The 57,671-nt window shown below is 69.7% G+C and carries 49 protein-coding genes (1 of these 49 running past the window's edge); 16 read left to right on the top strand and 33 right to left on the bottom strand.

Annotation, left to right across the window (positions count from 1 at the left end):
- Positions 1-334 precede the first annotated feature (334 nt).
- The 11 genes from ACFHVL_RS04835 to ACFHVL_RS04885 all read right to left on the bottom strand — a co-directional run bounded on the left by ACFHVL_RS04835 (position 335) and on the right by ACFHVL_RS04885 (position 12,697).
- Positions 335-610, bottom strand: a complete 276-nt coding sequence (locus tag ACFHVL_RS04835) for a DUF2795 domain-containing protein (RefSeq protein ID WP_416625855.1) — start codon at positions 608-610, stop codon at positions 335-337.
- Positions 611-647: 37 nt separating this feature from the next.
- Positions 648-1,892, bottom strand: coding sequence for a phosphoribosylamine--glycine ligase (gene purD / locus ACFHVL_RS04840; RefSeq protein WP_416625856.1), 1,245 nt, complete (start codon positions 1,890-1,892; stop codon positions 648-650).
- 47 nt (positions 1,893-1,939) lie between these two features.
- Complete coding sequence (locus ACFHVL_RS04845; RefSeq protein ID WP_416625857.1) at positions 1,940-2,404, bottom strand: Rieske (2Fe-2S) protein; 465 nt, start codon at positions 2,402-2,404, stop codon at positions 1,940-1,942.
- Positions 2,401-4,884, bottom strand: coding sequence for a nitrite reductase large subunit NirB (gene nirB, locus ACFHVL_RS04850; RefSeq protein WP_416625858.1), 2,484 nt, complete (start codon positions 4,882-4,884; stop codon positions 2,401-2,403). Before nirB ends, ACFHVL_RS04845 begins: the two co-directional genes overlap by 4 nt.
- Position 4,885: 1 nt before the next feature.
- Entirely contained in the window at positions 4,886-5,233 is a 348-nt protein-coding gene (locus ACFHVL_RS04855) for a molybdopterin oxidoreductase (protein ID WP_416625859.1), read from the bottom strand.
- Positions 5,234-5,247: 14 nt separating this feature from the next.
- Positions 5,248-7,377 carry a molybdopterin oxidoreductase family protein gene (locus ACFHVL_RS04860; protein WP_416625860.1) on the bottom strand — a complete coding sequence of 710 codons (2,130 nt, stop codon included), beginning with the start codon at positions 7,375-7,377 and terminating at the stop codon, positions 5,248-5,250.
- 123 nt (positions 7,378-7,500) lie between these two features.
- A complete protein-coding gene (locus ACFHVL_RS04865; RefSeq protein WP_416625861.1) occupies positions 7,501-7,974 on the bottom strand; it encodes a hypothetical protein in 474 nt (157 codons plus the stop codon).
- A gap of 46 nt (positions 7,975-8,020) precedes the next feature.
- Entirely contained in the window at positions 8,021-9,244 is a 1,224-nt protein-coding gene (locus ACFHVL_RS04870) for an ABC transporter permease (RefSeq protein ID WP_416625862.1), read from the bottom strand.
- Positions 9,232-9,990: an ABC transporter ATP-binding protein gene (locus ACFHVL_RS04875; RefSeq protein WP_416625863.1), complete on the bottom strand. Its 759-nt coding sequence runs from the start codon at positions 9,988-9,990 to the stop codon at positions 9,232-9,234. The genes ACFHVL_RS04870 and ACFHVL_RS04875 overlap by 13 nt, the downstream gene beginning before the upstream one ends.
- A complete protein-coding gene (locus tag ACFHVL_RS04880) occupies positions 9,987-11,225 on the bottom strand; it encodes an efflux RND transporter periplasmic adaptor subunit (RefSeq protein WP_416625864.1) in 1,239 nt (412 codons plus the stop codon). The genes ACFHVL_RS04875 and ACFHVL_RS04880 overlap by 4 nt, the downstream gene beginning before the upstream one ends.
- 80 nt (positions 11,226-11,305) lie before the next feature.
- A complete protein-coding gene (locus tag ACFHVL_RS04885) occupies positions 11,306-12,697 on the bottom strand; it encodes an efflux RND transporter periplasmic adaptor subunit (protein ID WP_416625865.1) in 1,392 nt (463 codons plus the stop codon).
- A gap of 184 nt (positions 12,698-12,881) precedes the next feature.
- Between ACFHVL_RS04885 and ACFHVL_RS04890 the strand changes: the two genes are divergently transcribed.
- Entirely contained in the window at positions 12,882-13,460 is a 579-nt protein-coding gene (locus ACFHVL_RS04890) for a hypothetical protein (RefSeq protein ID WP_416625866.1), read from the top strand.
- 682 nt (positions 13,461-14,142) lie between these two features.
- Here the strand turns inward: ACFHVL_RS04890 and ACFHVL_RS04895 are convergent.
- Both ACFHVL_RS04895 and ACFHVL_RS04900 read right to left on the bottom strand, forming a co-directional pair.
- Positions 14,143-15,051 (bottom strand): NAD(P)H-binding protein, encoded by a 909-nt coding sequence (locus ACFHVL_RS04895; protein WP_416625867.1) that lies wholly within the window; start codon positions 15,049-15,051, stop codon positions 14,143-14,145.
- Positions 15,052-15,085: 34 nt separating this feature from the next.
- Positions 15,086-16,339, bottom strand: a complete 1,254-nt coding sequence (locus ACFHVL_RS04900; RefSeq protein WP_416625868.1) for an alpha/beta fold hydrolase — start codon at positions 16,337-16,339, stop codon at positions 15,086-15,088.
- A gap of 207 nt (positions 16,340-16,546) precedes the next feature.
- Between ACFHVL_RS04900 and ACFHVL_RS04905 the strand changes: the two genes are divergently transcribed.
- Positions 16,547-17,782 carry a hypothetical protein gene (locus ACFHVL_RS04905; protein WP_416625869.1) on the top strand — a complete coding sequence of 412 codons (1,236 nt, stop codon included), beginning with the start codon at positions 16,547-16,549 and terminating at the stop codon, positions 17,780-17,782.
- A gap of 81 nt (positions 17,783-17,863) precedes the next feature.
- On the opposite strand, the gene drmC is transcribed toward ACFHVL_RS04905, so the two are convergent.
- The 3 genes from drmC to drmA are packed head-to-tail and all read right to left on the bottom strand — an operon-like array spanning position 17,864 to position 24,133.
- A complete protein-coding gene (drmC, locus tag ACFHVL_RS04910; RefSeq protein WP_416625870.1) occupies positions 17,864-18,673 on the bottom strand; it encodes a DISARM system phospholipase D-like protein DrmC in 810 nt (269 codons plus the stop codon).
- A 13-nt stretch (positions 18,674-18,686) separates the two neighbouring features.
- Entirely contained in the window at positions 18,687-20,528 is a 1,842-nt protein-coding gene (drmB, locus tag ACFHVL_RS04915) for a DrmB family protein (RefSeq protein WP_416625871.1), read from the bottom strand.
- Entirely contained in the window at positions 20,525-24,133 is a 3,609-nt protein-coding gene (gene drmA / locus ACFHVL_RS04920) for a DISARM system helicase DrmA (protein WP_416625872.1), read from the bottom strand. Before drmA ends, drmB begins: the two co-directional genes overlap by 4 nt.
- A 271-nt stretch (positions 24,134-24,404) precedes the next feature.
- Between drmA and ACFHVL_RS04925 the strand changes: the two genes are divergently transcribed.
- The 5 genes from ACFHVL_RS04925 to ACFHVL_RS04945 all read left to right on the top strand — a co-directional run bounded on the left by ACFHVL_RS04925 (position 24,405) and on the right by ACFHVL_RS04945 (position 28,288).
- The gene (locus ACFHVL_RS04925; protein ID WP_416625873.1) at positions 24,405-25,370 is read left to right on the top strand and encodes a hypothetical protein; all 966 of its coding nucleotides are present in this window, start codon (positions 24,405-24,407) and stop codon (positions 25,368-25,370) included.
- Positions 25,367-26,425, top strand: a complete 1,059-nt coding sequence (locus ACFHVL_RS04930) for a hypothetical protein (protein WP_416553809.1) — start codon at positions 25,367-25,369, stop codon at positions 26,423-26,425. The genes ACFHVL_RS04925 and ACFHVL_RS04930 overlap by 4 nt, the downstream gene beginning before the upstream one ends.
- 93 nt (positions 26,426-26,518) lie before the next feature.
- Entirely contained in the window at positions 26,519-27,319 is an 801-nt protein-coding gene (locus ACFHVL_RS04935; RefSeq protein WP_416625874.1) for a protein phosphatase 2C domain-containing protein, read from the top strand.
- 25 nt (positions 27,320-27,344) lie between these two features.
- On the top strand, positions 27,345-27,806 hold the full coding sequence (locus tag ACFHVL_RS04940) for an NUDIX hydrolase (protein WP_416625875.1): 462 nt from the start codon (positions 27,345-27,347) through the stop codon (positions 27,804-27,806).
- The gene (locus tag ACFHVL_RS04945) at positions 27,803-28,288 is read left to right on the top strand and encodes a hypothetical protein (protein WP_416625876.1); all 486 of its coding nucleotides are present in this window, start codon (positions 27,803-27,805) and stop codon (positions 28,286-28,288) included. The genes ACFHVL_RS04940 and ACFHVL_RS04945 overlap by 4 nt, the downstream gene beginning before the upstream one ends.
- An 80-nt stretch (positions 28,289-28,368) precedes the next feature.
- Here the strand turns inward: ACFHVL_RS04945 and ACFHVL_RS04950 are convergent, their stop codons facing one another.
- The 4 genes from ACFHVL_RS04950 to ACFHVL_RS04965 all read right to left on the bottom strand — a co-directional run bounded on the left by ACFHVL_RS04950 (position 28,369) and on the right by ACFHVL_RS04965 (position 30,873).
- Entirely contained in the window at positions 28,369-29,253 is an 885-nt protein-coding gene (locus ACFHVL_RS04950) for a DNA-processing protein DprA (protein ID WP_416625877.1), read from the bottom strand.
- Between the two features lie 16 nt (positions 29,254-29,269).
- Positions 29,270-29,704, bottom strand: a complete 435-nt coding sequence (locus ACFHVL_RS04955; RefSeq protein WP_278110879.1) for a hypothetical protein — start codon at positions 29,702-29,704, stop codon at positions 29,270-29,272.
- Positions 29,701-30,384, bottom strand: coding sequence for a DUF433 domain-containing protein (locus ACFHVL_RS04960; protein ID WP_416553797.1), 684 nt, complete (start codon positions 30,382-30,384; stop codon positions 29,701-29,703). The genes ACFHVL_RS04955 and ACFHVL_RS04960 overlap by 4 nt, the downstream gene beginning before the upstream one ends.
- A gap of 159 nt (positions 30,385-30,543) precedes the next feature.
- Entirely contained in the window at positions 30,544-30,873 is a 330-nt protein-coding gene (locus tag ACFHVL_RS04965) for a hypothetical protein (protein WP_416625878.1), read from the bottom strand.
- 143 nt (positions 30,874-31,016) lie between these two features.
- Between ACFHVL_RS04965 and ACFHVL_RS04970 the strand changes: the two genes are divergently transcribed.
- From ACFHVL_RS04970 to ACFHVL_RS04980, 3 genes are all read left to right on the top strand, one after another.
- Positions 31,017-31,925: a helix-turn-helix domain-containing protein gene (locus ACFHVL_RS04970; protein ID WP_416625879.1), complete on the top strand. Its 909-nt coding sequence runs from the start codon at positions 31,017-31,019 to the stop codon at positions 31,923-31,925.
- Positions 31,922-32,116, top strand: a complete 195-nt coding sequence (locus tag ACFHVL_RS04975; RefSeq protein ID WP_416625880.1) for a DUF397 domain-containing protein — start codon at positions 31,922-31,924, stop codon at positions 32,114-32,116. Before ACFHVL_RS04970 ends, ACFHVL_RS04975 begins: the two co-directional genes overlap by 4 nt.
- Positions 32,117-32,250: 134 nt before the next feature.
- Positions 32,251-32,445, top strand: coding sequence for a type II toxin-antitoxin system VapB family antitoxin (locus tag ACFHVL_RS04980; protein WP_416625881.1), 195 nt, complete (start codon positions 32,251-32,253; stop codon positions 32,443-32,445).
- A gap of 48 nt (positions 32,446-32,493) precedes the next feature.
- Here the strand turns inward: ACFHVL_RS04980 and ACFHVL_RS04985 are convergent, their stop codons facing one another.
- From ACFHVL_RS04985 to drmD, 6 genes are all read right to left on the bottom strand, one after another.
- Positions 32,494-32,685: a DUF6879 family protein gene (locus tag ACFHVL_RS04985; RefSeq protein WP_416625882.1), complete on the bottom strand. Its 192-nt coding sequence runs from the start codon at positions 32,683-32,685 to the stop codon at positions 32,494-32,496.
- Between the two features lie 168 nt (positions 32,686-32,853).
- A complete protein-coding gene (locus ACFHVL_RS04990) occupies positions 32,854-34,023 on the bottom strand; it encodes a hypothetical protein (protein ID WP_416625883.1) in 1,170 nt (389 codons plus the stop codon).
- 11 nt (positions 34,024-34,034) lie between these two features.
- Complete coding sequence (locus tag ACFHVL_RS04995) at positions 34,035-35,195, bottom strand: hypothetical protein (RefSeq protein WP_416625884.1); 1,161 nt, start codon at positions 35,193-35,195, stop codon at positions 34,035-34,037.
- A 458-nt stretch (positions 35,196-35,653) separates the two neighbouring features.
- Complete coding sequence (locus ACFHVL_RS05000) at positions 35,654-38,887, bottom strand: Eco57I restriction-modification methylase domain-containing protein (RefSeq protein WP_416625973.1); 3,234 nt, start codon at positions 38,885-38,887, stop codon at positions 35,654-35,656.
- 124 nt (positions 38,888-39,011) lie between these two features.
- A complete protein-coding gene (locus ACFHVL_RS05005; protein WP_416625885.1) occupies positions 39,012-39,779 on the bottom strand; it encodes a hypothetical protein in 768 nt (255 codons plus the stop codon).
- A complete protein-coding gene (gene drmD, locus ACFHVL_RS05010) occupies positions 39,779-43,018 on the bottom strand; it encodes a DISARM system SNF2-like helicase DrmD (protein ID WP_416625886.1) in 3,240 nt (1,079 codons plus the stop codon). The genes ACFHVL_RS05005 and drmD overlap by 1 nt, the downstream gene beginning before the upstream one ends.
- 135 nt (positions 43,019-43,153) lie before the next feature.
- Between drmD and ACFHVL_RS05015 the strand changes: the two genes are divergently transcribed.
- Both ACFHVL_RS05015 and ACFHVL_RS05020 read left to right on the top strand, forming a co-directional pair.
- A complete protein-coding gene (locus ACFHVL_RS05015; protein WP_416625887.1) occupies positions 43,154-45,274 on the top strand; it encodes a UvrD-helicase domain-containing protein in 2,121 nt (706 codons plus the stop codon).
- 51 nt (positions 45,275-45,325) lie between these two features.
- Positions 45,326-47,497 carry a DUF262 domain-containing protein gene (locus ACFHVL_RS05020; RefSeq protein ID WP_416625888.1) on the top strand — a complete coding sequence of 724 codons (2,172 nt, stop codon included), beginning with the start codon at positions 45,326-45,328 and terminating at the stop codon, positions 47,495-47,497.
- A gap of 23 nt (positions 47,498-47,520) precedes the next feature.
- Here ACFHVL_RS05020 and ACFHVL_RS05025 read toward each other — a convergent pair whose 3' ends face one another.
- The 4 genes from ACFHVL_RS05025 to ACFHVL_RS05040 form a co-directional block, all read right to left on the bottom strand.
- The gene (locus tag ACFHVL_RS05025) at positions 47,521-48,129 is read right to left on the bottom strand and encodes a hypothetical protein (protein ID WP_416625889.1); all 609 of its coding nucleotides are present in this window, start codon (positions 48,127-48,129) and stop codon (positions 47,521-47,523) included.
- Positions 48,130-48,150: 21 nt separating this feature from the next.
- Positions 48,151-48,759, bottom strand: coding sequence for a hypothetical protein (locus ACFHVL_RS05030; RefSeq protein WP_416625890.1), 609 nt, complete (start codon positions 48,757-48,759; stop codon positions 48,151-48,153).
- 84 nt (positions 48,760-48,843) lie between these two features.
- Complete coding sequence (locus ACFHVL_RS05035; RefSeq protein WP_416625891.1) at positions 48,844-49,527, bottom strand: response regulator; 684 nt, start codon at positions 49,525-49,527, stop codon at positions 48,844-48,846.
- On the bottom strand, positions 49,524-50,723 hold the full coding sequence (locus ACFHVL_RS05040) for a sensor histidine kinase (protein WP_416625892.1): 1,200 nt from the start codon (positions 50,721-50,723) through the stop codon (positions 49,524-49,526). Before ACFHVL_RS05040 ends, ACFHVL_RS05035 begins: the two co-directional genes overlap by 4 nt.
- A 173-nt stretch (positions 50,724-50,896) precedes the next feature.
- Between ACFHVL_RS05040 and ACFHVL_RS05045 the strand changes: the two genes are divergently transcribed.
- Together ACFHVL_RS05045 and ACFHVL_RS05050 are read left to right on the top strand one after the other, a co-directional pair.
- Positions 50,897-51,595 carry an ABC transporter ATP-binding protein gene (locus tag ACFHVL_RS05045; RefSeq protein ID WP_416551048.1) on the top strand — a complete coding sequence of 233 codons (699 nt, stop codon included), beginning with the start codon at positions 50,897-50,899 and terminating at the stop codon, positions 51,593-51,595.
- On the top strand, positions 51,592-52,902 hold the full coding sequence (locus ACFHVL_RS05050) for an ABC transporter permease (RefSeq protein WP_416625893.1): 1,311 nt from the start codon (positions 51,592-51,594) through the stop codon (positions 52,900-52,902). Before ACFHVL_RS05045 ends, ACFHVL_RS05050 begins: the two co-directional genes overlap by 4 nt.
- A 105-nt stretch (positions 52,903-53,007) precedes the next feature.
- On the opposite strand, the gene ACFHVL_RS05055 is transcribed toward ACFHVL_RS05050, so the two are convergent.
- A complete protein-coding gene (locus tag ACFHVL_RS05055; RefSeq protein WP_416625894.1) occupies positions 53,008-54,228 on the bottom strand; it encodes a hypothetical protein in 1,221 nt (406 codons plus the stop codon).
- A 319-nt stretch (positions 54,229-54,547) separates the two neighbouring features.
- Here ACFHVL_RS05055 and ACFHVL_RS05060 point away from each other — a divergent pair, with 319 nt between their 5' ends.
- Together ACFHVL_RS05060 and ACFHVL_RS05065 are read left to right on the top strand one after the other, a co-directional pair.
- Positions 54,548-55,075: a DinB family protein gene (locus ACFHVL_RS05060; protein ID WP_416625895.1), complete on the top strand. Its 528-nt coding sequence runs from the start codon at positions 54,548-54,550 to the stop codon at positions 55,073-55,075.
- 176 nt (positions 55,076-55,251) lie between these two features.
- Positions 55,252-56,118 (top strand): S1 family peptidase, encoded by an 867-nt coding sequence (locus ACFHVL_RS05065; RefSeq protein WP_416625896.1) that lies wholly within the window; start codon positions 55,252-55,254, stop codon positions 56,116-56,118.
- Positions 56,119-56,133: 15 nt separating this feature from the next.
- On the opposite strand, the gene ACFHVL_RS05070 is transcribed toward ACFHVL_RS05065, so the two are convergent.
- Both ACFHVL_RS05070 and ACFHVL_RS05075 read right to left on the bottom strand, forming a co-directional pair.
- Positions 56,134-57,258 (bottom strand): NAD(P)/FAD-dependent oxidoreductase, encoded by a 1,125-nt coding sequence (locus ACFHVL_RS05070; protein ID WP_416625897.1) that lies wholly within the window; start codon positions 57,256-57,258, stop codon positions 56,134-56,136.
- A gap of 57 nt (positions 57,259-57,315) precedes the next feature.
- Positions 57,316-57,671, bottom strand: the end of a protein-coding gene (locus ACFHVL_RS05075) for a ferric reductase-like transmembrane domain-containing protein (protein ID WP_416625898.1). It continues 940 nt past the right edge of the window; the window shows 356 of its 1,296 coding nt (coding positions 941-1,296); the start codon falls outside the window, past its right edge; it ends in the stop codon at positions 57,316-57,318.

The raw sequence follows: 57,671 nt of genomic DNA on the forward strand, positions 1-57,671 counted from the left end.
TCGACCACCGCGTTCCTCGACGGCCTCAAGGGCGTCGACGGCTGGCAGGACATGCCGTTGACCGACGCCGCCCAGACCGTTCAGGTGTCGGCGTTCCCGGACCACTACGCCCAGTGGGAGACCCAGGCCGCCGAACTCGTCGCCCAGCACTGGAACAGCTGACCACGAACAGCTGACCACGCAGGCAGACCACGGACAGCTGACCACGGACAGCCGACCCGCAGGCAGACACTGCGGCAGGCACCGAGACAACCGACAGCGCGAGGGCCGGACCCCCACCCCCTGGGGTCCGGCCCTCGACGCTGTCGCGACACGTCATCCGGTAGCCGGGAGTTCAGGGCTGGCGCAGGTGCTGGGCGACCCGCTGATGGTCGCGGAACCGGGCGCGGGCCGCCCGTTGCGCCGGATCCTGCTCCGGCGCGGCGTCGATGTGCGCGGACCGGGCCACCTCGACGCGGTTGGCGTACTCGACGGGCGGCAGGCCACGGAGTGCGCTTACCACACCCGGGCTGGCACCCACCCGCTGCGCCTCTGCGACGATCTGCTCTTTTTCGGCCGGAAAGTCCAGCTCGTTCAGGCTGTCCAGCACATCCTGGTAGCTCGTCCCCATGCCGACCGCCGTACCCGTCGGGTCCGCCGATATCCGGTCAGGGCAGGGTGATCCGGCCCTGCGCGGCGGCCAGCCCGATGTCCCGCCGGTAGTGCCCACCGGCCAGGGTGATCCCGGACAGCAGCCGGTATGCGGCCTCCCGCGCCTGGATCAGGTCGGGACCGGTGCCGGTGGCGCTGAGCACCCGGCCGCCGGCCGCCACCAGGTCACCCGATTCGGTGCGGGCGGTACCCGCATGGATCACCCCCGGCTGCTCGGCTCCGGTGATCACGTCCCCGGACCGGGAGGTGGTCGGATAGCCGGCGGAGGCGAGCACCACGGTCACCGCAGCCCCGTCCCGCCAGCTCAGCGGCGGATGATCGGCCAGGGAGCCGGTCGCGGCGGCGTACAGCAGCCCGGCCAGCGGCGTCGTCAGCAGCGCCAGCACCGCCTGGGTCTCCGGGTCGCCGAACCGGGCGTTGAACTCGATCACCCGGGGGCCGGTCGCGGTGATCGCCAACCCGACGTACAGCAGCCCGACGAACGGGGTGCCCCGGTCGCGCATCTCGGTCAGGGTCGGCTGCACCACGTCGGCCATCACCTGGTCGACCAGGCCGGGCGGTGCCCACGGCAGCGGCGCGTACGCGCCCATGCCGCCGGTGTTCGGGCCGGCGTCACCGTCGCCGACCCGCTTGAAGTCCTGCGCCGGCAGCAGCGGCACCGCGGCGACGCCGTCGGTCACCACGAACAGCGACACCTCGGGGCCGGCCAGGTACTCCTCCACCACCACCTGCCCGCAGGACTCGGCGTGGGCGAGGGCGGCGGCCCGGTCGTCGGTCACCACCACCCCCTTGCCTGCGGCCAGTCCGTCGTTCTTCACCACGTACGGCGCGCCGAAGTCGTCCAGCGCGGCGGCCACCTCGTCGGGCGTACCGCAGGTGACGGCCCGGGCGGTCGGCACCCTGGCGGCGGTCATCACATCCTTGGCGAAGGTCTTCGACCCTTCGAGGACGGCGGCTGCGCCGGACGGGCCGAAGCAGGCGATGCCCTTGGCGCGCACCGCGTCGGCGACGCCGGCGACCAGCGGTGCCTCCGGGCCGACCACGACCAGGTCGGCGCCGACCTCGACGGCCAGCGCGGCGACCGCCTGCGGATCGGTGGCGGTGACCGGCCGCAGTTCGGCGACGGCCGCGATGCCCGGGTTGCCTGGGGCGGCGATCAGCTGGTGGACGGCCGGGTCGGCTGCCAGGCTCAGCGCGAGCGCGTGCTCACGACCGCCGTTGCCGATGAGAAGTACGCGCACAGCCACCGATCCTAGTCGCCGGCCGGAGCCGGCCGTGAACCGCCGCGTCAGGGGCCGCCGGCGTCGTCGCCGGCCTGCGCCAGCGTGACCCACACGATTCCGTCCGCGTCCTGACGCACCGGGTAGGTCCGTAGCGGCGGCTGCCCACTGCGGGAGCAGCCCGTCGCCAACTCGAAGACGTGCTGGTGCAGTGGGCAGATCACCACCTCGGCGTCGATCAGCCCATCGGCGAGTGGGCCGCCGGCGTGTGGGCAGACCGCCGAGACCGCGCGCAGCGCCCCCGTGGTCAGCCGGAACACCGCCACCATCACTCCGTCGACCGGATAGACACGCCCCTCGCCCGGCGGGATCTCCCCGACCAGGCCGACCCGCCGCTCGACCAGCCGACCATCGACCAGCCGACCATCGACCAGCCGACCATCGACCAGCCGACCATCGACCAGCCGACCATCGACCGATGCTCCGCCAGGCAGCGCGCAGTCAGCCAGCCGACCGTCGTCGACGGCGGTCACGGCTGGCCCCCGGCACGCACCGGCGCCGCCGGTAGCGGCAGCAGCGGCAGCGCGGTGCGAAACTGGCCCGGCGTCACCGGGGCGTCGCGTTCCCGCCACGGATCCCGGTAGGCGGCCACCGACGCGGCCAGCCGCTCGTCCAAACCGGGGCCGAGCCCGTCGCTGTCCTCCACGATCAACTCGCGCAGCCGCTCGATGCCGACCCGGGGCACGAACGCGTAGGTTCGTTCCAGCCAGTTCGCGTTCTCCCGGTAATACTGCAGAAACCGGCCGGTCAACGCCATCACCTCGTCCGGCGTGTCCACCGTGGCCAGCAGGTCGCCCTTGCGTACGTGGGCACCGGCCGCGCCGCCGATGTAGATCTCCCACCGGCCGCCGTCGATCGCGACCACACCCAGATCCTTGACGTACGCCTCGGCACAGTTACGCGGGCAGCCGGTGACCGCCAGCTTCAGCTTGCCCGGTGCCTCCAGCCCTTGAAACCGTTCCTCGATGGCGATCCCGAGCGCCGTCGAGTCACCCAGCCCGAACCGGCAGAACTCGCTGCCGACGCAGGTCTTCACGGTCCGGAAGCTCTTGCCGTACGCGTAGCCGGAGGGCATGTCCAGGTCGGCCCAGACCTTCGGCAGGTCCTCCTTACGGATGCCGAGCAGGTCGATGCGCTGCCCGCCGGTCAGTTTGACCAGCGGCACCTGGTGCTTCTCGGCAACGTCGGCGATGCGCCTCAGCTGGGCAGGAGTGGTGCAGCCGCCTTTCATCTGCGGCACCACCGAGAAGGTGCCGTCGCGCTGGATGTTGGCGTGCACCCGGTCGTTGATGAAGCGGGCACCGCGCTCGTCGACGTACTCGTCGCCCCACATCATCCGCAGCAGCGACACCAGGCCCATCTTGCTCCTGGCGTCCTCCTGCCCATCGGCGAGCGCGTCGAACACCGCAGACACACTGCGCAGCCCTCGGGCCTGGATCTCGGCCATCAGGGCCGGCTTGTCCAGCGGTACCCCGGGCACGTACCAGTTCGCGGCCGGATCCGCCGCCACCTCGCCGCCGGCGGCCCACTCGACGATCTGGCCGACCAGGGTCTTGCACGAGCCGCACCCTTTGCCGGCCCGGGTGGCGTCCATCACCCCGCTCAGGGTGCGGACCCCGCCGGTCACGGTGGCGACCAGCGCGCCCTTGCTGACCCCATTGCAGTTGCAGACCTGGGCGTCGTCGGCGAGTTCGGCGGCGGACACCTCGGCCGGCGGCCCGCCGAGGTCGAACAGCAGCCGGACCCGTTCCTCTGGCAGCGGCGACCCCCGGTCGAACGCCTGCATCAGGAAGCCGACCTTGCTGACGTCACCGATCAGGGTGGCACCGATCAGCCGGTCGTCGCGGACCACCACGCTCTTGTAGACGCCACGTCGGGGTTCGGCGAAGACCACGAACTCGTCGTCGTCGCGTTCCGGGGCGTTGACCCCCATCGAGGCCACGTCGACCCCGGCGACCTTCAGCTTGGTCGCGGTCCGCGAGCCGTGGTACGCGGCGGTCGGGTCGGTGCCGGTGAGGTGCCCGGCGAGCACCTTCGCCTGCTCCCACAGCGGAGCGACCAGGCCGTACGTCTGGCCACGGTGCTGCACACACTCGCCGACCGCGTAGACGTCCGGCTCGTCGAGCACCCGCAGCTGGTCGTCGACGACGATTCCCCGCTCCACCGGCAGGCCGCTGGCCTGGGCCAGTGCGGTGTTCGGCCGGATCCCGGCGGCGATCACCACCATGTCGGCGGCGAACGTCCGCCCGTCGGCGAGCCGGACCCCTTCGACGTTGTCTTTGCCGAGGATCCGTTCGGTACGGGACTTCGTGACCACGTCGATGCCGAGCCGTTCGACGCTGTGCCGCAGGATGTCGCCGCCGGTCGCGTCGAGTTGCGCGTTCATCAGGTGTCCGGCGGCGTGCAGCAGGGTCACCGACACGCCGTACTGCTGCAGGCCGCGGGCGGCTTCCAGACCGAGCAGTCCGCCGCCGATCACCACCGCCCGCTGGTGGTCTCGGGCGTACCGGATCATCGCCCGGGTGTCGTCGAGCGTGCGGAAGGTGAAGACTCCCTGGTGGAAACCGCGCCGTGGGTGGTGGGCGCCGTCGATCGGCGGCACGAACGGGACGCTTCCGGTGGCGATGACCAACTTGTCGTACGGGGTGGCGGTGCCGTCGCCGGCGTGCACCACCTTGGCGAACCCGTCGATCCGGGTGACCGTCATGCCGGCCCGCAGGGTAATGCCGTTCTCCTGGTACCAGGGCAGGCTGTTGAGGAAGATGCTGTCCTCTTCCTCGGTGCCGGAGAGCACGTTGGACAGCAGGATTCGGTTGTAGTTGCCGTACGGTTCGGTGCCGAACATGGTGATGTCGTAGCGGTCCGGGCCGACCCGGTCGATGATCTCCTCGACGGTGCGGGCGCCGGCCATGCCGTTGCCGACCACCACCAGCCTTGGTCGTCGCTGGGTCACCTCAAACCTCCACCATGCCGAGGTCGAGCACGACGGTGCCGGTGGCCCCGTCCGGCGCGGCCACCTGCAACTCCAGCACGGTGCCGGCGGCCACGTCCTCGACGACCCGCAGTGGGACGTGCACCGCGGCGCGGGCACCGATCGGGAAGTAGCGCATCGGGGTGCCGTCGCGTAGCAGCAGGACGTAGATCAGCTCGCCGGAGCTGTTGCCGCCCCGGAAGTAGACGGTCTGCGTGACCAGCCCGTCCGGCACGGTGTAGCGCAGGGCGTCGTCCAGCGGCAACGGAGTCTCCAACCCTTTGCCGTCGAACGTGAACACTCCTTGCAGGAAGCGTGGGGTCGACTGCATCGCGGTTCCCTTCATCAGGTGGCGGGTTCGTCCGGCCCGGCGAGGCTGCGCAGCGCCACCGCGCAGATTTTGAAGGCAGGCATCCGGGAGTAGCGGTCCAGGGTCGGGTCGGTCAGCGCGTTGGCGCTGGCCAGGCCGCCCCAGTGGAACGGCACGAAGACGGTGTCGGGGCGGATGTGCTCGGTCAGGTACGCCCGGAAGACCGCGCGGCCCCGACGGGTGGTCAGCTCGACCAGGTCGGCGGTGCCGATGCCGAGCTGGCGGGCCAGGTCGGGATGGATCTCGGCCTTCGGGTCGCTGGCGGTGTTGCCCAGCGACGGCGAGCGGCGGGTCTGATTGCCGCTCTGGTACTGGCCCATGATCCGGCCGGTGGTGAGCAGGTACGGGTAGTTCCGGTCGGGCAGTTCGGCCGGGTCGCGCTGCTCCACCCGGATGAACCGGGCCCGCCCGTCGGCGGTGGCGAACCGCTCGGCGAACAGTCGCGGCGTACCCGGATGGTCGTCGGTCGGGCACGGCCAGAACACACCGTCCTCGGCCTCGATCCGCCGGTAGCTGATGCCCGCGTAGTCGGCGATCCCGCCGGCGCTGGCCCGGCGCAGTTCGTCGAAGACGGTCTGCGGGTCGGCGGAGAAGTACTTGCCCCGGCCGAGCCGATTGGCGAGCGCGGCCAGCACACTCAGGTCGTCGCGCACGCCGTCCGGCGGCGGCAGCACCTGCCGTCGGCGCAGCACCCGACCCTCCAGGTTGGTCATGGTGCCTTCCTCCTCCGCCCATTGGGCGGTGGGTAGCACCACATCGGCCACGGCGGCCGTCTCGGACAGGAAGATGTCCGACACGGCGAGGAAGTCCAGCGCGGCCAGCCGGTCGGCGACCCGGTTGCGGTCGGGCGCGGAGACCAGAATGTTGGAGGCGAACACCAGCATGGCCCGCACCCCGCCGTCGGCGCCGATCTGGTCGATCATCTCGGTCGCGGAGACGCCGGGGCCGGGCAGTTCGGTCGGGTCGACGCCCCACACCCCGGCGACGTGGGCGCGGGCGGCTGGGTCGTCGAGGCGTCGGTAGCCGGGCAGTTGGTCGGCCTTCTGGCCGTGTTCGCGGCCGCCCTGGCCGTTGCCCTGCCCGGTGACGGTGCCGTAGCCGCTGCCGGGTCGGCCCGGCAGGCCGAGGGCAAGAGCCAAATTGATGTACGCCTGCGTGGTGTCCGTACCGCTGCTGTGTTGCTCCGCGCCGCGCGCGGTGAGGATCATGGCGGTCGGCGCGGTGGCCAGCGCGTGCACCGTACGCTGCAGCAGTTCCTCGGACACGCCGGTGATCCGTTCCACCCGGTCCGGCCAGTAGCCGGCGACAGCGGCGCGGACCGCGGCGAATCCGGTGGTACGGTCCTGCACGTACGCCTCGTCGACGTGGCCAGCCCGGATGGCGATGTGCAGCAGCCCGTTGGCCAGGGCCAAATCGGTGCCGGGGGCCACCGGCAGGTGGATGCTGGCGCCCCGGGCGGTCGCCGTACGGCGGGGGTCGGCCACGATGTGGGTGGCACCGGCCGCTCGTCCGGCGTCGAAGTACTGCATGGCCGGCGGCATCGTGTCGGCCGGGTTGCCGCCGACGACCAGCACCGCGCTGGCGTCGGCGATGTCGGCCAACGGGAACGGCAGGCCACGGTCGATACCGAAGGCCCGGTTGCCGGCGGTGGCCGCCGAGGACATGCAGAACCGGCCGTTGTAGTCGATGTGTGGGGTACGCAGCCCGACCCGGGCGAACTTGCCGAGCTGGTACGCCTTCTCGTTGGTCAGCCCGCCGCCGCCGAACAGGCCGACGCTGGCCGGCCCGTACCGCTGCTGGCTGGCCAGCACGGCGGCGGTGATCCGGTCGAGTGCTTCGTCCCAGCTGGCCGGGCGCAGTGGGCTGCGCCGGTCGGCGGGGTCGGTGCGGACCAGCGGGGTGAGCAGCCGGTCCGGGTGGTCGAGCAGCTCCGGTGCGCTCCAGCCCTTGGCGCACAGGCCGCCCCGGTTGGTGGGGAAGTCGGCAGGGTAGATCACCGGCGGCCGGGGCGGTGCCGGCCACATCCGTACCCCGCACTGCAGGGAGCAGTACGGGCAGTGGGTCGGCACGCCCCCGCCGAGGTCGGGACTAACAGGGTCGCCCATCGCCCGATACTGGTAAATCGACGTTGCACTATCGTGTTGCCGGCGTCACGCCGACGTTGCCATCTGCTACTGATCTTGCCGCAATAGATGTGATCAGCGTCGAGTCGTCAGCCGGTCGTGTCGTCAGTTGTCGGCGACGATCGACTCCGCGCTGACCGTGCCGTCGGTCGCGGTCGCACCCTCGACCGACACCGCCGCGCCGAGGGCCAACCTGTCGAGGTCACCGGGCACCCGGACCGCCGTCGCGTCGTCGGTGCGCACGATCACCACCGCCCCGTCGTCGGTTTCCACGTACACCGTGTCGCCGTCGACCAGCTTGATCGTGCCGACCGTCGCCGGTTCCTCCTCGCCGGCGCTCTCCTGTCCCGTCCCGACGGCCGAGCCCCCCGGCTGGAACTGCCCGGCCCCCGGCTGGAACTGCCCGGCGCGGGCCTGGCGCTGGCCGGGTCCGGTGACCGCCCCGGTGTCGTCCTGTGGCACCGCCACGCCGGCGGCGAACCCGCTAGCGACCAGCAGCACGGCGAACAGCCACGGGGTGACCCGGTTGGTCCACGGCCGGGGTGCGGCAGCGGTCAGCCACTCGGTTTCTTCGCGCACGTCAGCTCCAACAGTTGTCATCGATCGGCCTGCTACTCGTACCCTGCTACTCGTACCGCAGGGCTTCGATGGGTCGCAGATTCGCCGCCCGGCGGGCGGGCACGCTGCCGAAGAAGAGCCCGATCGCCACCGACACGCCCAGTGCCACCAGCACCGAACTTGGCACGATCACCGGCTTCACCCCGACGATGGTGAAGTAGCTGCCGATCACCGCGACCGCGACACCCGCCCCGCCACCGAGCGCACTCAGCAGCGTCGCCTCGACGAGGAACTGCGTCATGATGGTGCCCGGAGGGGCACCGAGCGCCTTGCGGATACCGATCTCGCGGGTCCGTTCGGTCACCGTCACCAACATGATGTTGGTGATGCCGATCCCGCCGACCAGCAGGCTGATCGCCGCGACCGCGCCGAGCAGCACGGTGAACGTGTCGGCCGTCGACGCCTGGGTCTCCAGCAACTGTGACGCGTTTTGAATCCGGTACGCCTGGCCGGTGCCACCGCCGATCCCGGTGCCGCCGACCCCGCTGGCGCTATCGCTCGCAAGGTGGCGATCCAGGATCGCGCTGACCTGTGCCTGAGCGGCGTCGACCCGGTCCGGCCCGGTCGCCTCCACCAGCACCGAGCTGATCGAGCCGTACCCGGTCAGTGCCTGACGCACCGCGCTCAGCGGGGCCACCACCAGGTCGTTGGCGTCCTGCAGGCCGCCAGAGGAGATCTTCTCGGCGAGTACGCCGACCACGGTGAACAGGGCCCCGTCGACCATCAACTGGCTCCCGAGCGGATCCGCCCCGGCGAAGAGTTCGTCGACGACGGTCTGCCCGACCAGCGCCACCCGCCGGCCCTGGGCGACGTCAGCGTCGGTGAACGCGGCACCCTCGTCGACCTGCGTATTAGACGCGGCCAGGTAACTCGGGTAGCTGCCGACGAACTGGCCGACCGAGTGGTCGGCGTCGCCGTAGGTGAGTGTCGCCGGGGCGCTGACCACCGGCGACACCGACCGGACGTCCGGGGCAAGCACCGGATCGTGCAGCGCCTCGGCGACCTCGACGGTCAGACCGGCGCTGCCGCCGCCTGACGCCGACACGGTGATGGTGTTGGTGCCGAGCGCCTCGATCCGGTCGCTGATCGACTGCGCCGAGCCGTTGCCCACCGCGACGAGCAGGATCACCGCCGCCACGCCGATCAGGACGCCGAGCGTGGTCAACGCCGACCGCAGCTTGTTCGCGCCGACGCCGCGAAACGCGGATCGGACGATCTCTACCGGCCCCACTGGACAACCTCCCGGTACGGCTTGCCCACGGTTGGCTGACCGACAGTTGGCTGACCGATCGCGGCTCGCCGATCGTCGGAGACGATCTGCCCGTCGCGTACCCGCAGCAGCCGGCGGGTCCGGTCGGCCACCTCCGGCTCGTGAGTGATCAGCAGGATGGTGCGACCGTCCGCGTTGAGTTGGTCGAAGATGGACAGCACCTCCTCGGTCGAGCCGGTGTCCAGGTTTCCGGTTGGTTCGTCGGCCAGCACCAACGCCGGTTCGGTGGCCAACGCGCGGGCGACCGCGACCCGCTGCTGCTGGCCACCGGAGAGTTGATTCGGCAGGTGCCCGGCCCGGTCGGCGAGCCCGACCATGTCGAGGGCGGCCATCGCCCGGTGCCGTCGGACGGCCGGGCGGACTCCGGCGTACGCCAGCGGCAGTTCGACGTTCGCCACGGCGGTCGTCCGGGGAATCAGGTTGAACGACTGGAAGACGAAGCCGATCCGCCGGTTGCGGACCATGGCCAGTTGTCGTTCGGTGAGCCGGCCGACGTCCGTTCCGTCGATCAGGTACCGGCCGGTGCTCGGCACGTCCAGGCAGCCGAGGATGTTCATCAGCGTCGACTTGCCGGAGCCGGACGAGCCCATCACGGCGACGAACTCGCCTCGGTCGACCTGCAGCGACACTCCGCGCAGGGCGGCGACCGCGGACTCCCCGACGCCGTACACCTTGGTGACGTCCTGCACCTCCAGGACGGGGTTCACCGGCCGCCACCACCCGGACCGCCACCGCCAGGGAAGCCACCGCCGCCGGTCAACCCGCCACCGCCAGGGAAGCCACCGCCGCCAGGAAAGCCACCGCCGCCAGGAAAGCCACCGCCGCCAGGAAAGCCACCGGTCCCGCTCTCCGACTCGGTGGGAATCGCGATCAGCACCTGTTCACCGGCTGCCAGCCCGGAGACGATCTCCACCGCGTCGTCGCCGCGTAGGCCGACTTCGACGGTCCGGCTGACCTGCGCACCGTCCACCAGCACGGTGACCGACTGCCGGGTGCCGCTGCCGGTCAACGCGGCCGGGTTGATGGTCAGCACGTTCACCGCCTCGCCCACGACCACGGTCGCCTCCACGGTCTGCCCGGGCCGGACGCCGTCGGGCACCGAGTCCAGGTCGAGGGTGATCGGATAGCTGACCACCCCGTTGGTGGTGGTGGCGTTCGGATCGATGACCCCGACGGTCGCGGTGGCCTCGGCGTCGGCGAGCGCGTTCCACTGGACGGTCGCCGGCTGGCCGACCTCGAGCTGCACCGCGTCGGTTTCCGACACCGAGGCGGTGACCTCCAGACTGGTCAGGTCGGCGAGATCGACGAACCCGCTGGCCGACGATCCGCTCGTCTCCGCGCCTGAGCCGGCCGACCCGGTGCCGCCGCCAGATGACGACGTGCCGGTGCCGCCGCCGGACGACGCACCGACGCTGCCGTTGACCGCGACGACCGTACCGGCCATCGGGGCCACCAGCGTCGTGCCGTCGACGGCCGCTTGTGCCTCGGTGACCGCGAGTTGCGCGTCGACCACCTCAGACTCGGCGTCGGCCGTGGACTCACCGGCGGACTCGGCGGTGTCGAGGGCGTCCCGCGCCGCGTCGAGGTTGGCATTCGCGGCGTCCAGTTCCCGCTGGGCCACCGTGTCGTCGACCCGGGCGAGGACCGCACCCTCGTCGACCTGGTCTCCGACGGCCACCAGGATCTCGGTCACCGTGCCGCTGGTGACGAAGTCGGCGACCGCCGTCTTCGCGCTGCGTACCGAGCCGGCGGCGGTGACCGTCGCGGTCACCGTGGCCTGCCCGACGGTGACAGTAGCGGTGTCCGACAGATCCGCGGCAACGGCGGAATCGGGGCCGACCATTGTGTAGTAGGTCCAGCCGAGAGTGCCTAGCACCGCCAAGGCGAGTACGGCGTTGAGAAGCAGCGGCCGGCGAAGGCGGGTGAGGTGACGCAGAGGCATGGCGGACAGCTTGTGGTGGCCGCCTCGACGCGACCTCGGTGCCGGCTCGGTGAAAGCTGGCAATCCACTGGCGGGTTCCATCAGCCGCCGACCACTTTGTCGCCGACTGCCAGCCCGTCGGTCACTTCCACGTACTGGTCACCACGGATGCCCACGGTCACCACCCGCTGTTGCCGGGCACCTGTCCCGTCCACCACGACGACGATGTCCGCGCCGTCGCTGCTACGGCCGACCGCGGTGATCGGAAGGCGTACCGTGTCCGCCACCTCGTCGACGACGACCCGTACACCGGCGCTCTGGCCGACCAGCAGCCCGTCCGGGATGTCGTCGAAGTCGACGATCACCCCGTAGCGCACCAACTGTCCGTCGACGCTGCCCACCGGATCGACCTGGCTGAGCCGGGCGGGGAACTCCTCATCCGGCCGGGTCGCCACGGTGATGACGGCAGACTGGCCGGCGACCAGCCGCGCGGCGTCGGCTTCGGGAAAGCTCGCCGTCACCTGCATCTCGGCGACCGCGCCGAGCTCGATGAAGGTGCCGCCGGCCCGCACCGTGCTGCCGATGGCACCCGAGACGCGGAGCACCTTGCCGTCGATCGGGGCGCTGATCACCGTACCGTCGAGATCGTCCTCGGCGGCGGCGAGCCGCAGCTGTGCCGCGGTCACCTGCTGCCGGGCCCGCAGCACCGGGTCGCCGCCGGACCCGCCGCCACCCGCCTCGCCCGTCCCTGGTCCGGTCCCACTTCCGGTCCCGGTCCCGTCCGGTGCCGCGCTGCAGCCGGTGTCGTCGTCGGTGCCGGGCGGGTCAGCTGAGCCGGCCGGCGGCGCGGTCGGCACGCTGGCCGGCGGGCTCGCGTCCGTGCCGGTCGGGGTCGGCGATCTCCCGGCCGGTACGGACGCGGTGGGTGACGGCGATGTGCCGACCGTAGGAGACGGATCGGGGGTGGCCGACCCGGTCACCTCCGGTGTCGGGCTGGCGGTGCGATCGGGCGCGGTCCAGGCCGCAAGGGCGGCCGTCGGACACCCGGTGCCGGCTTCGGAGTCCGTCTCCGTGTCGTCCGACTGCGCGTCCGTCTGTGCGGTGGCCAGGGCTTCCTGAGCCGCGGTCAACGCCTCCCGGGCCCGTCCGACAGCTTCCGTCGCGTCGCTGTCGTCGATGACGGCGAGCACGTCACCGGCGGCGACGTCTTGGCCGAGCCGTACGTCGAGCCGGTTCACCGTGCCCGCCACCCCGAAGCCGAGTTGGCGGTCCTCGGCCGGATCGACGGCACCGGTGGCGGCGACCGCCACGGTGACCGTCCCCCGGTCGACCTGCACGGTGGCAACCGGTACGACGTCGTCTGCGCTGGTCGGACCGGCAAGTGCGTACGCGATGGCGCCGGCCGGGACCAGCGCCGCGCACACCGCCACGGCGGCGAGCCGGCGTGCCGCGGGCAGCCGTCTGAGCGGTGCCCATCTGGGGCCGAGTTCCATGAGGCGGCAGTGTTCCGGCTGCGGCTCAGGACCGGCTCGGCGTCACCTCGGCGTTTGCTGTGAGCCGCCCGGACTGACGGCGACACCCAGCGCGGTCACAGCAAACCCTGACGTGGCGCGGAGGTTTGCCAGGTCTGCTGACCCCGTACCGGCGACGACTGTCGCAGGCGATCCGGATGGGAGGGTGACCGTGCGCATCGCGCTCAGTCGTTCGATGTGGGGCGCGGCCGGCGGGATCTGCCTGCTGCTGATTGCCGCCTGCGGAGAGTTCGGCACGGACTCCGGTGGTGACGCTGTCGCCGGTGGTGCCGGCACGATGACGGCGTACGTGGAGTGCCTCCAGGAGAACGGCGTCGACGCGGAGGTTCCCGAGGCCGGAGGGGGTTTCCGAGGTGGTGCCCCGGATGGGATGCCGTCGGGGCAGCCCGGTGACCGGCCGTCGGGGTTCCCGTCCGGTTGGCCAGGCGGGGCGGGGCTGGGTGGTGGCCGGATGGGCGGCGGCTTCGCCGAGATGCTCCGACCCGATGGCGTCGATGACGAGACCTGGACAGCGGCGCAGGAAGCATGCCAGTCGGTACTGCCGACCGCCGGGGCCGGCGGTCCGCGCGGCGGCGGCGACGCTGGGACTGATCGCAGTGGCATCGCCGCGTACCGGAACTGTCTGGCCGAGCGGGACGTCGAGTGGGCCGCCGACCTGGACGAGTCGGATCCGGTGATCGCTGAGGCGCTGGCCGTGTGCGGGCCACTGCGGCCGGCCGGGTGACCGCACCGGCGCGGACGTCACCGGAGCCCGTTGAGTCCGTGAGGCGGAGTGCTACCTGCCATCAAGCGAGCAACAGCGGCAGCCGCGGTCGCCGCGGCGTGCACGGCGGCCACCGTCATGGTCGCCGTCGCCACCCCGGCTGGCACCGACGACGACACTCAGTGAGCGATGGGCGGCCAGAACCTCAGCAACACCCGGTCGAGCCCGACCGAACGCAGCCTCGGCCCGGACACGGTTGACGCCCTCGAACTCAACTGGACGTACACCACCCGTGGAGACATGTCGGCCACCCCGGCGGTCGTCGACGGTGCCGCGTACCTCCCCGACTGGGACGGCTACCTCCACAAGGTGAACACCGCGACCGGGGCGGTGCTCTGGTCCCGGTCGGTCGCGCAGTACGTCGGTGCCGGCGGCACCGTGGTCTCGCGCACCAGCCCGGTCGTAGTCGGTGAACTTCGGCTGCCTGCCAGGCTTCCCGCCGAACAACTGCCGGACCACGCGACCGCCCACCACCGCACCACCGACCACACCGCCTGCGGCGTCGCCCTGCACCGCCAGCTACCGTGTCGTGTCCCAGTGGCCCGGCGGATTTCAGGGCGAGGTGACCGTGCGGGCCGCGGCGGAGGTATCCCCGCCCCGCGCCCCCGACCGGGAGGGACCGGACCGCCCACACCCGGCCCTGCTACCTGCCAGGGACCGACGCGGCGAAGGTCTCCCGGAGCGCCGGTTCGAGCGACCGACCGGTCACCGGCTCGATGAACAGCTCAGCGAGGAGAACATCGGCAAGGTGGGCCGGGTTGAGGCCGGACTCCTTGCCGGCAAGCGCCTGCGCTCCGCCTCCGAGTCGCAGCAGGGCGCGCACCGCGCCGGCCGGCAGCCGGTTGACCGGTCGGGGTCGACCGACCGCATCGGCGATCCGCGCGAGCATCTCTGCCCAGGTGAGGTTCTCGTCGGCGACCGGAATGTCCGAACCGCTGGCTTGTTCCAGCGCCGCGTGCGCAGCCTCGGCGACGCTGCGGGCCGAGGCCGCTGCGGTTCCGCCGACGGGGGCCAGCAGCGGTGCCGCCGACCGTGCCCACCGGTCCAGCGGGCCGGCCCAGTTCGGCAGCCGGTCACCGACCCGACCGAAGACGAACGGCAGCTCCAGCACCGCGACCGGCAGTTCGGGACCGGCGGCCGCCCGCCCCTCGCGGGCCTGCTCCAGCCGGCAGCGGACGTACACATGCCGGTCCGGCAGGCACCACTGCGGACGTAGCCGGTCGTAGTAGGTGTAGTAGGAGCCGAGAATGACACCGCGGGTCAGACCCTCGTGGCGGGCGGCGGTGAACACGCGTACCACCGGGTCGACGATCTCGCGGTGGAGCACGGGATGGATCGGCCTGCGGAGCACCCGTTGCTCATCGGCGCGGGTGCCGTACACGACACCATCGTGACCGGCGAGCAGCCGCCGCAGTTCGTCGACGGAGGCGGCCTCGACATCGAGCACGTGGTCGACACCGGGCCGGTCGGTACGCGCCAGCGTGGTCACGGCGTGGCCACGCCCGCGCAGCCGGGCGACGACATGGGCACCGATGAGACCGGTTCCGCCCACGACCAGAATTCTCATACCCGTCCCGTTCGCGATCTCACTCGGCCAGGAAGGCGTCGATCTGGTCCAGGAACTCGGGCCAGGCCGGCTCGGACGCGGTGAGCAGATGGTTTCGGCTGTCCAGCAGCACCAGTTGGCTGTCTGGGATGAGGGTGGCCAGCTCGCTGGCCTGCGAGGTGGGCACCCGCACGTCGTCACGGCAGTGCAGGATCAACGTCGGGCACTGCACCCGGTGGGCGATGTCCGAGACGTCGATCCGGGCGAACTCCTCCAGGAACCGGACCCCGTTCGCCGCCGAGGTGGTCCGCCGTTGGAAGCTGATGAACTCCTCCAGCTCCTCCGGGGTGCCCTCGGGCAGGAACTGGGCAGCGAAGACGCCGAGGAAACTCGGGTCCTGGTGCGCCCAGCCGACCCGGGCCAGGTTCAGATCGAGCGCCGCCTCATCCCGCTCGGCCTGGCAGCGGGCCCGGACCTGACGTCCCCGGGCGTACGCACCGGCGAGAATCAACCGGCTGACCCGTTCCGGTCGGCGCACGGCGTACGCGACCGCTACCGCACCGCCCTGGGAGACGCCGAGCAGCGGGAACCGGTCCAGCCCCACCGCCTCGACCACGGTGTCCAGGTCGTCGACCCAGTCGTCGAAGGAGAAACTCGGCACGTCCCAGTCGGACAGGCCGCACCCCCGCTCGTCGTAGCGGACCAGCTGCCGGTCCCGGGCCAGCCCGTTGAGCCAGTGCGACCAGACCGGGGTGGTCCACTCCAGATCGAGATGGGTCATCCAGTTGGCGGCCTTGAGTAGCGGCGGACCGGACCCGACGGTGGCGTAGGCGATCCGGGTCCCGTCGTCGGCCCGACAGAACCGGACGACCTGGTGGTCCGCGCCGCCGGCCTCCCCGGCGGGGGCACGCCGGTCCGACCCAGTCGGTGGCCGCGCGGCAGGCGCTGGCCCGGCGGCGGCGGGGTCGCCGGCCCGGGTCACCGTCACTGGTGCCGCGAACTGGTACCCCCGCCGGTGCACGGTCCGGATCAGCCGCTGGTGCCGGCCGGTGTCACCGACGGCGATCCGGGCGGTACGCAGCCCGGTGGTCAGCGCCGCCTCGCTGACGAAGCGGTCGCCCCAGACCTTGTCGAGCAGTTCGTTCTTCGTCACCACCTGGTCGCGGTGCTCGATCAGGTAGTGCAGCAGGTCGAGAGCCCGGGGCTCGACGTGGACCGGCGTGCCGGCGCGGCGGAGCTCGTAGCGGGCCATGTCCAGTTCGTACTCGCCGAAGCGATAGGTGTCGCCGGCCATCGACGTAGCCTACCGCCTGCGCTGGCCGAACCGACCCTCGGATGATCATGGTAGGAGCCGGCTGTTTCTATCCGGACAGATTAGCTGTAAGATTTCGGGCAGAAGGCATGTGATGGTTGACACGATCCGCTTTCCTCATTTATTCCTCAGGTAATCCTCGGATTCTCCTCATGAATTCAGCGAGAGCGATTTGCAGACTCATGTCCCATGACATCCACCCACCGCAACACGACGTTTCGATCGGCCCGTACGGCGACTGTGCTCGCCGTACTGATGCTGGGGTCGACGCTGGCCGTCACCACACCCGCCGCCGCCTCCGCCGCCGTGCCCACCGCGGAGATGGCCGACTGCCTGCTCTACGAGTCGACCGACGAGCTGGCCTGCTACCGCGACTTCCAGACCGCGATGAAGGTGGCGACCGACGGCGCGGTCACCGACGCCCCGCGTGACGGGAGTCGACTCGACGCGGCAACCACCGAGCGGATCGCCGCCGCCGGCACCGCAGCCACCCGCGCCATGGCATCGGGTACGTCCGCAGCCGCCCAGGTCGTCCTCGGGATCGCGTACCGAGACGCCAACTTCTTGGGCGGCTCGCTGAGCATGATCTCGCAATCCGGCACCTGCAGCGGCGGCAAGTACTACTACTTCAACAACCTCGCCAGCGCTGGCTGGGGCGACGTGATCAGCTCGTACAAGAACGTCACCGACTGCGCCAGCAACTATTACGTCAACACCAACCAGTCCGGCACCCCCCACATGTGGTACTCGCACGACCGGCTCGCGCGGGTGCCCGCCGACAACCAGTACAGCTCGGTCAGGTTCTGGGACGGACCGTCCCGCGCGGAGCTCTTCGAGCACTGCGACGGCCGGGCCGTGTCCTGCCGGTTCGTTGCGGGAACGCCGGTGACCGAGACCACCGCCGGCTTCCACGAGGTCGCCTCGCACTTCAACTGCACCCCGTACGACAACAGCCTGTCGGTCGAATGGTCCGACACCACCGGTGGGTCGATCAGCATGACCTCCAAGGTGCCCGCGACCACCTTCGGCTCCAGCGCGCTGAGCAACGTGTCGACGAGCATCAGCCAGAGCATCGGCCGGCAGTGGAACTGGGAGTCGACGGTCTCCCGGACCACGTCGCTCAACGCCGGCCCGTCGGGCTGGGCCGCGCTGGACCGCAGCCCCAAGCTGCAGACCGCCCAGGGCACGATCGAGATCAAGCTGAAGAGCAACGCCTGGGGCCGCAAGGAGTGGTACATCTGGGACTTCGAGGCGACCGTCGAGGTCCCCGACCATCTGGGCGTCACCCGGTCCCGGGGCGGCCCGATGACCGAGGCCCAGATCGCTGAGCTCTGCACCGACCCGGCCCGCCGGGCTGCCGCCGCGCCGACCCGCTCCGAGACCCGCCGCGAGCTCGCCGACGACCGGCCAGCCACCGCCAGCTGATCCCTGCCCCGCCTTCCGGCCCGGGGTGTCCGCTGGCGGACACCCCGGGCCGGGGTGCCTTGTGAGGCCGCGACCTACCGGTCAGAGTCGCCGCAGGACTCCGGTGCGCGGTTCCATCAGCGCGGCGAAGTGGTCGACGAGTCGTCGTACCACCGCCGCGTCCCGCACCACCACCCCGACTTCCAGATTGTCCGACAGCGCCCGGTCGGTCAGGTTGGAGCTGCTGACCAGCGCGGCGTCGGTGTCGGCGGCGATCACCTTGGCGTGCAGGGCCGGAAGTGACCGGCCGGGCTGTCGCCGCACCGCCACCGGCCAGTGCCAGCAGGTGACCCGGTCACCGAGGCCGGCGAAGACGTCGGCTCCGGTCACCCCGCGCAGCGGTCCGCCGTCGGCGGCGCCGCTCTCGGACACCAGGTCGACCCGGACGCCGCGGTCGGCGGCGGCGGACACCTCGACGACGACCTCGGCGACGCCGTACGCGGCGAAGCTGACCATCAGCAGCGACCGGCGGGCCTGCCGGATCAGTTCGACCACCACCGACCGGGTCAGCCGGACCGCGACGGCCGGGCTACTCGGCCCGCTGACCACCAGCTCGGTACGCCGAACCTCGGCCCGCCGCTGCAGGTGGGCGGCGCTTCGCAGGGCCAACGCGACGGCTGTACCGGGCAGGTCGGGGGCGTGGGTCCGCCAGGCGGTGACCAGCCGTCTGGCGTGGGCGGCGACGGCGTACCCGGGGCGGGCGTCGATCAGCGCGGCCTCGACCGTGGCGTCCGGCCGGTGGACCGATGCCAGGACGCCGGCCCACGCGGCGACGTGCCCGGCCGGCAGCTCGGCGGCCAGCTCGGCGGCCAGCTCGGCGACGGTCTGCGCCATGGCCTCGGACGGGTTCACCGTTGGCAGCCGGTCACCGGAAGAAGCCGCACTCGCTGTCGGCGAGGGTGTCGACCAGCAACGACCGGTCCAGGTAGTGGTTGCCGCCTTCGCAGGAGGTTTCGGCGGCGTACAGGCAGGCATGGCAGGCGGCTCCGGCGAGCCGGCCATGCACAGTCGGGTCGTGTTCGGCGCAGAGCGGGTCGGAGCTGCACAGCCGGGCACCGTCCAACGCGCGGTCGATCAGCGGACCGAGCCGGTCGGCCCGGCCGAGGGAGACCAGCCCGCCGAGGGTGCCTTCGCTGTCTGGGGCGGCGGTGTAGAGCAGCACCCCGGCCATCGGCACTTCGCCGGTACGCGCGTACACCCGCTCGCCGATGCCGGAGGCGCTGTAGCCGCACTCCAGCGCCAGCTCCCGGATCAGGGTGTGCGCGAAGGTGTGCAGCAGCAGGTAGCGCAGGCCGGGCCAGGCCCCGGGGGGTAGTTCCCGCTGCGCCCGCCACTTCTCGTGGGCCCGGATCAGCAGCTGTTCGCGGGCCTTGACCGCGGGGTCGTGCTCCCAGGCGACGATGCGTTCCTCGGTGAACCGCAGGAAGATGCCTTCACCGCGGGTTTCGGCGCACGGCACCCAGGTGGGCGGCTCGGCGGACAGCGGTGCGCGGCACCGGTCGGGGGTGTCGAGCACGTCCCGTTCGGGGGCGTCGATGCGGGTGAAGCCGTACAGTGCGGCGACCCGACGCAGCCGGGGCACCAGCACCACCTGGCTCAGCCAGTCCCGGTGCCCGGCCGGGACCGGCTCCGGTCGGGTGGTGAAGTCCGGCAGTGCCGCGCCGACGCTGGCGGTGAACGCGCGCCACTCGGGCAGGTGCAGGTCGAGATTGTCCCAGTCACCGCCACCGGGGACGTCGCCGGCTTCGTGCCGCCGCTGGATCGCCGCCCACACCTTGTCCACTCCGTGCGGTTGCAGCTCGGGCCAGCAGGTCTGGGTGGGCAGGATCATCGTGCCGGTCTGCGCTGGCAGCGGAGCGAGCACGCTCAGCGTCGGCCAGAACTCGGCGACCAGGTGGTCCACCGGGTGTTCGGCCTTCGGCACGCTGAACACCGCCGCCTGCATGGCGAACCAGCTGTTGGTGGCGCCGAGCGCCAGGGTGCGCGGCGGCGCGTCGCACGGTTCGTAGCTGCCCAGGTGCGGGTGGCGGCCCCGGCAGGCGGGCAGATTGCGTTCGGCGAGCGCCCCGATCGCCTCCGACATCGGCCGGTGGGTCGAACACTGGCCGCAGGTGACGAAGATGTTGGTGGTCTCGCCGGTGCTGCCGCGTTCGGACAGTTGCAGCGGATGCCCGGCACCGGGGTCGCTGCCCCGGTGCACGAAGTACGACCAGGGGAAGTCGTCGAGGTGGCCGTTGCCGCAGGCCAGCACGAACCGGGCCGGTACGGCGGTGGGTCGGCCGCCGCCGTTGCCCCGGCAGGTGTGCACGTAGCGGACCTTGTCCGGCGTCGGCGCCGAGACCAGCTCGAACAGACCCGACTCGACTGGGGCGAGTTGGTTGCACCGGGTGTCGGAGCAACGCAACCAGGCGGGGAACAACGCGACCGGCACCCCGATGCGGGCCCATTCGGCGTACGGGTCGGAGGTTTCCGGCAGGTGTGGCGGCAGCCGCAGCGCCTGCACCTGGTAGCCGAGTTTGGCGCGCATGGCGGCGAGCAGCCGGTCTTCGGTGATGACGGTGGCGCGGGCCAGCTCCCAGTGGTCGAGGCCGAGCGGCATCACCGACAGGCTGGGCAGGTCGGCGACGGAGCCGATGCCGTAGGTGTGCAGCAGCTGGTTGGGGCGCAGCGCGCCGACCCGCAGTTGCCGTTGCTGTGGGTCGCTCACGCCAGCGCCTCCGGCCCGTCGGCTCCGCCAGCGGCCCCACCGGCGGCGGCCCCGGTGCCGGTCGCCGGATCGGCGCGGGGCACGAACGGTGGCGGTGGTTCCGCGATGGCGGCCCCGGTGAGCTGCAACTGCAGCTGCACACCGGGTTCGACGTCGCGCAGCGAGGTCGGGCAGGTGGTCTGCCGCCAGCGGCCCTCCTCGGGGCGGTGCAGCAGCCCGGCGATGTCGTCGCTGCGGCGCGGCTTGTCGTACGCGAGTCGCCGGGCGGGCATGGCCCGTTCCCGCGCCCACGCGTCGAGCCGCGCTTCCAGCTCGTCCTCGACGCGTAGCCGTACGGCGTTGTCGGCGGCGACGTCGCTGCGCCGGGCGAGGAAACGCACCACGTGGTCGGCGAGGGGGCCGTAGCGGTCGAAGTGCTGGACGCTCAGGTTGCCGTTGTAGGTGTGTTCCAGGTTGCGGATCAGGGCGACCAGCACCCCGGTCAGGCCGCGGTCGATGGCCCGATCGGCGAACGGGGTGACCGACAGCGCTTCGACCTGCCGGTAGACGGTGGCGTGGAAGTGGTCGAAGCGTTCGTAGTGCGACAGGTCGCGGGGGCGGGCCCAGTTGTAGACGGTGAAGACGATGCCGGGGGCGGCGCGACCGACCCGGCTGGTGGCCTGGATGTACTCGGCGGCCGACTTGGGCTGGTTGGCGACGACCATCACGCCGAGCCGGGACACGTCGACCCCGACGGAGATCATGCTGGTGGCGAGCAGCACGTCGATCGGTCTCGGGCCGGCTTTGCCGCGCCCGCCGGTGAACCGGACGGCGAGCCGGTCCAGCAGCGGCCGGATCGCGTCGGAGGGCATCCGGGAGGTCAGCTCCTCCAGCAGCGGGTCGTAGCGGCGGGCGAGGCCGCGTTCGTCAGCGCGGGTAAGTCGGGTGGAGACGTCGTCTTCGACGAGGCGTCGCATGCCGCCGAGGTCGCGCAGGCTGTTGAAGTAGCCGACCAGGGTCATGTACGGGTCGGTGACGTCGTTTCGGCCGTAGCGTTCGTGCAGCTTCTGGGCGGCACCGAGGACCGACACGTAGACCCGGATCAGGGTCGACTTGATCCGGGTGCCGTGGGCGCAGATGCCGATGTAGCGCCGGCCGGGACGCTGGTCGGGGTGACGTTGGCGGGCGAAGAAGCTGTCGGCGGCGTCGAGACCGGGCGGCGGGAACACTTCGGTGCTGCGGTGGAACAGCGCGCCGATCTGCTGGTGGGCTCGGCGGACCGTCGCGGTGGAGGCGATCACCTTGGGCCGGGTCGAGTGGCCGGTCATCGGCTGCCAGGTGGCGAGCCGGTCGACGGCGGTCTCGTAGAGGCCGACGAGGGAGCCGAGCGGCCCGGAGATCAGGTGCAGCTCGTCCTGGATGATCAGGTCGGGGGGTCGCAGTCGGGGACAGTCGACGATGCGGGCCAGGCCGGCGTTGCCGGTGGCCCGGTGGTACGTCGCTTCCCAGTCGGTGCGCTCCAGGTCTTCGGTGACGTAGCCGTGCCGTTCACAGCGCCGGCTGACCTGCCCGAACAACGCTGAGGTCTCGCCCTTCCAGGCCAGTTGGGCGAACTTGTCGACGGTGGCGATCAGCAGGGCCGGCGGGTGCCGGTAGATCTCCTCGTCGACCACGAGCACCGGCAGCCCGCGCTGGTCGTCGGGCCGGCCGAAGCCGGCGAGCTCGCCGAACGGGCATTCGACGTCGGGGCAGCGCACCAGGGTCCGGCGGTACGTCGGGTCGATCATGATGTCCCGGCCGGGTTCGATCCGGCTGCCGCACCACGGGCAGCTGGTCAGCTGGTGTGGTGACCCGTGGCCCCGGGTGGCGGCACCGCGCCGGCCACGCTGCTGCTGCTGCCACTGCCGGGCCTGGTCGGTGTGGTTGGGGGTGACCTTGCCGCCGACCCATAGTCCGATCCGGATCGGCGTGTCACCCCAGGTGGTTTCGTCGGCACGGCGCAGGGTTTCGGCGGCGCAGATCAGGGTGGCGGCCCGCTCGAACTGCTGGATGGTGAGCAGCCGCAGCGTGTAGCGCATCAGCACGGCGAGGCCGTCGGCGGCGACCAGGCCACCGTAGGCGGGTTGCAGCCGGCGGATCGCGATGGTGAAGGCGGTCAACCCGAGGTACGCCTCGGTCTTGCCGCCACCGGTCGGGAACCACAGCAGGTCGGCGACGGCTCGCTGTAGATCCTCTGTGCGTTCGGCGTGCCGGGGGTCGGCCAGCGCCGGCAGGTTGATCAGCAGGAAGGCGAGCTGGAACGGCCGCCAGCGGTGGTTGTCGGGCTGGTCGGCGGCGTCGGTCGCCGCCGCGAGCCCGAGGCCGGGGTGTTCGCGACGGGCGTCGGCGACCCTGGTGTGCACCCGCTGCAGGTACATCGCCTGGTTGGCGAAGCCGAAGGCGCGGCGGGAGGCCGGGTCGGTGGCGAGCAGGCCGATGCCGGCGGTGATCCGGTCGGCGGCCCGGCGGGCGTCGCGCAGCGCCTCGGTGACCTGCTGCCGGTGTTCGGTGAGCCGGCGGTGCGGCTGGTCGGCGGCGGCGTCGTTGCCGGCGATCCAGGCCCGGTAGCCGTCGACGAGCGGGGTCAGCGCCGCCAGCAGCGGATCACCGGCTGGACCGCGTGCCGAGCCTTTGGCTGGGGCGGCCGCCGGGGTGGCGGCCAGCTCGGCGAGGCGTTTCATGTCGAGCTCGACGGCGGCCAGCTCCGGCAGATCGGGGTCGGTGTCGGCGGTCGGCACGTCGGTGAACGGCAGTTCGTGTACGGGCACCGGGCAGGTGCGGATCCGGTGGGCGCGCAGCGCGTGGTCACCGGCGGCCGGGTCGGCCCGCACGGCCGTGCCGTGGCCGACGGCGTACTCGGGATGGAAGCGGTAGGCCATCGCGAGCCGGCGGCGTTCGGCCTGGTCGGAGGCGTCGCCGCCGGTTATCTGCTCGGGTCGGGGCCAGAAGACCGGCTGGTCGCCGTCGCCGGTGGCGGACAGCTCCACCTGGAAGATCCAGGAGCTGGCGTCGCGCCGCGCGCCGGGCCGCTGCCGGTTCTCCAGGAACAGGGAGATCAGCCAGCGGCCGTCGCGGCGGCGGGCCCGGCCGCGTACCACGATGTCGGGTTGGTCCGGGTCGGGGGCCTGCGGCGGCAGCGGGCCTTCGGCGAGTACGACGATGATGGTGCCGCCGTAGCTCTGGCGCTGCCAGACCCGGCCGGCGTATTCCTCGCGCTGCGAGGTGGCCCGGTCGTAGCGGCCCCAGCCGCCGGTGACCCGCAGCGCGGTGGCGGCACCGTCCACGGTGGCGGTGAAGCCGAGCGCAGACGGGGCGAGGCTGGGCACGTTGGGGGCGCTCGGCTCCGGCTGGCCCTCCATGATGTCCGGTGCGCTGGCGTCGGAGAGCTCGTCCTGGGTGTCGGGCTCGACGGCTTGGCCGTTGGGGGCGAGCCGGCCGAGCAGGTAGCGGTCGAGCGGGCTCTCCTGGGTGCCGAACTCCTCGTCCGGCCCGTCGAGCGGCCCGAGCAGGTCGGCCAGGACCAGCGCCTGCAGCTCGTCGCGGATCACGCCCGCGTCTGGTCTGCCGAGTACGCCCGCCTCACCCATGCCCGCCACCGTAACGGCTCCCACCAAAACCGTCCTCATGCGATCGACTGCACCTGCCGACCGGAAAGCATGATCACTTGAGTACTTTGACCGTCCGGCAAATGTCGATCATGAGCGAACTGAAGATCAATATCGCCCGCTGAACCTGGACCATCATCCCGATGTGGACAAATCAAAAGGCCATGACTTCGCGCCACGGTGCGCCGCCGTACGGTCCTTGGCCGTACGGCGCTACTGTCGTCATCTCGCGATCACGAAGGAGGGTCAGCCATTGGAGGCGCGGCTGTTGCCGATCAACGCCCTGCTCGGGCTGCTGACGGCCGGTGATATCACTCAGCCCGTGCTGGCTCAGGCAGGATTTCGCCCAGCCGGGCTGGAAATTCCCGCCAGCGGCGACGCCGGCAATGCCGTCATCGATGCCCTACTGTTCCACGAGGCCAGCAATCATCTGGTGCAGTGCGAAGCGAAGTCCGGTGCCAACATCGAGGTGCGGCAGGCTTTCGCATACGCGGCGATGGGCCCTGAGTCGTTGGTGCAGGCCGCAGGCGTGACTCTGACGCACCGGACCCCGCCGACGCTGGAGACGCTATACATCTGCTTGTCGAAGCACGCCAGCCGGATCAGCCTGAGCCTGGAGAGTGCGGGAGTGTCTGCGCCCCTGCTTGCGGTCGCTCACCGACGCGTCGACCTGCACAACAGGGAGCATGCGTCAGGACTACTCACCAGGGCTCTCGGCGAAGGCGTAGACCTGGCCGGCCCACCACCTTCGATCATTCCGTTCGACCCCGACTCTCCGGTAGAGGTAGCTGAGGAGTACGTCCTAGCGGCGCTCGTCGCCATGCTCACGCACAGAGCACCAGCCGTCACAATGACTAGCCTTACCGAGCGGGTCGCCCCCTACTACAGCATCTACGGACAAAAGGCGCAGACCGGACTCAGGCGCCTCGTCACTCAGGTTGCTCGAAGTGTCGCCGACCGCGAGCCTGCATGGTTCGCGTTCGAGCGACGCACAGCGACTCGATCCGAAGACCGTATCCAGTTCAGGAATACTCCTGAGGATCTTCATCACAGAGGCCGCACCACCTCATATCAAAGCATCGGAAAGGTGACCAAAGGGATCAAACGCCCAGGGCGCGCCGAGATTGATGGACAATTGGACCTGCTCCAAGAGCTAGAGGTCGCGGATACTGGCCTGGAGGAGTCGCAGGAGGAAGACGAGCAGGGAGGTGGATCTTGACCGCACGGGCCGCCATGGCAGATGAACTTGCACTGAGCCCTACCTCACCCACCAAGACGTTCGTCGTGGAGGCCCATGTAGAGGATCCGTTGGAGTGTCTGCGTGGGCTCACCGGCTCCGGCCGGGTCGAGGAAAGCACCGACGCCTTCCTCTTCAAGGTCCACACCGAGTTCGGCTATTTCTGGGTAGATCAACTCAACCCCAGGTTCTGGAGCCTGCACACGGACATGCCGACAAAGAATGCCGGCTCGTTGGTCAACGGCTGGGTAGCCAACCGCCGTGACCTCGACTGGATGTGGCTGCCCTCCGAGCATCTACGGCACATGTGGCCGAACGCCCAGACGCGGCGCGTGCGTACCAATTTCAAGGGTACGGCTCTGCTCGGATCCGCCGGAGCCGAAACCGAGGAGCTTGGGTTCCAACTGTCTGGCCGCAACGCCGAGGCGTTCCTTGACTTCCTCTCACGCAGCGACTACCGCGACGCCGTTCCGTTCGATCGGATCGAGAGCCATATCGATGACCCCGACTTCGGTGGAGTACGGGAAGCGGTCAGCAGGATGGGCAAGTTCGTCGCGTCCGGCGACTCCTTCCCACTGCACCTCGCTTTCGTCAGCCGGGCCGTGAGCCGGTACAGCAAGCTGGTGACGCTCTGTGAAAGCAAGGCCATCTCCTGGTCGACCCTTGGCACCGAGGATGGCGGCGGCAACGTGACGGGCGGGCCGATCGCTATCCGATTCAGCAAAGAGATTCATGATCAAGATGCCTTCCTCAGCGAACTGTTCTCATCGAGAGCGCCGTTCCGGCTCTGGGGCCGCCCAGCCGTCACCGCTGACGGCGTCGCGGAAGTCGCGGCCGTGGATCTGCACGTGGGGCAGCAGTTACGGATCGATGTCGGCAACGACTGGATGAGGATCTACCTGGGGAAGGATGGTTGTGGCAACACAGTCGCCAGACTGGTGAGCAACCTGCAGCACCACTTCGATGCCGCGCTCCAGATGGTCGACCCCGAGCTTCAAGCAGCCATCAGCCCTCGCCCCCTGGCCAGCACCGCCTAACTTCTTCATCCACGACCCGTTCCCGGAAGGCTGACTCGGCAGCCCTCGCTCAAATGGAAGCCTGCTGGCACTCGTTCCGAGGATTGGATCAAGATGAAGATTCGGGATTCGGTCACCACAGCCGGCGGGGCCAGGTCGAACGAGGACCGAGTAGGCCACGCGGGTTCGCTGGCCTGGGTCATCGACGGTGCCACCGACCTGTACGACGATGCTGCCCTGCCCGCAGAGCGTGACGTGGTGTGGCTGGTCGACCTGGTCGGGGCGCTCCTCACAGAATCCGGGACGGACGGTTATCAGGGCAGTGGCGCCGACCTGTTGGAGCGGATCGCCGTCGAGGTGCATCGGCAGCAGGAGGCGTACGGCTTCCCCTCGGACCGGATGCCGCCGGCCTGCTCGATCGGCTTATGTGTCGACCGGGGCGACGGCTTCGAGTTGACCCGCATCGGTGACGCCACCGCTGTCATCGACGGCGACACCACCCGTGTCCTCGCCACCAGCTACTTCGACGGGCGAGAGGCGGCGGCGGTGCGGGCCCGCGAGACCGACCCGGCGATGGTCGTCGCCGCCATGCAGCAGCGACGCCGGCACACCATGACCTCCGGTGACGTCGAGTCGGTCTTCTCCGGCCACCCGCAACGCCGCCTCGTCCCGCACCGGATCACCGCGGACTGGGCAGGGACCGGCCACATCCTGCTCTGCACGGACGGGTTCGCCCGGCTGGTCACCGATTACCAGCTCTTCGCCGGGTGGTCCGAGGTCGTCGCCGAGGCCCGGGAGCGTGGGGTGGCGTACCTGGAGAAGTTGATCCGGCAGACGGAGAGCGACCCGGCCGTCGGCGGTGACGGTTTCAAACGCGCCGACGACGTCGCCGCCGTCCTGATCTGCGCGGGCTGAGGCAGTACAGATGGGAGCACCTGCCATGTCCGACCGGCCGCCGTACCTCGTCGAACGCAACCCGGGCTACTTCGAGTACCAGTTGCCAATCTCGGTGAAGCTGGTCATCGACCACCACGGTCGGGTGCCGCTGCTGAAGAACGAGCGCGACGAGTGGGAGCTACCCGGCGGCAAGCTGGAGGTCGGCGAATCCCCGGAGCAGGGCGTCTGCCGGGAGGTAGCCGAGGAGCTGGGCCTGACCATCACCGGCGTACGGATCATCGACTCGTGGGTGTACGAGATCACCCCGCTCCGACACGTGTTCATCGTCAGCTTCGGTGCGGTCTACACCAGTGAAGAGGAGTTGACCTACATCGACGAGCACAAGGAACTCGGTGTGTTCAGCTACGACGAGGTGCCCGACCTGCACATGCCGGCACCGTACAAAGCGACGATCACCCGCTGGCGTGACCTCGTCTCCGGTTCGACGCAACCCGCGACGACATGACCGGGCGGGAAAGCTGCCTCCGGGGTAGCCGGCTTGCTCAGGTGTTCCTCGCCGCGCTGTCGGCCGCAGTCTGTTTCGGCTGTACGTCGAGTCCGCCGGTCTCCATGGCCGAGTCGGACCCGGCGCTGCTCGTCCACGACGTCCGGCGCGGCGGCGACGACGCGCAGATCGACGGCTATCTGCGTCACCTGGCCGACGCGGACTGCTTCGTCCTCGAACCGGACGCGACGACCGGGCCGGACGGGATACGCAACGTCGCCGTCTGGCCGCCCGGCACGACGGTGTGGCGGGACGGTGGGCAGGTCGCCGGGGTCGAGGCGCCAGGCCGGGAGCCGATCGCGATCGGCAGCCGGGTCGTCGGCGGTGGCGGCTACACCAACCCCTCGACCAGCGACCTCGACCTGCCCGACGTCTCCCCCGACTGCCTTACCGGTGGCGGCGAGTTCGCCATGCTGCACACCATCACCAGCGTGACGCCATGAACGACAGGATCTCGATCGACCATCGGATCATGGCTTCGCCGCACAGGCGCTCGATCAACAAGAGCTTCCGCTACGGCTGTCTACGTGAGTGGGAGTCGGTTGAGGATGCCGTCGACGGCTTCGATCAGCTCTGCTGTGCTGCGTACGACGTGGACGCCCGGCCTGGTGGCGAAGGCTTGCGCCCATCGACTTCGCATGACATGGCTGGTCAGGATCACCGGCCGGCCTTGCCCGAGGGCAAGGCGTGCCTGGATCCGGGCGCCGCTGGTCTCGCCGGCTTCGACGACAAGGGTCGCTGCCGCGTACCCGCTCATCACCGCGTTGCGCATCGGGAAGCTCTGCCGGGTGGGGCCGGCGTCGGGCCGGAACTGGCTGACCACCAGGCCGACGTCGGCGATGTGGTCCTGCAGCCGCCGATTGGCCGGCGGATAGTAGTTGCGGATGCCGGTGCCAATGACCGCGACGGTGCGGCCACCGGCGGCGAGGGCTGCGGTGTGGGCGGCGGTGTCGATGCCGTGAGCCAACCCACTGGCGACCGTCACTCCCCGGTTGGCCAGCGTCTCGGCTACCGATCGCGCGATGCCGGATCCGCGCGCTGACGCCTTGCGGCTGCCGATGACGGCGATGGCCCGGTCGTTGGGCCGCAGCTCGCCACGGGTGAACAGCAGCGGAGGCGCCTCTTTGATGCCGCGCAACTGGGCGGGATAGCTGTCGTCGAAGTAGGCGTGTACGCCGATCCCGTCCGCCCGCCATCCGGCAATCTCGTCGGCAGCGGCTGAGATCAGATCGTCGGCTGAGCTGGTCGGATCTGGGAACAGCGCCTCGGGCTGACGCAATGCCTGGTCGAGCACCTGCGTGGCGCTGCCGGTCTCCTGGATGTCGAGGACGACCTCCGACCAGTTCGCCGCTGATCGGCGCAGCAGAGCGACCAAAGCTGCAAGCTCAAGCATCGCCAGTCCGCTCATGGCATTGGTGCTGGGATCACATGACTGGCTCGAAGCTCGTCCGGGTCGCAGCGTAGATGAACGGACCAGGCCGATCGAGGCATTTGACCAGGTCCCGCCAACGACACATCACCACCTCGAGTTGGTTGAAGGTGTTCGTCGCTTCGGCGGCGGTCAGGGCGACCATCCGGGCTCCGTACTCGCGGACGGCGGCGATCTCTCGGGGGCGAGTCCGGATGTGCCGGTCACGGGTCACAATCAGCCAACCCTGCTCGGTAACCTGCGGAATCCACACGTCGTCCCTGGCTGCGACGTCGGTGACAACGCACGGCGGGCGGAGACGCTTGTGGACCTCACCACCCGGGTCTCCCGGGTACGTCACGTCCGAGCGGATGCGAGACAGGAGGATGCCGAGACCACGAATATCAGCGTCGAAGTAGAAGCGGACTCCCGCCGGTTTGGTCCTGGTCATGCAGCTTTGGCGGTAGCCCGCACGGAGAACTCGTACGCCAACGCCCACGATACGTCGCTGGCGTCCAGGGCGTACATCTCGGCGATCGCGTCCGCGTCCTCGCCCGCGTCATGCTGCTCAGCGATGACCTCGGTGCTCACGCCCTTGATCGACGGCTTGCCGAAGCGGACATCCGGCTGGATGCGTACCGGTGATTCCAGGTTGGCGTCTGGGCTGTAGCTGACGGCTACGTCGCCTGACCAACCGACCCGCCGGATGAAGGAATCCGCTGGCGTCGTGAGGAGGAGCTGGTCGCCCGCCACCGCCACCATCCAGTAGTCGACCCCGAGGCCGGCAGTGGTCTGGGCGTCGTAGACCAGGTTCCGACCGGACACGAACGGACGTCGATCAGCAAGCGGGTACGGCACGCCGAACTCTTCACGCAGCAGCTCGATGAACCGACGGAGCTCCTTCATCGGCACGTTGTGTGTCTGTCGGTACTCCCGCAGGTAGCCGGCTTCGACGAACTCCGCCCAGGTCACGTTTCGAGTGCCGCGCGGTTTGTCGCGTAGGATCGGTTTGTAGGATTTGCTACTTCGCTGCGATCCTTCCAGCCAGTAGTGCAGGGTCGACTGCCGGACGCGCAGCAGCCGGGCTGCCACCGCCTCCGAAAACATCTCGCGCTCCAGCACACTGGTCATGGCATCATTCTGGCACCTGGTCGCCGTCGCTGTGGGGTAGCGACGAGCACGCCGAGGCGAGGCCCCATCCACGTCAACTTCCACGGATAGCGTGGATGGGCCTCACCTCGGTGTGCGGTACGCGGAGCAGCCGGGCCGCTGCCGCTTCGGTGAGCACGGCTATTCGGCGGCAGGGACGAGGACTTGCGAGCCGGACCAGTTGATGTCGAGGTTGCCGAGGTCGCTCTCGGGCTCATCGTTCTCGTCGAGGGTGCTGAAGGTGGCGTGGTAGCAGCCGAACCCGTGGCCGCCGGCGGCGAGGGTCGCGATCGCCCAGCCGCGCAGGTTCTCCCCCAGCTTATCCGGCTGACGCGGGTCGACGGCGACCCGGATGACTCCGAGCAGGTCGTACGTCTGGTCGCTCGTGCCGGCATTGCCGATGAGGCAGAGCGAGAACCCGTACCGCTCCTCCGCCTCCTGCTGGTAGATCAACTTTCCGAATCGGTACAACGGAACCTCCATCAGACCGTCGAGTGATCGATGGAGACCAGCTTGCATCAAGATCACTCTGATATCAACCCCTATACAGATCTGGGTATCTGTGATGTGATTCGGATAGTCGTCTCTCAAACGTGAACTCGAATGGAGTTTTGATGTCGGCATCGGCTTCGGAGTCAGGCAAGGCTCGTGGCTTAGCAGACAGCCACAACCCGTCGCCCATCGTGCAGGCGTGGGAGCTTGGCCTGCGGTTACGGCAGCGGCGGGAGGAGATCGGCCTGACGGCGGTCGCAGCCGGCAAGGCCGCAGGCATCATCCAGGCGTACGTCTCAGGCGTGGAGTCAGGTCGTGTGAAGCTCCCCGCAGACCGGCTGCTCAAGTTCATCGAGATCTACGAGATCGACGATGACGAGGCGGCGGAACTTGAAGAGCTTCGTGCGGGCGCGGCTCGCCGTGCCTGGTGGAACCAGTACACCCAGATCTTCCCGGCCGAGTTCATCCGGTTCCTCGGCTACGAAGCCGGAGCAGAGCACATCCGCAACTACACGACCGAGGTCATGCCAGGGCTGCTGCAGACCGAGGACTACGCCCGTGCTGTCATCCGGGGCGGCACGACGACGATCCGACTCACCGAGGTTGACCGGCGTGTCGAGTCCAGGATGATCCGCCAGCGCCGCCTGCTTGACGACAACCCGCTGAAAGTGACCACTGTGCTTGGCGAGGCGGCGCTCCGTCAGCAGGTCGGCGGTCCTGCTGTCATGCGGTCGCAACTCGAACACCTTGCAGCCATGATGACCGAACGCCCCGAACAGATCGATGTTCGAGTCATGCCGTTCAGCGCCGGGGCGCATCCCGCGCTCGGCGGGCCGTTCCAGCTCCTCTCGTTCCCGTCGCCTCGGCTGCCTGACCTGGTCTGGCAGGAGATCCTGACCTTCATCGACATCATCGATCAGTCGGCGAAGGTAACCGACTACGCCGTGACCTTCGCCGAGGCCGAGGAGCAGGCGTTAGGCTCGGGGGACTCGCTCGCGCTGATCCGGCAGGTAGCCAAGGAGATGGAATGATCAGGCAGGTCAGGATGCAGGATCGCGGCTGGTTCAAGTCGTCGCGCAGCTCGGACAACGCCAACTGCGTCGAGGTTCGCTTCGCTGGCGGCCAGGTGGACGTACGCGACACCAAGGACCGCACCGGCCCGACACTCGCCTTCGACGCCACCACCTGGGCCAGCTTCGTCACCGGCCTCAAGCACAGGTAACTCCCTGATCGGATGCGCTCCATCTGCTCCGCGCCCGGCGTGTTGCGCAGATGGGGCGCATCCGATCATCAGCCGAGGTCGGCTCTCCCGCTCACAGCGTCGATGCCAGCTCGATCTGCTTTCGAAGGTTGCCGATGACCGTCACGCAGATTGACCTTGACGACGAGGCGCTGGCTGAGGCAATGCGCCTGTCTGGATCCAGGAGCGAGCAGGAAGCCGTCAACCTCGCGCTACGCGAGTACGCCGCCCGCCATCGACGTATCGCGGCGCTCGAACACCACCCAGCGGCGGCACCTCACGAGATGCTTGTGCGGTCCTCGAACGGCTAGCGATCCGTTGGGCTACCGCCAAGTGGTCGCTACGGCCGGTACCTGTTCTCACCCAGGTAGCTTCGCTGTCCCGGTGGGCGGATCCAGTGTGGCCACCTCGCGATCGAAGAACGTGTCCAGCGGCTCGCCCTGGTGGTAGAGCCCTTCGATGAGGCGCTGACACCGGGCGATCAGCTCTGGGTCGGTGAAGCGACGGGCGGCGACGAGCACTCCGGTGTCGTCGTAGACCGCCTCATACATCACCAGGGTCGGGTTGCCCGGAGGGATCTCACCTCCGGGCTCCCACGGAACGGAGCGTGGCAGTCTCCCAGGGACGCGGCGGGCGCCGGGCACGCGACGGCGACCGGCGGCCCCGCCGGTCACACCGTTACGGCGTCCGTCCGGTTCCCGGCGTCAGGGTCATCAGGTTCACAACCACTCTAGGAAAACCGTGTGGGCCCAGAGGTGATCGCTAGGGATCTGGACCGTTTCCCCTCCTGCCGTGGTCGGCACAACCCTGAAGTCGTCGCCTAACCGATACGGGTCGTTGGGGAGGTGAACGGAGGCGATGAACTTCTTCCCATCCGCCGAGACCAGCGCCCCCTCAGCGACGGTTCCGTCATACGGGCCGACCACACCGACCGGGTCTCCGACAGCGCGACCGGAATGAGCATCCATGACCTGAAAGGAACCGGACGACGCGCGGCACAACACCCGGGTGTCTCCGATCCAGCCGACGACACCGAGACAATCGCTGACGAGCGTGGCATTGCGGGCCGACTTCCCAGCGAGCGGGACCGAGGAGTCTGGGGTGTCGAAGACGCTTCCGAAGACCTTTGGCACTTTCGCCGTGAGGCGGCGGCCGTTCGGCGAAACCCAGACCATGTCTGCCTGAATAGCGCGTGGGGGCTTTCCTAAGACAGTCAGGGGGAGGTCATGCCCGGCCGCCGGTCCTTCGTCGGACAGGTGGTGGTCTCCCTCGACGGCCCGGGAACCGATCCTCTGCTCCCCGGAAGGGGCCGTGTAGGTAAACCACACACTGCTACCGTCGGGCGACATCGCGGCGTTCTGCTCGTCGTCGCTCGTCGCGTCGCTCAGGTGCACGATGTCGTCCCAGGTGCCGTCACTTTCGACGAAGCTGGCATGTGTGGCCTTGCTTCCAGGGTCCCGGAGCACCACTGCCATGCGCGTGAATCCGAGGTCGAAGAGGGCGCGGATCCGCGGAACCATGTGTTCCAGGGCATCGGTGCGGTAAGGGGACGGGACGTCCGCTCTCTGCCTGCAGAGGTCCACGAGAGGGCTGTTGACTGCTGTGACGCCGGCAGAGTTGGTGAACGCGGCGTCGGGGGGGATGGCAAAGGATCGCTCGTCGAGCAGTTTCCACCGCTCGGGATTCCATGCCTGCACCGAAACGCCGACGTAGCGTGCGCCCATGAGGCAGGTCGCGGTGATGACGGTGCCCTTGCGGGTGAACGGTGTGTCGGGAAGCGTGTACGCTTCGTTGCCCTGGTATTGAGTCGAGGGTCCAGAATCCGGCTTCTTTTCACTCGGCTGCGAACTGCAGGCGGGAGCACACAGGAGGGCCAGCACAGCCGCCAAAGATTTCCAGGCTAAACCAAATCGCACGGGACCCCCTGAGCATAACACGTCCAGGGAACCGAGCCGAACACCCAATTCTGTCGAGGGTTCTCGGGGACTGATTCCGTGCGAATGCGAATGGGCTCCCCCTTGCTGTCCTTCAGTTGGACGTATTGTTCCTTCTGGTGGGCGTCCACGTAGTGGACCTTGATCCCCCACTCACACGACTGGCCGGGCGGCGCGATCGCCTCCACCTTGAGGCCACCCGAGGGCTGGCCACCTCCGACCTCGATGAATCGGGTAGCGAAGTACGGTTTGCCTTGCCCCTCGGTGTCGTCGGTCAGCACCGGCTCATCCGCCCAGGGCGGGATGTGGAGGCGAATTCCTTCGTAGGGCACTCCGCCCTGCGGCGGGTAGTCGACGACCGTCTTCGCGGCGCTCTTCTGGCATTTGACATCAACGACTTCCCAGTCGTCGATGACCACGGCGTAGGTCCGGGTGCTCAGGAAATTTATCTTGAACGTGTCAGAGAGCTCCATGCGGTCGAGTGGCGTCTGCCGGTTGTACCGTTCCGGGGCGTGTTCCAGGTGGGACGCATACGCCAGCGGGCGACCGCCTAAGCCCTGCAGATATGAAAAGGGGGACGAACTTTCCTGCATCTTCTGTATTTCGTGGGTCGTCAGTTCTCGGTCGAGAACCATGACCCAATTTTCCGGCTCGCTATTCTCCGACTGCACGGATACCGCGAAAGGCGGTTGGGACGCGTCGTCCTCTTTCTGAGAGTCGTTCTCCTTGGCGACGGTGGACGGAACGAGGAGATAAGTGCTCACTGCTTCGAGTAACAGGGTCGAGAGCGCCAACACTGCGGCCAGCACTGCGGCCAGCATCACCCAGCGCCTCTTCTTGCGAGGGGACGCTGCGGGATCCACTCCGAGGTTTTCGTAGGCGATCGCTCTGGCAATCGCCCCATAGCCTTCGCCTGCTTCGTTACCAGCGCCTGCGCGGCTCTGTTGCTGGGCAGGGCCGGATGAGTTCCCACCTGAGTTCTGGCCAGGTCTTTCCGGCTCTTGGGGAGTGGCTCCGCCATTGACGGGCTCCGGTTCCGAGGTTCCGCCTAGTGGTGTATTTGTTGTCACACCTGCCCATCCCTTCGCGAGAGCCATTGGCGTATCGACATCGATACCATCAGTCATTCTGGCATACCTACGCACCCCACGCCCCCGAGCAGGTATCAACCCAGGGGCCCGGCAGGGCTGTTGCGCAGTCGGTTGAGGGCAGGTTGAGCTGGGAGTTTGGAGGGTTCCAGGGGTCTATGCAGGACGGGCGCGGCCCATTGGTGATCATGAAGTTGCGAAGCTACATGATCACGAAGAAGCCACATGATCACGAAAAGGACCGCACCCGCCGATGCCATCATCACCCAGCATGCTCGCCGTCGCGGTGTGCGCGGTGCGCCGTAATCCCGCTGAGGGCGGTACCCGATCCGCGCGACCCTCGTGGCCGCCGCCACCCCACCGAGATTCTGCTGCCGCACCGACCCACCGGCATGAGCGAGGTCCGCCAGTGGCTAGCCGATTTCATCGCCACTGGCGGACCATCAGTCACCATTCCACTGATGCCCGACGTTAGCTAACGCCGAACAGAAGCGTTGCTAGAAGAGGGCGTCGGGGCGGGGGAACAGGGCGTCGTCGAAGGCAGGGGGCAGCGACTCGGATTCCGCTGGCTTTCGTGGTCGTGGGACAGACTTGGTTGGCTTGCGTGGTGTGCGGCGGGAGCCGGAGTGCAGACCCTTGCGGACTTCTTCGGCGTAGCGCTTGTGGTTGAGCTCCAGCAGGCGATCAAGGATCTCGACCTGCACCGCCGGGTCAATCGTGTAGCGGGTTCCCTGCCGGGTCTCGTGGAAGCCGTGGTTCAGTCGCAGGTCGGACCAGCCGTACGCCTCGGCAACCGTCTCGTCGATCTCGACGTGGATATCCCGCAGCCGCCGGATGTCCGCGCTTGTCACCCCTTCGTCGTGGACCAGGTTGTAGAGCTTCGTCAGCCCCAACTCCCGCCCCAACATCACCGACCGCCGGTACGAGTCCAACTCCTCGCCCACCCGATCCATCCGCTCCGTCAAATCTGGTTGCGGAAACGTCTCGAAACCATCGGACGGCGTGTAGCGCGCATCTGTCCGAAGGCTCGACTCACCCTTTGTCATCCACCAGGAAAGGTGAACCTTGCTTGACAGAAGTGCCAGGTGCGCGAATCGGTCGGTCGCGAACACGCCGAGCATGTGCGAAAAGACTTGTCCGGTCGGCACGGTGATCGGTAGCCCTGTCTTGCTGACGAGTGCGATGGCGAGGACGCGGTCGAGTCCTTCGATGGCCTCGTACAACGCGGGCGCGCGTTCCGCGAACAGCCACCACCGATCGCGCCGCGCAGGACGGTTGTTGGTTGCGCGGAAAGTCTTGACTTTGCGCTCGACGATGGCGAAGCAGTCTGGGTACTGCTGGGCGCGTTCGATGGACCAGTCGCGGAAGTTGATCACCCAGCGGGTCGCCGAGCAGTCCGGGCTGGTGTTCAAGTCTTCGCCGTTGAGGTAGGGAAAGAGCACATCCTTGTTGCGCGAATCCTTGGCGATCAACGCCTGCGCCTGCTCCGGCTCTAGCAGGAAGCCTCTCCCCAGGATGTTCGAGCCCTGGAACGACTGGCCGGCGTTGGCGGCGAGGCGGTGCGGGTTGCCGGTCACTCGGGACTCGGCGTCGAGCGAGGCGGTGATGCCACGTACCTTCCGGCCGTCGAGGATGCGCTCCTCACCGCTGCCGGCGTGCCCCACCCAGAGCAGCGACACCTCCAGCGAGGCGGTGCCCGGCCACGGCTGCGACTTGTTGGCGCGGTAGATCGTCCAGCCCATGTCGATCGCCTGGTCCAGGCCGACCTCGCGGGTGTCGCCCTGGGCGATCGTGTTCGTGGCGATCAGCCCGACCCGGCCCTTCCCGGTCACGGCCAGTTTGCGCAACAGAAAGTACGAACACAGGTCGGCGCTACCGCGTCGGCCCCGGCCGACCCGCTCCACCAGATACTCGCGAAGGTCGACACCGATCGATCCGGTCAGCCGCTGCCCGCCCACGAACGGCGGGTTGGCGATGACGGCGTCGAAGCCGGCGCGGTTGATGACCTCCGGGAACTCCAGCGGCCAGTGCAGTGGGCGGATCGGGGCGGGGCGGCTGCCGCGCAGCCAGCCGCTGATCGTGTCGGTCAACTGCCGGGTCTGCTCCGCCGACGCCTGGTCGTGCAGCACCGCATACACCTGGTCGCTGATCGCCGACAGCCGGTCGTCGTACTTGTACTCCGGGTCGTCGTCGGGGTCGTCGGCCGGATCCCACGGGCGGCGCTGTGCCCGTACGGCGGTGGACAGCGCCGCGCCCACGACGGCGTCGGCGGCCAGCCGCAGCCCGTCCCCCATCTGCTCGGTCAGGCCCAGCTTCGCCGCCTTGTCGGCGGCGTCGCGGGTGTCCTGCACCACGCTCGCCTCGATCTGCTCCCGCAGCTCGGTCATCTCGGCGACCAGCTCGTGCAGCCGGTCGGTGACCGAGCCGTAGAGCCGGGCGTGCAACGAACGGCCCTGCTCCGGGTCCAGGTGGAAGGCGGTCAGCTGGTCCAGCGAGGTGATGCCGACCAGCGAGTCACCGCAGCGCAGCGCGTGGTCGAGGAAGCCGAACGGTCGCCCCTTGGCCAGGGTGACCAGCCACAGCGACAGCTTCGCCAACTCGACGGCCATGTCGTCGCGGTCCACCCCGTACAGGCAGCGGGCGGCGACCATCCGACGGGCCGCCAGCCGCAGATCCTCCTCGGTGCGGCCGTCGGCGGGCAGGTCGGCCAGCTCGGCCGGCAGCTTGTCGCGCTGCCAGGCTCGCACCACCACCTCGGCCAGGTAGCGGCAGGCAGCCACCAGGAACGCGCCGGAACCCATCGCCGGGTCCAGCACCTTCAGGCGCAGCAGCTCATCCGCGCTCTTCGCCCGCCACACGCCTTCCTCGGCGACGCCCTGCGCCGGGCCGGGCGCGAAACACAACGGCGCCAGGGTGTGCCGGACGACCTCCTCGGCCAGCTCCTTCGGCGTGTAGTGGGTGCCGGTGGCCCGTCGGTCGCCGACCTGGGTGAACAGCACCGACCCGGCCGGGAAGATCGTCGGCAGGCCGCGCAGGTCGGTGCGGAGCAGCCCCCAGTACGGGCGGGCCCGCTCGGCCAGGTCGGCGTTGTTGTCGCAGGCGGCGTGCAGCGCCGCCACCTCGTCCGGCCGGGGTGTGCGGGCCAACGCCTTCGTCACCTGGCCGGCGGTCAGCCCGCAGCGTTTCACCAGCCAGTCGCGGAACTCCGGCTCACCGAGCGCGGCCTGCTCGACCAGCTCGGTCAGCGGCAGCTCCGGCTCCAGTTTGCCGATCAACCCGACGTGCGGCTGATCCACCCGCAGGCAGGAGAAGTCGAGCAGTCCTTCGTAGACGTGGCCGATCTGCTCCACCCCGAGGCTGGAGTAGCTGAGCTGCTCGGCGGCCTTGCCCCGGTGGCGCAGCACCAGCAGCGCGTCCAGGATCTCCAGGATCACCCGGTCGGTGACCGCCGCCCGGTGCAGCCAGCCGAACCGGGCCGGGTCGAACAGCGACCCGCCGTGCGCCGGGATCATCAGGTCCGGGTGGGTGCAGCCGCCGTGCACCGCCGCGAACAGGGCCAGCAGCCGGGGCCAGGCCGCCGCCCGCCGGTCGGTCACCTCCTCGCTGTACAGGTCCCGCGCCAGGCTCAGCTGGGCGTGCAGCGTGGTCGCCGCGTACGCCTCCTGGTAGAGCGGGTCACCGAGCGGCAGCAGCCGCTGCTCCTCGGCGTACAGCAGGAAGACCAGCCGCATCAGCACCGTCAACGCGCCCCGGTAGATCTCCCGGTCGGCGACGTCGCGCAGCAGTTCCCCGCCGGATTCGCGGTCCAGCCGGGCCAGCTCGCCGACGAACAGCTCCACCGCCCGGCGGACCTGGTCACCGAGGGTGGTGGTGACCTGGGTGAGGGCGTCGGCGCTGCGGACGAACAACCCGGCGAGGCTGGTCGACGCGGTGCCGTCCGGGTTGGCGGCCGGCGGCAGCACCCGGCTCGCCGCCAGCAGGGTGGCGAACGCCCGCAGCAGCAGCGGCTCCTCCAACCACAGGTCGGCGTCGAAGACGGCGACTCCGGTGGCGGGCGTGCACCAGCGCCCAGTGCTGGCCGTTGGTGAGCAGCGCCACCGGGGTGCGGGTGTCGCGGCACAGCTGTGCGGCCTGCTCGGTGGGTGCCGGCCGGTCGCCGTCCGGCCTGGTCAGCGGGGTGTCAGCCGGCAGGTGGTAGACGTGCAGCCGGGCGGCCCGGCCGCCGCCGGGCTCCGGCCCGTACATGATCCAGTCGGGTCGACGGCGACGCCGGTCGGCGCCGGCGAGGATCTCCGACGGCAGCGCGGTGCCGTCGCCACGGGCGCTGGCCGGGTAGCGCAGCAGCTCGGTCAGGATCAGCTCCACCCAGGCCGGGGCGAGCAGGTCCGGCGGGGCGTCGAGGATCTCACCCCAGCCTTGGCGGATCCGCTGGCGGACCTCGTCGGGCACGGTGTCCAGGCCGTCGGGCAGGGCGGCGGTCAGCACCGGCACGGTCAGGAACGGCCCGTCCGGGCCGAGCAGGCCGAGCCATTCGGCGTGCTGTTCGTCGGCACGTTGCGGAGCCGGCCGGTACGGGCGACGGCCGGCAGTGACTGCGGTGGCGGTGCTTCGGGTGGACGGCATCAGCGGGCACCTCGGGCGATCCAGGCGGGCACCAGGCAGGTGACGGCGGCGGGGAACCAGCGGGCGGTCGGGTCGGCGTAGCGGCGGCGCAGCGCGTCGGTTTCCCGCTGCCGCTGCGCCGGGATGTCGCGCAGCCGGTTCCGCAGGGCGTCCCGGTCGGCGTGCAGTTGTTCGCGTTCCAGCTCGAACAGCGACGGCTGTTCCCAGGACGGCGTGTCGTCGAGGCGGGCCCGGATGTTGGCCGCCAGCTCGTCGAGCACCGCCTCGATCGCGGTGACCTCCTCGGCGCAGCGCTGCTCCAGCAGGCTGTACAGGCTGCGTTTGCGCTGGTCGGCGCGGACGGCGAGGGCCCGGCTGAGCGGCTCGGACAGCGTCGGCCACAGCTCGACGAGCTGGCCCAGCATCGGCTCCGCCGGTGTCTCGTCGGTGGCGGCGGCGAGTAGCGCGTCCAGCTCCTCCTGGCGGGCGCGGGTCAGTCTGCCGGCGACGATCGGCCCGCCCGCGGTGATGATCTCCTCGTGCAGTCGGGTGCCTTCCGTGCCGGTGATCACCACCCGGCCGTGGGCGATCAGCGCCGGGCTGCGCAGCAGGTCGCCGGGGACGATCCGGGCGGTGACCCGGTGCAGCCGCTTCCCGGTGCTGCCGCCGGTCCGCGACCACAGTTCGGCGCGCAGCAGCCGCAGGCACATGCCGACCAGCCGATGCCCGAGGTGCAGCAGCACCACGTCGGTGCGGCCCTTCGCGGCGTCCGGGTCGAACGTGACCGGCCTTTCCCGGCCGGTGACCGGATGCAGCAGACCGTCGGTGCGGGCCGTTGCCCACGCGCCCGGCAGCTCCGGCAGCCGGAACCAGGTGCCGGTGGCGTCCGCCGGGGTCGGGGCCACGATCAGGTCGCGGCGGTGCGCCAGCCGCAGCGCCGTGCGGACCACCCGCTCCACCGTGGCCGGGGTCAGGTTCAGCTGGGTACGGCTGGCATGCAGCTTCTCGGTGAGCCGCTGCAGTTCACGGGCCAGGTCCCGCTCGTACCGTAGCCGGGCACGGCTGGCCCGCTGGCCGATCTCGGCGTCGGTTGCCCGCCAGTCCGTACGCTTGCCGGTCATCTTCTGCTCGACCTGGGTGGCGATGACCTCACCGGCGCTGCCCAGGTCGGTGCGGATCGCCTCGACCTTCTCCACAGCCAGCCGCAGGAACGCCAGCTCGTCCTCAAGGGACCCGTCGGTGTAGTCGGCGTGCTGCCAGCCGGCCGGGACGAAGTGCAGCACCTGCACCTCGGCGGCCCGTTGACCGTGCCGGTCGATGCGGCCGTTGCGCTGCTCCAGCCGGTTGGGGTTCCACGGGATCTCCCAGTGCAGCAGCCGGTGGCAGTGGCGCTGCAGGTTGATGCCTTCGCTGGCGGCGTCGGTGGCCAGCAGCACCCGTACCGGGTCCAGGGCCGGGTCCTCGGTGAACACGTTCTTGACCTGTTCGCGGTCCTGCGGGTCCTGGCCGCCGAACAGCAACGCGATCCGTTCCGCCGGGTAGCCGGCGGTGATCAGCCGTTCGTGCAGCCAGCACTGGGTGTCGCGGTACTCGGTGAAGATGATGACCCGTTCGCCGGACCAGTCGCCGCCCGGCCGCACGATCGGGTCCAGCCAGGCGCGCAGCGCGGTGAACTTGGCGTCCGGCTGGTGCTGCGCCGACCGGGCCCAGGTCTGCAGCCCGGTGAGCAGCGCCTTTTCCTGGGTGGACAGCGGCGGCGCCCAGCGGCGTACGGCGGTCAGGGCGTCGGTTTCGACCTCGCCGTACGCCTCGTCGTCCTCGGCGGTCTCGTCGAGCCGGTCGATCGCCGGCCGCAGCACCTTGTCGGCCTTGTCGCGTACCGGTGCGGTGTCGGCGGGGTGGCCGTCGGTGCGGGCGGACATCGTGGCCAGGTGGGTGTCGACGGTTTCGGCGAACGCCTTCGGTGACGAGAAGAGCCGGCGTTTGAGCAGCGTGGTGACGAAGTCGGCGGCGAGCTGCCCGGCCCGGTCGGCGGCGGCGTCGCGGCGGCTGGCGGCGTAGCGCGACAGCAGCTCGTGGGCGTGCCGTTCGGCGGCCGGGTAGTCGACTTCAAGGTAGTCGAGGCGGCGCACCGGGAACCGTGGGGTGCCGTCCCACCTCCGTGGCAGTTCACTTTTGAGCCGGCGGACCATCACCCGGGCCAGTTGCTCGTCGGTCGGTTTCACCCCTCGGGCGAAGCGCTGGTCGTCGAGCAGCTCCAGCAGCGCGGTGAACGACTCCAGGTAGCCGTTGTGCGGGGTCGCCGACAGGAACAGCCGGTGCTCGCAGTGCGGGGCGAGGGTCCGGATCGCCTTCGTCCGCTGGGAGTCGGTGGCGTAGCGGCCCCGGCCGGCCGGCGCGCAGGTGTGGATCTCGTCGACCACGAGCAGGTCGATGGCGCGCGGGTAGCGGGGGGCGGTCGGCAGCACCTCGCGGAGCAGCCGCAGCGGGCGGTCGCGTTTGAGCCAGTCGACGCTGACGATCAACCGGGGGTAGTGGGTCCACGGGTTCGCGTACAGGCCTCGGCTGCGTCGCAGGTCACGCAGCAGTGCGCTGTCGACGATGCGGAATTCGAGGCCGAACTTGTCGCGCATTTCGTCGCGCCACTGCCGGGTCAGCCCGGCCGGGCAGACGATCACCATCGTCCGGGCCCGGTGCCGCAACATCAACTCCTGCATGACCAGGCCGGATTCAATTGTCTTACCCAGTCCGACATCATCGGCAATCAATAGATTGGTCCGCGGCATGGACAGCGCCCGCACCACCGGGTCGAGCTGGTAATCCTCGATCTCCACGCCGGAACGGAACGGGGCCTGCAACGCCGTACGGTCGGCCGAGGCAATCGCACCCCAACGGACCGCGTCGAGGAATGCGTCCAGTTGGGCCGGGTCGTCGAACCCGTCACCCGGACCGGGCAGGACGGTGGAGTCGTGCACCGCCCGACCGGGCTCCAACTCCCAGACCACCCGCAACTCCTCGTCGCGGGCATCGTCCTCAACGCTGATCAGCTGCACCAGGTGCGGCGCCTGCCCGGTGAACACGTGCGGATCGGCGCTGGCGACCTCGCCGCGATGCACCTGCGCCGCCACCCACCTGCGGTTTCGTACCGTTACCAGTTGGCCTTCGGCGGGCGCCGCCGACTGCTCCGTCAGGGTTGGGACAGCCGATCCGGCACGCTGAGCATCGTCGATAGTTTGGTGCGAAGTGTCCGAACGGCCCATTCCATACGTACGTGCCTCCACTCTGCACCTTTCGTCGTTTCCTGAGCCCGGGACCACTGCGTAACATGGGCTCTCCGCGAACGCAGGCGTGCAGGTTAGTGCAATTTGTCTACACAGTCGACAGGGGTTACGACAGTGGCCAAGCTCGGAATCGCCAAGGACTTCCTGGCCGACTATGCCAAGCTGCAGAAACCCGTCCAGAAATCGGTTTCCGCCGTGATCGACAAGTTCGCGGCACACACCCACGCCGGCATCCACCTGGAGAAACTCGCCAACGCCAAGGACTCCCGCATCCGCACCATCCGGATCACCCAGTTCTACCGGGGCGTCGTACTCGCCCCGACCAGCGGCGACGAATTCTTGCTGCTCACCGTCCTGCCCCACGACGACGCCATCGAGTACGCCAGCAGCCGGCGGTTCACCGTCAACCAGGCCCTCGGCGTCCTCGAGGTCCGCAACCAACAGGCCCTCGACAGCATCGAGCCAGCCCTGCAGCAGGCCGCCAGGGCCAACCCGAGCCTGCTGTTCAGCCGGGTCAACGACGCCGACCTGATCCGGCTCGGCGTCGACGCCGACATCCTCCCCCTGGTCCGGCTGCTCACCACCGACGCGCACCTGGAAGCCCTGGCGAACCTGCTACCCACCGCCCAGTACGACGCACTCACCGGCCTCGCCGCCGGATACACCCCGGAACAGGTCTGGGACGAGGTCAGCGCACACCTGCCGACCAGCGCCCCCGCCGAGCCGGTCGACCCGGACGACCTGACCGCCGCCGCCGCCCGCACCCCGGACCGCTTCCATCTGGTCTCCGGACCCGCCGAACTGGCCAGCATCCTCGCCCACCCGTTCGACGCCTGGCGGGTCTTCCTGCACCCGACCCAACGCGAGATCGCCCACCGGCCGTCGTACGCCGGACCGGCGCTGGTCACCGGCAGTGCCGGCACCGGCAAGACGGTGACCGCCCTGCACCGGGCGGTGTTCCTCGCCGCCCGGACGACCGACGGCCCGGACCGATTGCTGCTGACCACCTTCACCCGCAACCTCGCCGACGCCCTCGACCGGCAACTCGGCCTGCTCACCGACGATGCGTCGGTACGGGACCGGATCGACGTGCTGAACGTCGACCGGCTCGCCTACCGGATCGTCGCCGAAACCCTCGGCCGCCAACCGGCCATCGCCGACGCCAGGACCGTCACCCGACCGCTGTGGGAACAGGCCGCCGCCGCCACCGGCGGGCAGCACAGCGCTGCCTTCCTGCAACGTGAATGGGAGCAGGTGATCCTCGCCCAGGGCATCACCGAGCCGGCCGGCTACCTCGCCGCCCGCCGGCACGGCCGGGGCGCACCGCTGCGCGCCGACCAGCGGCTCGCCGTCTGGGAAGCGATCCGGCAGGTCACCGACGCGCTGCGGCAACAGGACCAGCACACCCACCTGCAGCTGGCCGACCAGGCGGCGAAGATCCTCGCCGAACGGCCGGACCGCCCGTACCGGCACGTCATCGTCGACGAAGGCCAGGACCTGCACCCGGCGCAGTGGCGGCTGCTGCGGGCCGCCGTCGCCGCCGGCCCCGACGACCTGTTCATCGTCGCCGACCCGCACCAACGCATCTACGACAACCACGTGTCGCTGGGCAGCCTCGGCGTCGGGATCCGGGGGCGCAGCCGGAAACTGACCATCAACTACCGCACCACCCAGGAAATCCTCGCCTGGTCGGTACGGCTGCTCACCGGAGTCGACCCGACCGGACTCGACGACCAGCCGGACAACTTGACCGGCTACCGCTCGCCGATGCACGGCCGGCGGCCCCGGATCGCCGGGCACCCCGACCGCGACGCCGAGCACGACCAGCTCGTCAACCAGGTACGCCGCTGGATCGACGACGGAGTCGAACCGCACGCGATCGCCGTCGCCGCACGCAACGGCCACCTGGCCCGCGCCGCCCGCGACCGGCTCGGCACCGCCGGCATCCCGGTCAGCACCCCCACTGCCAGCAAGACCAACGCGGTACGGGTCGGCACCATGCACGCGATGAAAGGGCTCGAGTTCCGCTGCGTCGCGGCGATCGGCGTCGACGCCGACACCATGCCGGCCCGCTCGACGATCACCGCAGCCGACGACGACCCCGCCGCGCACCGGCACGACCTGCAACGGGAACGCTGCCTGCTCTTCGTCGCCTGCACCCGCGCCCGGGACTCGCTCTATGTCTCCTACGCCGGCGCACCCAGCCCGTTCCTCGACGCCCGGCCCGCCCACTGACCACCACCGACCACCCACTGACCACCACCGAACCCTCGCGAGGCACCCGACATGCAGGCACACACCCTCACCCCGACCGCGATCTTCGGTCACCAGGTCCGGCACGTCGTGCCGCTGTTCCAGCGGCCGTACGTGTGGAACGAGCAGGACCAATGGGTTCCCTTGTGGGAGGACGTCGCCAGGGTGGCGGAGGACGTGCTGACTACACCGGCCGGATACGGCAACCTACCGGTCGCCCCGCACTTTCTCGGCGCGATCGTGCTCGACCAGCCGGCCGGCTCATCCGGCTACGTCACGATGCGCCAGGTCATCGATGGCCAGCAGCGGTTGACCACCCTGCAGCTGATGCTGAACGCGGCACAGCGGGTCGCCGCACAGCACGGCAGCGCTCTGCACGCACAGGCGCTGCAGGTCCTGGTCCGCAACCAGCCCGAGATCCTGCAGAACCCGTCGGAGGCGTACAAGGTCTGGCCGACCGACCGCGACCAGGAAGCCTTCCGGGCCGCGATGGACGGCGACGGCACGCCCGACGCGGAGCTGGCCGGCTCGGCGCTGGTGCGTGGCCACGACTTCTTCGTCCGGGCGATCGCCGAGTGGGCCGAGGTCACCGGTGACCCGGACAAGGCCGCTGCCCGACTTCAGGCGCTGGCCCAGGCGCTGCGCGACCACTTGAAGCTGGTGGTGATCCAGCTGGAGCCGGGCGACAACGCCCAGGTGATCTTCGAGAGTCTCAACAGCCGGGGTATGCCGCTGCTCGCCGCCGACCTGATCAAGAACCTGGTCTTCCAGATCGCGCAGGCGCGGCAGCTCGACGTGGCTGGTCTGTACCGCGAGCACTGGGAGCAGTTGGACACCGACCACTGGCGGCTGCGCGTCGCCCGTGGCCGGCAGTACGTGCCCCGGATCGACATCTTCCTCCACCACTGGCTGATCACCCGGACCCTCAGGGAGGTGCCGGCAGACCGTCTCTACCTGTCCTTCAAGGAGCACCTGCCGGCGCCGGAGCAGCTCGACCTGCCGGCGCTGCTCGCCGACCTGTCCCGCGACGCCGCCAGCTATGCGGCCCTGGACAAGTGGCCGGCCGATTCGGCTGTCGGTAGGTTCCGCTACCGGGTGCTGCAGGCGATGGACTCGGCGGTGGTCACCCCGGTCCTGCTGTGGCTGCTTCGCTGGACCGATCAGGAGCTGCCCACGGTCCAGCGGGACAAGGCCCTCGCCGCGCTGGAAAGCTGGCTGGTACGCCGGGCGCTGTGCCGGCTCACCAGCAAGGACATCAACCGGCTGACGCTCGATCTGCTGCGCAGACTCGACGAGACCGGCCCGGCGACCGCCGGCGACGTCACCGAGACCTTCCTCGCCGGACAGCGAGCCGACTCCCGGTTCTGGCCCACCGACGCCCAGGTACGCGAGGCACTGACCACCGCGCCGGTCTACCGGACGCTGCTGCGGGCCCGGCTGCGCATGGTCCTGGAGGCCGTCGAGGAGCACCGGCGTACCCCCAAGAGCGAGCAGCCGCACTGCCCCCGCAATCTCACCATCGAGCACCTGCTGCCACAGAAGTGGCAAACGTACTGGACCGCCGGACTCACCGAGGAGTTGGCCGCTGAGCGGGACAAGCTGCTGCACACCATCGGCAACCTGACCCTGGTCAACAACAAGCTGAACCCGTCCATGTCCAACCGGCCGTGGACCGACGAACAGGCCCAGTCGGTCGGCGCCGCCCCCACCGGCAAGCTGACCGAGCTGCAGAAGCACACGACGTTGAAGATCAACGCCGACATCCTGCTGACCGCACCGCACGGCTGGGACGTCGAGCAGATCCGCCAGCGCACCGCCGAGTTCATCGAGCGGATCCTCCAGATCTGGCCGGCACCGACCGCCGTCGCCGCCGTCGCACCCCTGGCCACGGCCGAGAAAGACAAGCTGCCGGCCGAGAAGGTCGACGAGACCGAGGAGGAGTCGACCCCCGGCCACTCCGTCGCCCTGACCAGCAAGTACAAACCGCTGACCGGCTGGCTACGTGAGCAGGACGCCGAATCGCTGCCGGTCACCTTCGACGAACTGGAGACCGTCATCGGGGGTCCACTGGCACCGTCTGCCCGCGCCGGATCGGGGTACTGGTACTCACAGTCGAACTCGCTGAGCAAGGCGATCGTGGCCGGTGGCTACCAGGCGACCCGCGCCCAGCTCGTCGACGAAACCGTCGTCCTCGTCCGCTGGTAGCTGACGGGTCCGTCGGGCCCGCCTCAACACTCGGCCGTCGAGGCGGGATCGACGCAGACGGAGAGCCGGTGCGGGAAGTCGATTGAGCGAACGCCCCCGGTCGACCGGTAGGTCACCGTGACGGGTGGGGCCTCCCACAGGCCAGGCCGGACGGCCGTGATCTTGAATACGGCCGAGTAGCGTTCCTGGCTGGGATCGCTCGGCAGGATCTCGGCCGAAGCCGGGTCGACGGCGGTCAGATCAGGTGCGAACACGGGTGGGAACCGGTCGGTGAAGCCGACGCCGTCGGCCTGGTCCGGCGCCAGCGCCACCAGGCCGACCCGGTCCACGCTGACGACCGTCGAATCACCTGCCGCCATCTCGACGGAGATCAGCTGGACCGGAGAGCCTGTCACGTTCCGGAAGACGACCAGGCCGTCGTAGCGACTCTGGCTGACCTCAAGCTGTGAGCTGTGCTGGCTGCCGCGCCCGGCCCATTCGAGGGCGACACCTCGATGGTCGTCGTCGGCCAGGCCTGCGGACGACGACGGCGACGGCGCCCCGCCATCCGGGCCGTGCGGGTCGCCGGTGCACCCCGCGATGCCGAACGCCAGGACCGCGGCGAGGCCCAGGACGGCAGGCAGCTTCCCCATGTCTCCCCACGTCACCCTCTGTTAACACCCGCCCTGCGGGTTCGGATACCACCAGGCCGTCGCCGGGTAGTCGTCCCGCTTCCAGCAGTAGTAGTTCGAACTGTGTGACGCGAGTGGGGCGTACGCCACCGCGTCAACCGACGTGGTCACCGTGCAGTTGGTGTTGAGCCGGTGCTTCTTGAAGCCGAACAGCCGGCCTTCTTTCGTCCGTACCAGGCGGGACGTCACACCGGACGACAGCGGGATCGAATGGCTCCAGCTGGTCGTGTGGCTCGACCCGACGGTGAGGTCGACGCCGAAGGTGGTCTCAGCCGACGCGACGAGCGCACTGGCCGAGACCGAGAAGCTCGCCGACGTGGTGACCGCGATGTCGATCGTGCCGCTACCGGTGAAGTCGATCGACCCGGGGCCGGTCTGCCAGTCGCTCGCGGTGTCGGTGGAGATCCAGACCTTCTGCGGCGTCCAGACCTCGTAGGTCTCCTCGATAGGACAGGCCTGGGGGACCATGTCGGCGGCCCGCACCGGAGCGACCGCGAGCAACGACAGCGCCGTGCCGGCCGCTACGACCACGGCGGCCCGCACCCCGCTCGGCAGGCGCCCCCGCCCCACCAACGATAATGATCGGGACATATCAATACGGTATGCAGGTCGGTCCATGGATCACAAGGCAGACCCGGCCAGCCCGATGCAAGATCTCCGACAGTCACCTCGACCTCAGGCCAGGCCGGGAGTGAGCAGGCCACTTTCGTACGCGAGGATGACCAGTTGGGCGCGGTCGTGCGCGTACAGCTTGGTCATGATCCGGTTGACGTGGGTCTTCGCCGTGTGTGGCGAGATCACCAGGTCCTCGGCGATCTGCTGGTTCGACCGGCCGCGCGCGACCAGCAGCAGCACCTCGCGTTCCCGGTCGGTCAACTGGTCGATCGCCTCGCTGGCCGGATTCGGCCGGCTCACCGTGACCGGTGCGGCATTGGGTAGCACGTACCGCTCGATGAGGCTGCGGGTCGCGGCCGGCGACAGCAACGCCTCACCGGCGTACACCGCACGGACCGCGCGGACGATCTCCTCCGGCTCCGCCCCTTTGCCGATGAACCCGCTCGCGCCGGCCCGCAACGCCGCCACCAGGTATTCGTCCTCCTCGAACGTGGTGAGGATCAGCACCCGGGTCTCGGCGAGCGCCGGGTCCGCGCAGATCGCCGCCGTCGCGCCGATGCCGTCCAGTTCCGGCATCCGGATGTCCATCAGTACGACGTCGGGGCGCAGCGAGGCGGCGAGCGCGACGGCCTGCGTACCGTTGACGGCTTCGCCGACGACGCTGATCCGGCCGTCGTCGGTCAGGATGTCCGTGACGGCCTGGCGGATCAGTGGCTGGTCGTCCACGACGAGCACGCTGGTCACCGGGGATCCTCCTTGGGCAGTGGCAGGGTGGCGGCGAGCCGGTAGCCACCCGGGGACAGGCCGGTTTCGACGACGCCACGGACCGAGGCGACCCGTTCCCGCAGACCGACCAGGCCGTGTCCGCCACTGGGTACCTCGGGCCGGTCGTCGGACGATCGGCCGGACACCGGGTTCGTGACCACCACCAGAACTTGATTGGCGTCGATCTCGATCAGGACGCGGGCGCGGTGCTCGGCACCGTGTTTGTGCGCGTTGGTGAGACCTTCCTGGACGACCCGGTACGCGACCACGTCGACCGCGCCGCTGACCGCCGCCAGGTCCCCTTCGGTCCGCACCGAGACGCTCAGGCCCGCGTCGGCGAACCCGCTGACCAGCCGGTCGAGCTGGTCGAGGCCAGGTTGCGGGGCCGCCGCCCCGCCAGCGTCGTCGTCCTCGGTACGCAGCACCCGCAGCAGGTCGCCGATCTCGGTCAACACGGTCCGGGCCGCGCCCCGGATGACCCCGAGGGCCTGCTGTGCCCGCTCGGGACGGGTCTGCAGCGCCGACGAGGCCACCCCGGCGTTGAGACTGATCACCGAGATCTGGTGGGCGACGACGTCGTGCAGGTCACGGGCGATCCGCAGCCGCTCCTCGGTCACCCGTCGGCGGGCCTCGGATTCGCGGGTCTGTTCCGCTCGTTCTGCGCGTTCGATGATGGCGCGCAGATACTCCCGCCGGGAGCGGGTGGCGTCGCCAGCGGCGGCGGCGAACGCGACCACGACGGTGACCTGGAACGCGCGGGGATCGAACACGCTCCCGATCGCCGTCAGAAGGTTGAGCAGGGCCGTCACGACGACGGCGGCGCAGGCGGCGGTGAGCGTGGTCCGCCGGTCCGTGCGGTTCGCCGCCCCGAACATGGCGATCGACACGGCGAGCACCACGCCCGGCTCCAGCGCCCCGGTGGCCGCGACGAGACCGTATATGGCGATACAGCCGGCGAGCACGGGCAGCGGCCAGCGCCGCCGCAGCGGCAACAGCCCGGCGGGGACGACCGCGAGGGCGACGGCGACGGTCCCGGCCGGCTCGTGCTCGGGGATCTTGAACTGGATGAGCGCCATCGCGACGATGATCACCGCTGCGACGAGGTCACCGGCCCACGGCGGTACGCGCGGACGGCGGTACCTCGGGTCCGCCGGCCCGGCCGCAGTGGTCGTCATGGTCCCAGTCTGCCGGCCGTCATGAGCGGGCAGGTCCACCTGGCGTGGTAATCCCCGCTACCGCGAACGTGGTACGCGGATGCCCGCCGCAGAGTGACGCGGCGGGCCGGGCCGCCGACGACGATGGAGACACCAGCCGGAAAGCGGCCTGGTCGGCGAATACGAGGAGTCCGATGGAAAGCCCTGTCATCTCGGCTGTCGACGTACGGAAGACGTACGGTCGCGGCGCGAACAGCTTCGACGCGCTGAAGGGAGTCAACTTCGACATTCATGACGGAGAGAGCGTCGCGATCCTCGGCAAGAGCGGATCGGGCAAGTCGACCCTGATGCATATTCTCGCGCTGCTGGACGCCCCGACGTCAGGCACGATCACGCTGGGCGGGGTCGATACCCGTACGCTGCGGGGCAGCCGCCTCAACCAGACCCGGAACAAGACGTTCGGGTTCGTCTTCCAGCAGTTCTTCCTCACCCCGAACATCTCCGTGCTCGACAACGTCATGCTCCCGATGAAGATCGCCGGGGTGGGTCGCAACGAGCGCAAACAGCGCGGCATGGCCGCCCTGGAACAGCTGGAACTCGCCGACAAGGCGAAGAACAAGGCCGCGAATCTCTCCGGCGGGCAGAAACAACGCGTCGTGATCGCCCGGGCACTGGTGAACAATCCGCGGATCATTTTCGCCGACGAGCCCACCGGCAACCTCGACTCCACCACCGGCGCGGTGGTGGAGGACATTCTCTTCGACCTCAACCGGCACAACGGCATCACCCTCATCGTCGTCACCCACGACGAGGAGCTCGCGTCGCGCTGTGACCGCCGCATCCTCGTCCGGGACGGCCACCTGGTCGGCGACTCGGTGGCGGTGCCGGCATGAAGATCTCCGATCTGATCGGTTCGGCCACCGCGAACACCTTCCGGTCCAAGACCCGTACGCTGCTGACGATCCTGGCGATCTTCATCGGCGCGTTTACCCTGACCCTGACCAGCGGGCTGGGCACCGGCATCAACGCCTACATCGACGACACGGTGACGGCGATCGGCGCCTCCGACGTCATGACGGTCATGAAGACCTCCGAGCAGGGCGACGGGTTTGGCACCGCCGACAGCGGGCCGGCCGAGTACGACCCGGACGCCGTGTCGAGCGGGCAGCCCGGTCCGCCCGGTCAGACCGTCGTCGCGCTCACCCCGGCCGACATCGACACGCTGGCCGACATCGAGGGTGTGCTCGACGTCCAGGCCACCAGGTCGATCAGCGCCGACTACATCCAGGTCGGCGACGGCACGCGCTACGTCGTCAACGTCGGTGGGCTGGTCGCCGGGCAGCAGACGCCGCTGGCGGCCGGGGCCGAGCCGGACAACTCGTCATCGCAGCTGCAGCTCGCGCTCCCGACGTCGTACGTCGAACCGCTCGGCTTCGCCGACGACGCGGCGGCGGTCGGGCAGACCGTCTCGATCGCGGTCACCGACGCCGAGCGCACAGAGCAGGTCATCGAGGCGACGATCGTCGGGGTGGCCGAGGAGACCCTGGCGACCCCGGACGGGGCCAGCATCGTGCCCAACGACGCGCTGACCGACGCGCTGTTCGACGCGCAGAACACCGGCCTGCCCGCCGCCGAGGCGCAGCGGTACGCCCAGGCGAGCATCTGGTTCGACCCGGCCGCAACCGACGAGCAGATCAGCGCGCTGAAGGACCGGCTGGCCGACGCCGGCTACACCGGGAGCACGGTCGCCGACCAGCTCGGCGCGTTCCGGACCGTGATCGACGGCATCGTGCTGGTGCTCAACGCCTTCGCGGTGATCGCGCTGCTGGCGGCGAGCTTCGGAATCGTCAACACCCTGTTCATGTCGGTGCAGGAGCGCACCCGCGAGATCGGCCTGATGAAGGCGATGGGCATGGGCTCCGGCAAGGTGTTCGGCCTGTTCAGCCTGGAGGCCACGGTCATCGGCTTCCTCGGCAGCGCGATCGGTGCGGTGCTGGCGATCGCGGCGGGCACGGCGATCAGCAGCGCACTGGCCGGCGGCTTCCTGTCGGATCTGCCTGGCCTGACGTTGATCGCCTTCGAACCGGTCTCGATCGCGGTGATCATTCTGCTGGTGATGGCGATCGCGTTCCTGGCCGGCACCCTGCCGGCGTCGCGGGCTGCCCGGGCCGACCCGGTGAACTCGCTGCGCTACGAGTAGGCAGCAGCCGGCCGGAAGGCGGCCGACCTGCACCACGTGCCTGGCGGCATCCTTTGCCGCCAGGCACGTGGCTGTGCAGAAGGAGTCGGTCCGGTCGACGATCGATCAGGACGGGAAGTACGAGTTGGTGGTGGCGCTGCTGTACGGGGAGTAGTTCCAGTAGTGATACATCAGGGGCAGCTGACCCCACTTGGACCGTACGTAGCTGCCGGTGCCGACCCAGATGCCGGAGTGGTCGTCACTGGCGTACGACAGCTTCATGTTGGAGAACCAGATGTACGGCGGGTGCCAGCGGGTGTAGCTGCCGTCCAGCCAGTACTGGTCGTCACCGGGGCTGTTCATCCACCGGTTGTTCGCGCTCGAGGTGCTGTACCAGGCGTACGAGTGGCAGTTGTACTTGCGCGAGGCGTTGCGTTCCCGGGTGGCCGACGGATAGTTGGTGGCCACGTAGTTGTTGCCGCTGGTGATCTGGGCGCTGGTCAGCTCAGACGTCATGGTGATCACCGAGACCGGGGTGCCGTTGGGGGTGTAGACGGTGCTGTAGTAGTCCAGCGTCCCGACGTCGTCGCGGACCGGGTGGGCGACGCTGGGGTCGGCCAGGTGTGCCCGTACCGCCGCGACGGTGGTCTCCACCGCGCCCGGCCGCATTTGCAGGCCTTCGCGCAGCAGTTCCGAGTGGGTCCAGTCCCAGTTCTCCCGGATCGCGAGGGCGCGGCCCAGCAGCACCGCGGTTGGTTCCAGGCCGGTCTGGCCGTACGTCTCGGCGTCGGTCCGCTTGGCCCGGTGCACGGCGAGGCCGACCCGCAGCAGTTCGTCGGACTGCGCCGGGGTCAGGGTGGCCAGCACCTGCGGCTGGGCGAGGACGGTCTCCAGTTTCCACGCGGTCATCACCCGGTCACCGGCGTCGCCGAGGGTTTCACCGTCGCGGGCAGCGACGTTCAGGGTCCGGTAGCGCTTGAGTAGTTCCGGGCCGGCGTCGGGGCGGCGCAGCAGTTCCTGCAGTCCGGTGAAGCGGGCGGTGACGGTCTCGAAGCCTTGTTGGACGCTGTTGAAGGCCAGCGCGTCGGGCAGCAGCGGGTACGCCAGGACGGCGTCGACCAGCACCGGGGTCCGCAGGGCGGCGGCGGTCTTGTCCGGCATCTGTACGGCGTCGACCATTTCCTGGTGGCTGCTCAGCGCGCGCCACTGCGCGGTGCCGGGCATCACCTGGTAGGTGAAGGGTCGATCGGCGGCCGACGCGGGGGTGCTGGGCGCGAGGGTGGCGACGAGCGCTGTGGCGACCGCCGCGACGAGGGCGCGCCGGGTGAGGCGGGCAGGACGGGTCATCCTTGATCCTCTCAACGAAGAATGCTGCCGGCACAATTGGCATCTTGAACAAAAGTGTTCAACGAGCCGATCCGGACAGCTTATCAAGATCGCTTCAGGAAGAGATGGTCGGGAATCCGAGCAGAATACAGTCAATGTCAACAACTCGTCACATCAGCTTTATCCGGTCGCCCACTTCAAGCCGTTGTCAACGGATTGTGCCCGTCGACGGAAAGCCATACGTCGAGGCGCGATGCGCACAATCGGACCAGGGCTCACATTCTCCGAACCGTCGGTGAATCTCTCAGCGCCTGCCGTCCAGCGCTGGCATGATCGTCCGATGTCATCCACCCGCCTGGAACTGCTGCGCTGGCAGTTCGATCTGACCTGGTCGCTGTTCGAGTACCACCTGGAGCGACTGGCCTCCGACGACTTCCTCGCCGAGCCGGCACCGGTCTGCTGGACGCTGCGGCCGTCCGACGACGGCAACTGGGTGCCGGACTGGGCCGACACGGAGCCGGATCCGGTCCCGGTGCCGACGATCGCCTGGCTCAGCTGGCACATCGGCTGGTGGTGGACCGTCGCGATCGACCACGTCGAAGGACGAACGCCACCTGACCGGACGAACATCCACTGGCCGGGCGGTGGCGAGCCGACCGTCAGCTGGCTACGGGAGCTGCGTACGAGCTGGACGGCACTGCTGGGCCGGCTCACCGACGCCGACCTGGACCGGCCCGTTGCCTATCCATGGCCCGCCGAGGCCGGGCTGAGCCTCGCCCACCTGGCCGGCTGGGTCAACGCGGAGCTGATGAAGAACGCCACGGAGATCGGCCAGCTCCGCATGATCCGGGCGGCGGGCTCGCCCTAGCCACTTCCTGACCGGCACGGGACATCACCCCGCCAGACAACTGTCTGCATTGTTTCTCAGATAGGTGATTGTCTAAGTAATTTTGCTGTGATAGCGCTTGCATCGACATCGACGAGCGACAAAACTGTCAACGATCTGGCAAGCCTGCGACTCCCAGCCCCATTCAGGAGGGAACAGTGCGGATCCGTAACATCTCGAGCAGGTCGGCGCGGCTGCTCGCAGTAGCAGTCGGCACGATCACCGCCGGCGTACTCGCCCTGCCATCCGCCGGGGCCGCCGCCCCCGCGGTCTACACCGCCAACGAACTCGCCACGGTAAGCGACCTGGTGGAAGCCTCCGGCGTCGAAGGCATCGCCTGGTACGTCGACAGCGCCTCCGGCCGCGTCGTGGTGACCGCCGACAGCAGCGTCTCGCGGGCCGAACTCGCGAAGGTCAGGCTGGCCGCTCGCGGGATGGCCAGCGCGATCCGGGTGGAGCGCACCTCGGGCGTGTTCACCCAACTGGTCTCGTCCGGCGACCCGATCTACGGCAGCGGCGGCCGTTGCTCGCTCGGATTCAACGTCGTCAGTGGCAGCACCTACTACTTCCTCACCGCCGGACACTGCGGCGAGGTGATCAGCACCTGGTACAGCAACTCCGCGCAGAGCAACCTGATCGGCCCGACCATCGACTACAGCTTCCCCGGCGACGACTACGGCCTGGTCCGCTACGACAACCCGGCGCAGAGCCACCCGGGCGGCTTCACCGTCGGCGACGCCTCCGTCGGACAGTCGGTGACCCGCACCGGCTCGACGACCGGCACCCACACAGGTACGGTCACCGGCCTCAACGCCCGGGTCCGCTATCTGGGCAGCGGAGTCGTGCGGGGTCTGATCCAGACCAACGTGTGCGCCGAGCCGGGCGACTCCGGTGGTCCGCTCTACTCCGGATCCACCGCGCTCGGCCTCACCTCTGGCGGCAGCGGCAACTGCCGGACCGGCGGCACGACCTTCTACCAGCCGGTCCGCGAGGCGGTCGACGCGTACGACGTCACCATCTACTGACGGTCGCCCAGAGCACTACGGACCATCAGCGACAGCGCCGGTCGGTGGGCTGCTCAGCCCGCCGGCCGGCGTTCGCCGGTTGACGAGCGTATCGACCACCTCGCCGACCTGCCGGTAGAAGTCCCGAGGCAGCTCCGGCGAGGCGGTGCCATGGCGGTCCAGCGCCTGACTCAGGGCACGGGCCTGTAGCGCCGCCGACGTCACCCCTTGGAAGTAGATCGGGTTGGCGCTGCGGATGGCGTCGCCGAGCACCAGGAACCCGGGCGGGATCCGGTCCAGCCGCTCCACGTGACGGCGCTGATCGGTGGGTATCCGACAGGTCCGCACCGGGCTCAGCGGTTGCGCCCGGGCGAGGACCTCGGCGATCGTGGGCGACGGAAGCGAACGGGCGAAGGCCTCGTACTCCGCCGGATCACTCGGCGGCACCTCCCCATGGCGGGCGCCAAGTGTGATCATCCACCGCTCGCCCTCCAGCGGCATCATGAGGCCCAGTCGATAGCCGCCGGTCAGATCGTCGAGCACGACCGCAGCCGTGCCGTCGAGGTCGTCCAGGCCGCGACCAACCACCTGCGACGCGTACGCCATGTCGATGCGCACGGCGGACATCTCCGGCGCGGGAAAGCCCAGTCGGGCCAACTGGTCTAGAAAGTAGGTGTTGCGCCCGGTGCAGGCGACGACCAGGTCGGCGTGGTGCGCGACGGCATCGACCCGGACGCCGGTGACCCGACCGTTCGTGACCACGGGCCCGTCCACCGCCGTCTGGTCGATGATGGACACGTTGCTGCGCTGCCGCAGCAGGCACTGCCGGATGGTGCCCTCCAGCAGCGGCTGGCTCATCGACATGGCGGGCAGACCGAGGTCGAGGCGCATCCGGTCGTCGCCGGTCGGCTGCCACACCGGGCCGGCGGCCGGCAGCGGGACCGCGCCGGCCGCGGCCAGCGCCCCGGCGAGCCCGGGGAACCAGCCGTCGAGAAGTCGCTGACCGGCTGCCAGCAGCAGATGGCTGTGCCGGGCCTGCGGCGCGCCGCGGCGCGCGACCGCGTCGCCGGGCAGCCGGTCCCGTTCCAGGACCGTCACCCGATCGACGTGGTCGCTGAGCACCCGGGCGGTGACCAGGCCGGCGACGCCGGACCCGATCACGATCGCGCTGGTGCTGTCTTTCCTGGCTGTCGACTGGCCCACTGAACGCCGGACCGGTCAGCCCAGGCCGAAACGTTCGGCGTGGATCTGCGCGTCGGGCACCCCGATGGCCCGTACGCTGTCGACCACGGCCGAGGTCAACGCCGGTGGCCCGCAGACGAACACCTCACGTTCGGTGATGTCCGGCACCAGTGCGTGCAGGTTCGCTGGGTCGAACGGCCGGTTGGGCGGCGAGCCCGCCCCGGTCCGGCCGGTCAGCAGGTGCAGTTGGGCACCCCGATCGGCCGCCAGGCCCTGCAGTTCGCCGAGCAGTACGGCGTCGGCCTCCTTGGCCGCCCGGTAGAGCACCACCGTGGAGCCGGTGGCTTCCTCCAGCAGGGCCCGGATCGGGGTGACGCCGACGCCGCCGGCGA

Source organism: Micromonospora sp. LOL_023 (assembly GCF_048060115.1).
Taxonomy (GTDB): Bacteria; Actinomycetota; Actinomycetes; order Mycobacteriales; family Micromonosporaceae; genus Micromonospora_E.

Excerpts from the sequence above, each read along its gene's own strand:
- ACFHVL_RS04905 (WP_416625869.1), top strand. The coding sequence starts at position 16,547 with ATGACATCCACCCACCGCAACACGACGTTTCGATCGGCCCGTACGGCG.
- ACFHVL_RS05055 (WP_416625894.1), bottom strand. The coding sequence starts at position 54,228 with ATGACCCGTCCTGCCCGCCTCACCCGGCGCGCCCTCGTCGCGGCGGTC.
- ACFHVL_RS05040 (WP_416625892.1), bottom strand. The coding sequence starts at position 50,723 with ATGACGACCACTGCGGCCGGGCCGGCGGACCCGAGGTACCGCCGTCCG.
- ACFHVL_RS05030 (WP_416625890.1), bottom strand. The coding sequence starts at position 48,759 with ATGTCCCGATCATTATCGTTGGTGGGGCGGGGGCGCCTGCCGAGCGGG.
- ACFHVL_RS04995 (WP_416625884.1), bottom strand. The coding sequence starts at position 35,195 with ATGACTGATGGTATCGATGTCGATACGCCAATGGCTCTCGCGAAGGGA.
- ACFHVL_RS05005 (WP_416625885.1), bottom strand. The coding sequence starts at position 39,779 with ATGCCGTCCACCCGAAGCACCGCCACCGCAGTCACTGCCGGCCGTCGC.
- ACFHVL_RS05050 (WP_416625893.1), top strand. The coding sequence starts at position 51,592 with ATGAAGATCTCCGATCTGATCGGTTCGGCCACCGCGAACACCTTCCGG.
- ACFHVL_RS04980 (WP_416625881.1), top strand. The coding sequence starts at position 32,251 with ATGACCGTCACGCAGATTGACCTTGACGACGAGGCGCTGGCTGAGGCA.
- ACFHVL_RS05000 (WP_416625973.1), bottom strand. The coding sequence starts at position 38,887 with ATGCGGCTGGTCTTCCTGCTGTACGCCGAGGAGCAGCGGCTGCTGCCG.
- drmA (WP_416625872.1), bottom strand. The coding sequence starts at position 24,133 with ATGGGTGAGGCGGGCGTACTCGGCAGACCAGACGCGGGCGTGATCCGC.
- ACFHVL_RS04935 (WP_416625874.1), top strand. The coding sequence starts at position 26,519 with ATGAAGATTCGGGATTCGGTCACCACAGCCGGCGGGGCCAGGTCGAAC.
- ACFHVL_RS04960 (WP_416553797.1), bottom strand. The coding sequence starts at position 30,384 with ATGACCAGTGTGCTGGAGCGCGAGATGTTTTCGGAGGCGGTGGCAGCC.
- ACFHVL_RS04880 (WP_416625864.1), bottom strand. The coding sequence starts at position 11,225 with ATGCCTCTGCGTCACCTCACCCGCCTTCGCCGGCCGCTGCTTCTCAAC.
- drmD (WP_416625886.1), bottom strand. The coding sequence starts at position 43,018 with ATGGGCCGTTCGGACACTTCGCACCAAACTATCGACGATGCTCAGCGT.
- ACFHVL_RS05060 (WP_416625895.1), top strand. The coding sequence starts at position 54,548 with ATGTCATCCACCCGCCTGGAACTGCTGCGCTGGCAGTTCGATCTGACC.
- ACFHVL_RS04860 (WP_416625860.1), bottom strand. The coding sequence starts at position 7,377 with ATGGGCGACCCTGTTAGTCCCGACCTCGGCGGGGGCGTGCCGACCCAC.
- ACFHVL_RS04885 (WP_416625865.1), bottom strand. The coding sequence starts at position 12,697 with ATGGAACTCGGCCCCAGATGGGCACCGCTCAGACGGCTGCCCGCGGCA.
- ACFHVL_RS05020 (WP_416625888.1), top strand. The coding sequence starts at position 45,326 with ATGCAGGCACACACCCTCACCCCGACCGCGATCTTCGGTCACCAGGTC.
- ACFHVL_RS04835 (WP_416625855.1), bottom strand. The coding sequence starts at position 610 with ATGGGGACGAGCTACCAGGATGTGCTGGACAGCCTGAACGAGCTGGAC.
- ACFHVL_RS05045 (WP_416551048.1), top strand. The coding sequence starts at position 50,897 with ATGGAAAGCCCTGTCATCTCGGCTGTCGACGTACGGAAGACGTACGGT.
- ACFHVL_RS04945 (WP_416625876.1), top strand. The coding sequence starts at position 27,803 with ATGACCGGGCGGGAAAGCTGCCTCCGGGGTAGCCGGCTTGCTCAGGTG.
- ACFHVL_RS04955 (WP_278110879.1), bottom strand. The coding sequence starts at position 29,704 with ATGACCAGGACCAAACCGGCGGGAGTCCGCTTCTACTTCGACGCTGAT.
- ACFHVL_RS04975 (WP_416625880.1), top strand. The coding sequence starts at position 31,922 with ATGATCAGGCAGGTCAGGATGCAGGATCGCGGCTGGTTCAAGTCGTCG.
- ACFHVL_RS04900 (WP_416625868.1), bottom strand. The coding sequence starts at position 16,339 with ATGGCCGGCGACACCTATCGCTTCGGCGAGTACGAACTGGACATGGCC.
- ACFHVL_RS05025 (WP_416625889.1), bottom strand. The coding sequence starts at position 48,129 with ATGGGGAAGCTGCCTGCCGTCCTGGGCCTCGCCGCGGTCCTGGCGTTC.
- ACFHVL_RS04940 (WP_416625875.1), top strand. The coding sequence starts at position 27,345 with ATGTCCGACCGGCCGCCGTACCTCGTCGAACGCAACCCGGGCTACTTC.
- ACFHVL_RS04950 (WP_416625877.1), bottom strand. The coding sequence starts at position 29,253 with ATGAGCGGACTGGCGATGCTTGAGCTTGCAGCTTTGGTCGCTCTGCTG.
- ACFHVL_RS04985 (WP_416625882.1), bottom strand. The coding sequence starts at position 32,685 with ATGTATGAGGCGGTCTACGACGACACCGGAGTGCTCGTCGCCGCCCGT.
- ACFHVL_RS04970 (WP_416625879.1), top strand. The coding sequence starts at position 31,017 with ATGTCGGCATCGGCTTCGGAGTCAGGCAAGGCTCGTGGCTTAGCAGAC.
- ACFHVL_RS04855 (WP_416625859.1), bottom strand. The coding sequence starts at position 5,233 with ATGCAGTCGACCCCACGCTTCCTGCAAGGAGTGTTCACGTTCGACGGC.